At 73.0% G+C, this 57,671-nt stretch carries 43 protein-coding genes (2 of these 43 running past the window's edge); 24 read left to right on the forward strand and 19 right to left on the reverse strand.

The window, feature by feature from the left end; all coding sequences use genetic code 11:
• Positions 1-697: the final stretch of an acyl-CoA synthetase gene (locus ACIQFX_RS10365; RefSeq protein ID WP_402460810.1), read on the forward strand. 758 nt of this gene lie to the left of the window's left edge; only the last 697 of its 1,455 coding nucleotides appear in the window; its start codon lies off the left edge, out of view; it ends in the stop codon at positions 695-697.
• Positions 698-754: 57 nt separating this feature from the next.
• On the opposite strand, the gene ACIQFX_RS10370 is transcribed toward ACIQFX_RS10365, so the two are convergent.
• The 4 genes from ACIQFX_RS10370 to ACIQFX_RS10385 form a co-directional block, all read right to left on the reverse strand.
• Positions 755-4,453: a S8 family serine peptidase gene (locus ACIQFX_RS10370; RefSeq protein WP_402460812.1), complete on the reverse strand. Its 3,699-nt coding sequence runs from the start codon at positions 4,451-4,453 to the stop codon at positions 755-757.
• Positions 4,454-4,617: 164 nt separating this feature from the next.
• The gene (locus tag ACIQFX_RS10375; protein WP_402460814.1) at positions 4,618-5,880 is read right to left on the reverse strand and encodes an MFS transporter; all 1,263 of its coding nucleotides are present in this window, start codon (positions 5,878-5,880) and stop codon (positions 4,618-4,620) included.
• Entirely contained in the window at positions 5,877-6,323 is a 447-nt protein-coding gene (locus ACIQFX_RS10380) for a GNAT family N-acetyltransferase (RefSeq protein WP_402460815.1), read from the reverse strand. Before ACIQFX_RS10380 ends, ACIQFX_RS10375 begins: the two co-directional genes overlap by 4 nt.
• A gap of 124 nt (positions 6,324-6,447) precedes the next feature.
• Positions 6,448-6,930, reverse strand: a complete 483-nt coding sequence (locus ACIQFX_RS10385) for a MarR family winged helix-turn-helix transcriptional regulator (RefSeq protein ID WP_402460817.1) — start codon at positions 6,928-6,930, stop codon at positions 6,448-6,450.
• A gap of 124 nt (positions 6,931-7,054) precedes the next feature.
• Between ACIQFX_RS10385 and ACIQFX_RS10390 the strand changes: the two genes are divergently transcribed.
• The 4 genes from ACIQFX_RS10390 to fxsT all read left to right on the forward strand — a co-directional run bounded on the left by ACIQFX_RS10390 (position 7,055) and on the right by fxsT (position 14,754).
• Positions 7,055-7,471, forward strand: coding sequence for an organic hydroperoxide resistance protein (locus ACIQFX_RS10390; protein ID WP_402460818.1), 417 nt, complete (start codon positions 7,055-7,057; stop codon positions 7,469-7,471).
• 214 nt (positions 7,472-7,685) lie between these two features.
• Positions 7,686-9,152 carry a hypothetical protein gene (locus ACIQFX_RS10395; protein WP_402460820.1) on the forward strand — a complete coding sequence of 489 codons (1,467 nt, stop codon included), beginning with the start codon at positions 7,686-7,688 and terminating at the stop codon, positions 9,150-9,152.
• Entirely contained in the window at positions 9,149-10,243 is a 1,095-nt protein-coding gene (locus ACIQFX_RS10400; protein WP_402460822.1) for an AAA family ATPase, read from the forward strand. The genes ACIQFX_RS10395 and ACIQFX_RS10400 overlap by 4 nt, the downstream gene beginning before the upstream one ends.
• A complete protein-coding gene (gene fxsT, locus ACIQFX_RS10405) occupies positions 10,243-14,754 on the forward strand; it encodes an FxSxx-COOH system tetratricopeptide repeat protein (RefSeq protein WP_402460824.1) in 4,512 nt (1,503 codons plus the stop codon). The genes ACIQFX_RS10400 and fxsT overlap by 1 nt, the downstream gene beginning before the upstream one ends.
• A 92-nt stretch (positions 14,755-14,846) precedes the next feature.
• Here fxsT and ACIQFX_RS10410 read toward each other — a convergent pair whose 3' ends face one another.
• Positions 14,847-16,190 carry a cation:proton antiporter gene (locus ACIQFX_RS10410; protein ID WP_402460826.1) on the reverse strand — a complete coding sequence of 448 codons (1,344 nt, stop codon included), beginning with the start codon at positions 16,188-16,190 and terminating at the stop codon, positions 14,847-14,849.
• Positions 16,191-16,322: 132 nt separating this feature from the next.
• Here ACIQFX_RS10410 and ACIQFX_RS10415 point away from each other — a divergent pair, with 132 nt between their 5' ends.
• The 9 genes from ACIQFX_RS10415 (at position 16,323) to ACIQFX_RS10455 (ending at position 28,190) form a co-directional block, all read left to right on the forward strand.
• Complete coding sequence (locus ACIQFX_RS10415) at positions 16,323-17,540, forward strand: hypothetical protein (RefSeq protein ID WP_402460828.1); 1,218 nt, start codon at positions 16,323-16,325, stop codon at positions 17,538-17,540.
• On the forward strand, positions 17,537-18,625 hold the full coding sequence (locus tag ACIQFX_RS10420; RefSeq protein ID WP_402460830.1) for a caspase family protein: 1,089 nt from the start codon (positions 17,537-17,539) through the stop codon (positions 18,623-18,625). Before ACIQFX_RS10415 ends, ACIQFX_RS10420 begins: the two co-directional genes overlap by 4 nt.
• 100 nt (positions 18,626-18,725) lie before the next feature.
• Positions 18,726-18,914, forward strand: coding sequence for a hypothetical protein (locus ACIQFX_RS10425; protein ID WP_402460832.1), 189 nt, complete (start codon positions 18,726-18,728; stop codon positions 18,912-18,914).
• 21 nt (positions 18,915-18,935) lie between these two features.
• The gene (locus tag ACIQFX_RS10430) at positions 18,936-20,759 is read left to right on the forward strand and encodes an HEXXH motif domain-containing protein (RefSeq protein WP_402460833.1); all 1,824 of its coding nucleotides are present in this window, start codon (positions 18,936-18,938) and stop codon (positions 20,757-20,759) included.
• Between the two features lie 252 nt (positions 20,760-21,011).
• Positions 21,012-23,066 (forward strand): phosphocholine-specific phospholipase C, encoded by a 2,055-nt coding sequence (locus tag ACIQFX_RS10435; protein WP_402460835.1) that lies wholly within the window; start codon positions 21,012-21,014, stop codon positions 23,064-23,066.
• A 241-nt stretch (positions 23,067-23,307) separates the two neighbouring features.
• Positions 23,308-24,690 carry a hypothetical protein gene (locus ACIQFX_RS10440; protein ID WP_402460837.1) on the forward strand — a complete coding sequence of 461 codons (1,383 nt, stop codon included), beginning with the start codon at positions 23,308-23,310 and terminating at the stop codon, positions 24,688-24,690.
• Positions 24,687-25,277 carry a hypothetical protein gene (locus ACIQFX_RS10445; RefSeq protein ID WP_402460839.1) on the forward strand — a complete coding sequence of 197 codons (591 nt, stop codon included), beginning with the start codon at positions 24,687-24,689 and terminating at the stop codon, positions 25,275-25,277. The genes ACIQFX_RS10440 and ACIQFX_RS10445 overlap by 4 nt, the downstream gene beginning before the upstream one ends.
• Positions 25,249-26,388 (forward strand): hypothetical protein, encoded by a 1,140-nt coding sequence (locus ACIQFX_RS10450; protein ID WP_402460840.1) that lies wholly within the window; start codon positions 25,249-25,251, stop codon positions 26,386-26,388. The genes ACIQFX_RS10445 and ACIQFX_RS10450 overlap by 29 nt, the downstream gene beginning before the upstream one ends.
• 92 nt (positions 26,389-26,480) lie before the next feature.
• A complete protein-coding gene (locus ACIQFX_RS10455; RefSeq protein ID WP_402460842.1) occupies positions 26,481-28,190 on the forward strand; it encodes an RHS repeat-associated core domain-containing protein in 1,710 nt (569 codons plus the stop codon).
• 72 nt (positions 28,191-28,262) lie between these two features.
• Here the strand turns inward: ACIQFX_RS10455 and ACIQFX_RS10460 are convergent, their stop codons facing one another.
• The 5 genes from ACIQFX_RS10460 to ACIQFX_RS10480 all read right to left on the reverse strand — a co-directional run bounded on the left by ACIQFX_RS10460 (position 28,263) and on the right by ACIQFX_RS10480 (position 33,277).
• On the reverse strand, positions 28,263-28,664 hold the full coding sequence (locus ACIQFX_RS10460) for a hypothetical protein (protein WP_402460844.1): 402 nt from the start codon (positions 28,662-28,664) through the stop codon (positions 28,263-28,265).
• Positions 28,665-28,739: 75 nt separating this feature from the next.
• Positions 28,740-29,336 (reverse strand): BLIP family protein, encoded by a 597-nt coding sequence (locus ACIQFX_RS10465; protein ID WP_402460846.1) that lies wholly within the window; start codon positions 29,334-29,336, stop codon positions 28,740-28,742.
• Between the two features lie 96 nt (positions 29,337-29,432).
• On the reverse strand, positions 29,433-30,425 hold the full coding sequence (locus ACIQFX_RS10470) for an MBL fold metallo-hydrolase (RefSeq protein WP_402460848.1): 993 nt from the start codon (positions 30,423-30,425) through the stop codon (positions 29,433-29,435).
• A gap of 215 nt (positions 30,426-30,640) precedes the next feature.
• A complete protein-coding gene (locus tag ACIQFX_RS10475) occupies positions 30,641-31,432 on the reverse strand; it encodes a BTAD domain-containing putative transcriptional regulator (protein WP_402460850.1) in 792 nt (263 codons plus the stop codon).
• Positions 31,433-31,624: 192 nt separating this feature from the next.
• Positions 31,625-33,277: a penicillin-binding transpeptidase domain-containing protein gene (locus ACIQFX_RS10480; protein ID WP_402460852.1), complete on the reverse strand. Its 1,653-nt coding sequence runs from the start codon at positions 33,275-33,277 to the stop codon at positions 31,625-31,627.
• 453 nt (positions 33,278-33,730) lie between these two features.
• Between ACIQFX_RS10480 and ACIQFX_RS10485 the strand changes: the two genes are divergently transcribed.
• The 6 genes from ACIQFX_RS10485 to ACIQFX_RS10510 all read left to right on the forward strand — a co-directional run bounded on the left by ACIQFX_RS10485 (position 33,731) and on the right by ACIQFX_RS10510 (position 42,380).
• Positions 33,731-35,452 carry a thiamine pyrophosphate-binding protein gene (locus ACIQFX_RS10485; protein ID WP_402460854.1) on the forward strand — a complete coding sequence of 574 codons (1,722 nt, stop codon included), beginning with the start codon at positions 33,731-33,733 and terminating at the stop codon, positions 35,450-35,452.
• Between the two features lie 2 nt (positions 35,453-35,454).
• Positions 35,455-36,987: an asparagine synthase-related protein gene (locus ACIQFX_RS10490; protein WP_402460856.1), complete on the forward strand. Its 1,533-nt coding sequence runs from the start codon at positions 35,455-35,457 to the stop codon at positions 36,985-36,987.
• A gap of 63 nt (positions 36,988-37,050) precedes the next feature.
• Positions 37,051-37,992 carry an agmatinase gene (speB, locus tag ACIQFX_RS10495; protein ID WP_402461557.1) on the forward strand — a complete coding sequence of 314 codons (942 nt, stop codon included), beginning with the start codon at positions 37,051-37,053 and terminating at the stop codon, positions 37,990-37,992.
• Positions 37,993-38,008: 16 nt separating this feature from the next.
• A complete protein-coding gene (gene cs1 / locus ACIQFX_RS10500; protein WP_402460858.1) occupies positions 38,009-38,986 on the forward strand; it encodes a clavaminate synthase Cs1 in 978 nt (325 codons plus the stop codon).
• A 181-nt stretch (positions 38,987-39,167) separates the two neighbouring features.
• Positions 39,168-40,349 (forward strand): bifunctional glutamate N-acetyltransferase/amino-acid acetyltransferase ArgJ, encoded by a 1,182-nt coding sequence (gene argJ / locus ACIQFX_RS10505; protein WP_402460860.1) that lies wholly within the window; start codon positions 39,168-39,170, stop codon positions 40,347-40,349.
• A 354-nt stretch (positions 40,350-40,703) separates the two neighbouring features.
• The gene (locus tag ACIQFX_RS10510; protein WP_402460861.1) at positions 40,704-42,380 is read left to right on the forward strand and encodes an ABC transporter substrate-binding protein; all 1,677 of its coding nucleotides are present in this window, start codon (positions 40,704-40,706) and stop codon (positions 42,378-42,380) included.
• A gap of 123 nt (positions 42,381-42,503) precedes the next feature.
• Here ACIQFX_RS10510 and ACIQFX_RS10515 read toward each other — a convergent pair whose 3' ends face one another.
• Positions 42,504-43,925, reverse strand: a complete 1,422-nt coding sequence (locus ACIQFX_RS10515; RefSeq protein WP_402460863.1) for a LysR family transcriptional regulator — start codon at positions 43,923-43,925, stop codon at positions 42,504-42,506.
• Positions 43,926-44,070: 145 nt separating this feature from the next.
• Complete coding sequence (locus tag ACIQFX_RS10520; RefSeq protein ID WP_402460864.1) at positions 44,071-44,811, reverse strand: SDR family NAD(P)-dependent oxidoreductase; 741 nt, start codon at positions 44,809-44,811, stop codon at positions 44,071-44,073.
• A gap of 219 nt (positions 44,812-45,030) precedes the next feature.
• Between ACIQFX_RS10520 and ACIQFX_RS10525 the strand changes: the two genes are divergently transcribed.
• From ACIQFX_RS10525 to ACIQFX_RS10540, 4 genes are read left to right on the forward strand one after another with little or no spacing between them, the layout of a single operon-like run.
• Positions 45,031-46,254 (forward strand): cytochrome P450, encoded by a 1,224-nt coding sequence (locus tag ACIQFX_RS10525; protein WP_402460866.1) that lies wholly within the window; start codon positions 45,031-45,033, stop codon positions 46,252-46,254.
• The gene (locus ACIQFX_RS10530) at positions 46,251-46,466 is read left to right on the forward strand and encodes a ferredoxin (RefSeq protein ID WP_402460868.1); all 216 of its coding nucleotides are present in this window, start codon (positions 46,251-46,253) and stop codon (positions 46,464-46,466) included. Before ACIQFX_RS10525 ends, ACIQFX_RS10530 begins: the two co-directional genes overlap by 4 nt.
• 58 nt (positions 46,467-46,524) lie before the next feature.
• A complete protein-coding gene (locus ACIQFX_RS10535; protein WP_402460870.1) occupies positions 46,525-47,853 on the forward strand; it encodes a serine hydrolase in 1,329 nt (442 codons plus the stop codon).
• Entirely contained in the window at positions 47,850-48,827 is a 978-nt protein-coding gene (locus ACIQFX_RS10540) for an EamA family transporter (RefSeq protein ID WP_402460871.1), read from the forward strand. Before ACIQFX_RS10535 ends, ACIQFX_RS10540 begins: the two co-directional genes overlap by 4 nt.
• On the opposite strand, the gene ACIQFX_RS10545 is transcribed toward ACIQFX_RS10540, so the two are convergent.
• From ACIQFX_RS10545 to ACIQFX_RS10575, 7 genes are all read right to left on the reverse strand, one after another.
• Positions 48,779-49,798 (reverse strand): GNAT family N-acetyltransferase, encoded by a 1,020-nt coding sequence (locus ACIQFX_RS10545; protein ID WP_402460872.1) that lies wholly within the window; start codon positions 49,796-49,798, stop codon positions 48,779-48,781. The two genes, ACIQFX_RS10540 and ACIQFX_RS10545, sit on opposite strands and share 49 nt — an antisense overlap.
• Positions 49,795-51,495 (reverse strand): ABC transporter substrate-binding protein, encoded by a 1,701-nt coding sequence (locus tag ACIQFX_RS10550; protein WP_402460874.1) that lies wholly within the window; start codon positions 51,493-51,495, stop codon positions 49,795-49,797. Before ACIQFX_RS10550 ends, ACIQFX_RS10545 begins: the two co-directional genes overlap by 4 nt.
• Positions 51,492-52,616, reverse strand: coding sequence for a GNAT family N-acetyltransferase (locus ACIQFX_RS10555; protein WP_402460875.1), 1,125 nt, complete (start codon positions 52,614-52,616; stop codon positions 51,492-51,494). Before ACIQFX_RS10555 ends, ACIQFX_RS10550 begins: the two co-directional genes overlap by 4 nt.
• Positions 52,613-53,941: an ATP-grasp domain-containing protein gene (locus ACIQFX_RS10560; protein ID WP_402460877.1), complete on the reverse strand. Its 1,329-nt coding sequence runs from the start codon at positions 53,939-53,941 to the stop codon at positions 52,613-52,615. Before ACIQFX_RS10560 ends, ACIQFX_RS10555 begins: the two co-directional genes overlap by 4 nt.
• A gap of 193 nt (positions 53,942-54,134) precedes the next feature.
• The gene (locus ACIQFX_RS10565) at positions 54,135-54,911 is read right to left on the reverse strand and encodes a phosphate ABC transporter ATP-binding protein (RefSeq protein WP_402460878.1); all 777 of its coding nucleotides are present in this window, start codon (positions 54,909-54,911) and stop codon (positions 54,135-54,137) included.
• An 8-nt stretch (positions 54,912-54,919) separates the two neighbouring features.
• Positions 54,920-55,858 (reverse strand): class E sortase, encoded by a 939-nt coding sequence (locus tag ACIQFX_RS10570; protein ID WP_402460880.1) that lies wholly within the window; start codon positions 55,856-55,858, stop codon positions 54,920-54,922.
• A gap of 25 nt (positions 55,859-55,883) precedes the next feature.
• Positions 55,884-57,671 carry the 3' portion of a WxL protein peptidoglycan domain-containing protein gene (locus ACIQFX_RS10575; protein ID WP_402460882.1) on the reverse strand. 216 nt of this gene lie beyond the right edge of the window, so only the last 1,788 of its 2,004 coding nucleotides appear in the window; the start codon falls outside the window, past its right edge — the gene reads right to left on this strand; its stop codon occupies positions 55,884-55,886.

Genomic DNA, 57,671 nt, shown 5'->3' on the forward strand with positions numbered 1-57,671 from the left:
GCGGCTCCTGGTCTCGGGGTCGGCGGCGCTGCCGGTGCACGACCACGAGCGGATCGCGGCGGCGACGGGCCGGACGGTCGTCGAGCGGTACGGGATGACCGAGACGCTGATGAACACCAGCGTGCTGCCGGGCGGCGCCCCGCGTCCCGGGACCGTCGGCGTGCCGCTCGCGGGGGTGGGGCTGCGGCTGGTGGACGAGGACGGTTCCGTGCTGGAGGCGTACGACGGGGAGACGGTCGGCGAGGTGCAGGTGCGCGGCCCGAACCTCTTCTCCGGCTACCTCGGCCGGCCGGAGGCGACGGCGGCGGCCTTCGACGGCGACTGGTTCCGCACCGGCGACATGGCGGTGCGGGAGGCGGACGGTGCGGTGCGGCTGGTGGGCCGCAGGGCGACCGACCTGATCAAGAGCGGCGGCTACAAGATCGGGGCGGGCGAGATCGAGAACGCGCTGCTCGACCATCCGGGGGTCCGCGAGGCGGCCGTCACGGGCGAACCGGACCCGGACCTGGGCGAGCGGATCGTGGCCTGGGTGGTGGCGGCGGACGCCTCGGCGCCTCCGGCGGAGACGGAGCTCGCGGAGCACGTGGCGGGGCTCCTCGCGCCGCACAAGCGGCCCCGGGTGGTGCGCTACCTGGAGGCGCTTCCCCGCAACGACATGGGCAAGGTCCTGAAGAAGGCGCTTCCCGCAGCGCGTTGACGGAGGAAGAGGCCGGGCCCCCGGCTCACCGGGGCCCGGCCTCGTACAGGGTCGGCGCTACTTCACGCCGAGCGCGCGGACGAGTTCCTGGGTGACCGTGCCGCCCTGGTCGTCGCTCGCGCCCGCCCGCAGCGAGACGGAGTCCGCCCCGGCCGGGATCCGCAGCTCACCGGTCCAGGAGGCGCCGCGCCACGAGGGCTTGAGGGCGACCTTCGACCAGGTCCTGCCCTCGTCGTAGGAGACGTCCAGGGTGCCGCCGGTGATCGTTCCGGTGCCGGACGCGCCCTTCACGTACTCGGCGAAGGTCCGTACGGGCAGCCTGCTTCCGGCCCGGACGTCGCCGTTGATGTCGGTGTCCAGGTCGAAGCCGAGGTTGAGCATCGGCAGGTAGGTGATCCGGTCGTCCGGGGTCTCGGCCGACCGGACGGTCCACTCGGTGTGGCCCTTGGTCGCGAGCCGCCAGCGGGCCGGGTCGAGCGCGGTGTCGGTGACGACCTTGTAGGTGGCCTCCTGCGCCGGGGCGTCCCAGGCGTAGGCGCCGGAGCTCTTCCTCCGGTCGACGCGGACGCCGTCGACGTACACCTCGGTGTACTGGCTCATCGTCGGGTCGCTCCACACGTTGCCGAAGCCGGTGTGGTCGGTGCCCGAGTCGCCCCAGCCGGGGGTGTTGAAGCGCAGGTCGTTGCCGGTGCGCTGCTGGCCCCAGCCGAGACCGGTGCCGAGCCAGGGGTGCCAGACGGGGCCGAACCAGTCGAGGTCGACGCGGCTGCCGCCCCGGTAGGACGGTGTGCCGCCGCGCTCCTCCAGGGAGTCGCCGAGGTCGACGGACTCGTGCCAGAGCTGGCCGGTGCCGGTGGAGACGTACTCGGTGCGCTCGGCCGGGAAGGCGATCCACTCCTTGAAGCCGACGCCGATCGGGAAGGCCTCGGTGATCGAGTAGCGGAACTCGCCGCCCAGCTCCGCGCGCTTGGTCGGCGCGTGGAAGGTGGAGCGGATCGTGGCCAGTTCGTCCTCGTCGGGCCGGAAGACGAGGTCCTTGCCGATGGCGCGGGGGTGGCCCTCGGAGAGGTCGTAGGTGTACGGGGTGAAGCGGGTGCCGGTCAGGTCGACGCGCTGGCCCCGGGCCGCGCCGGCGGCGAGCCGCGTCGCGTCGGCGGTGTTGACGGTGGAGACGGAGAGCGGCCGGTCCTCCCAGTCGGCGGTGCCGAACCACTTCATCAGCCGGCCCGGCTGGTCGTCGGTGACGAACAGGGCCTTGGCGCCCGCGTCCTGGGCGGTCTGGGCGAGCTGCGTCGGGTCGGCTCCGGCGGTGAGCCGGACGAGGACGGCCTTGCCGGTGGCGTCCTTGCCCGCGTACTCGGCGGGGGTGCCGGTGCCCGCGTCGACGAGGCCGAGGCGGTGACGGCCTTCGAGGAGGGTCGTTCCGCCCTGCGTGGTGGCGCCGGAGAGGCGGACGCCGTCGACGCTCGCCTCCACCATCGGCTTGCCGAGGCGCCAGACGGTCCGGTACTCGAAGGTGCCGGTGGTGACGGGCGCGGTCGGCGCGGCGAAGAGCGAGTCGTACGTCATGGGGACCTGGACGATGTCCGTGTAGGAGGTCCCGTTGGCCTTGCGGTCGTACTCCATGAGGAGCTGCCGGGTCTCGGTCCGCTTCTCGACCTCGGCGCGGATCTCGCGCAGCTGCCGTCCGTCGAGGGTGATCTCGCGGTCGCGGTCGAGGACGACCTCGGGGGCGGTGAGGAAGCCGAGGCCGAGGGAGTCCTCGCCGTGCGAGCCGCGCACGTCGAGGAAGGTGCCGACGGTGTACGTGCCGGGCTTGAGGCGCAGTTGCACGGTGCCGGAGTCGCCCACGGCCGCCGGGAAGGGGTCCTCGCCCCCGGCCAGCTTCTTCATGCCGAGGAAGGCTGCGGTGGGGGCGCCGTCGCGGTCCTTGACGTGGACCGTGAGGGTGTAGCGCTCCTCCTCCTTGACCAGGCCGAGCGCGGTGTGAGCGACGGGCGCGCCGGCGGCGGTGGCGGTGATCCGGCCGGAGGACTGCCCGACGGGGGCCTCGGTGCCGTCGCCGGTGACCGTGGTGCTCGCGGAGCCGTGGGCGGGGACGGTGAGGGCGGTGTCGGCGAGGGCGGCGACCCCGGCCGGCATGCCCTCGACGGCGAGGTCCAACTCGACCGGCGCGTCGGAGGAGTTGGTGTAGGTGACGGTCCTGGTGACCGGCTTGTTCTCCTCGTACGGCCAGGAGGCGAAGCCGAGGTCGGCGGAGCCGGTGGCGGTGACGTTCGCGGCGATCGCGGCGGCCACGTCGACCCGGCCGGCGCCGAGGGCGTACGCGGAGGCGTCGAGCGTCTTCGACGAGGACATCAGGGCGTTCTTGAGCTGGGCGCCGGTCCAGTCGGGGTGCTTCTCGGCGAGCAGCGCGGCGACGCCGGCGATGTGCGGGGTCGCCATCGACGTCCCGCTCATGGAGGTGTAGGGGCCGCTGCCGGCGACGAGCTGGGAGCGGGCGGCGAGGATGCCGACGCCCGGGGCGGAGAGGTCGGGCTTGAGGGCCTGGTCGCCGTAGCGGGGGCCCTGGCTCGTGAAGTAGGCGGCCTCGTCGGCGGAGTCGACGGCGCCGACGGTGAGCGCGGAGTCGGCGGAGCCGGGCGAGCCGATGGAGCCGGGGGCCCCGGAGTTCCCTGCGGCGATGACGAAGAGGGCGCCGGTCTCGGCGGTGAGGGTGTCGACGGCCTGGGCCATCGGGTCGGTGCCGTCGCTGGGTTCGCGGGAGCCGAGGCTCATCGAGACGATCTTCGCGTCGATGTCCTTGGCGGCCCACTCCATGCCGGCGATGATCTGCGACTCGGTGCCGGAGCCCTCGTCGCTGAGGACCTTGCCGACGGCGAGGGTGGCGCCGGGGGCGACGCCCTGCTCCTTGCCGTCGCTGGCGGCGCCGGAGCCGCCGACGGTGGAGGCGACGTGCGTGCCGTGGCCGTTGCGGTCGGCGACCTCCTCGCCCTCGATGAAGGACTTGCTCTCGGCGACCCGTCCGCCGAGGTCGGGGTGGGCGAGGTCGGCGCCGGTGTCGAGGACGGCGACCTTGACGCCCTTGCCGGTGAGCCCGGCCTCCCAGGCCTTCGGGGTGCCGATCTGGGCGTTGGAGTCGGCCATGGCGGCCTCGACCCGGCCGTCGAGCCAGACCTTCCCCGGGGCGGCGGAGCGGGAGTTCGCGCCCTTCGCCGTGAAGCCCTGCCAGAAGGCGGCGGGGTCGGTGGCGGTGACGGCCGCGCCGCCGATGCTGGGGAGGGCGCGGACGGTCTCGGCGCCGCGCGGGGCGGGGGCGGCGGCCCGGGCGCCCTTGGCTCCGTACGTGACGATCAGCGGCAGTTCGCCGGTGACGCCCTGCTCGGCGAGGCCCGTGACGTCGAAGAGGCGGGGGTCGAGCGCACCGGAGGCCAGGTAGGGGGCGGCCTCGTCGGGGACGACGGTGACGCGTCCGTCGACGACCTGGGTGCGTATCGCGCCGGTGGCGCCCTCGGCCCGGTCGACGGTGACGGTCTGCTTGCCGCCGCCGAGGTCGGTGAGGGTGACGCGGTCTCCGGTGAGGAGGGTGACGGTGGTGCTGGTGCCCGTGCCCTTGGCCCCGGTGAAGGTCGCGGGTACGGGGGTGGTGGCACCCGGCGCGGCGGCGGTCTGCCCGGCCGAGAGCATCACGAGCGAGATGCCGGCGGCGAGCAGGCCGGCCCTCCCTCTGCCGAAGGGGGTGATCCTCGACGTCATCGGCGAAACTCCTCGCGGACCCGGGGTAGGGGGTTTTCCGGGTGCCGCGAGGAGTCTTCGCCTCCGGGGCGGGAATTGACTCCCGTCGCTCCTGGCGGTTATGTGCCGTGGCGGTCAACCGCCAGGTCAGGACGGCCTCTTCGGGGCCAAACACGCACGCAGCCTCACGGAGTGGGGTCGAGTGCGTCGTACCGGCGGAAAGAGCGGCCGTAGAGGGCCAGGAGGCCGACGGCGAGGACGCAGGCGACGCCACCGCCCGTGACGGCGACGGCCGGCGACGTCAGGTCGGCGGCGGAGCCCGCGAGGAAGTCGCCGAGCCGGGGCCCGCCCGCGACGACCACGATGAAGACGCCCTGGAGCCGGCCGCGCATCTCGTCCGGCGCCGCGACCTGCATCATCGTGTTCCGGAAGATCATCGAGACGGTGTCGGCGCAGCCGGCGAGGGCGAGCAGGAGCAGCCCGAGCCAGAGGTTCCGGGTCAGCCCGAAGACGGCGACGGCGGTGCCCCAGCAGGCCACCGCGATCAGGATCGCCTGGCCGTGGTGGCGGATGCGGCTCTGCCAGCCGGAGAGGACTCCTCCGAGGAGCGCCCCGAACGCGGGTGCGGCGACGAGGAGTCCGGTGGTCTTCGCGTCCCCGCCGTACCAGAGGACGGCGATGGCGGGGAACAGGGCGCGGGGGTGGGCGAGGATCATCGCGCAGAAGTCCGAGAAGAACGTCATGCGCAGGTTGGGGCGGGTGGCGAGGAACCGCAGCCCGTCGAGGACGGAGGCCCGCTTCTTCCCGGTCCGGTCCGGCAGCATCGACGGCAGCCGCCACATCGCGTACAGGCTCGCGGAGAAGGCGAGGGCGTCGACGAGGTACGCGGTCTGGTAGCCGGCGAGTCCGACGATCAGGCCGCCGAGGCTGGGGCCGACGAGGGTGCCGAAGGTCATGACCATCGAGTTGAGCGCGTTGGCGGCGCGCAGCTGCTCGGGTGGCAGCAGCCGCGGGATCATCGACGTGCGGGCGGGCGAGTTGAGCGCGGCGCACACGGCCTGGAGGGCGACGATCCCGTAGAGGAACCACACCCGGTGGAAGCCCGCGAAGGCGGCTCCGGCGAGCGCGATCGAGAGGACCGCCGATCCGCAGGCGCTGACGAGGCCGAGCTTGCGGCGGTCGACGGTGTCGGCGACGGCCCCGCCGTACAGGCCGAACACGACGAGCGGGACGAGCGAGAAGAGGCCGACGAGCCCGACGGAGAACGGCGAGCGGGTGATGTCGTACACCTGGAGGGAGACGGCGAGCGCCGTCATGCCCTGCCCGACCCAGGAGACGGTGCTCCCGAACCAGAGGCGGCGGTAGTGGGCGGAGGTCCGCAGCGGGGTGAGGTCGGCGAAGACCCTGCGGCGGTCGTGCTGTTCCTTCTGCTGCTCTGCGGTGGTCACGCGACGTCGTACCGCAGCTCGGGACGCTCCCAGTGGACGTGTCCGGCGGGCGGTACGGCTCCGGTGCGGACGGCCCCCGTGCGCAGGTAGAACTCCTCGGCGGGCGGATGGGCCACGACCCGCACGGCGTCGAGCCCGGCGGCCCTCGCCTGTCCGGCCATGTGTTCCATCAGGAGCCGTCCGATGCCGAGCCCTTGGGCCGCGTCCGCGACGAACGCGAGGTCGAGCTCCGCCTCGTCGACGAGCAGCGCGTAGAACCCGAGGACGAGACCGGTCCCGTCGGCGGCGACGAAGACGGGGTGGTGCTCGATGTACGCGCCGCCCACCTGGTACCCCTCGACCATGGCGGCGTAGTCCCCGCGGTAGGCGCGCGAGCCCCGGACGAGCCGGGTGAGCCGCTTGGAGTCGTCGGCGGTGGCGCGCCGGATGGTGATGTCGGACATGGGGCGAGTATAGGACCGTACTCGGACGGTGATCCTTACAATTGGATGAAGCCCCACACCGTCCGCGGCACGCGCCGCGGACGGAGAGCGCCCGGCCGCGCGACACCCGCGCGAGCCCCGGGGCTCAGCCGCAGGCGTTCAGGGCGTCCGGGTCGACGGCGTCGAGCCGGACGGCCAGCGCGTCGAGGCGCTCCCGCAGCTCGCGGATCTCGGCGAGGTCCAGGCCGGTGGCGGCGGCGATCCGCCGCGGTACGCCGAGGGCCTTCCCGCGCAGGGCGGCCCCCTCGCCGGTGAGGCGCACGGTGACGGACCGCTCGTCCCGGGCGCTGCGGCGCCGCTCGACGTATCCGGCCGCTTCCAGGCGCTTGAGCAGCGGCGACAGGGTGCCGGAGTCGAGCCGCAGCCGCTCGCCGATGCCCTTGACGGGCAGCTCGCGGTGCTCCCAGAGCACGAGCATGACGAGGTACTGGGGGTAGGTGAGCCCGAGCTCCTTGAGGGCCTCGCGGTAGACGCCGTTGAAGGCGCGGGTCGCCGCGTGCAGCGAGAAGCAGATCTGGTGGTCGAGCCGGAGGAAGTCCTCGTCCGGGACGGTGTCGAGCGTCTCCATGCCTCCAGGATACGCGAGACCTCTCACACGCGATTGAGTTGTGCACAACTTAATAGTGCGCTATCAATAGAGGGCACCACTCCCCAGGACCGGGGCCACGCCCCCAGGACAGGACGGAAGAACCATGGACGCGATCTACACCGCCGTCGCCACCGCCAACGGCCGCGAGGGCCGCGCCGTCAGCTCCGACGGCCACATCGACCTCCCCCTCGCCCACCCGCAGGCCCTCGGCGGCAACGGTCAGGGCACCAACCCCGAGCAGCTCTTCGCCGCCGGGTACGCGGCCTGCTTCGCGAGCGCCATGGGCGTCGTCGCCCGCCAGGAGCGGATCGACGTCTCCGAGGCCTCCGTCACCGCCGAGGTCTCCATCGGCAAGGACCCCGCCGACGGCGGCTTCGGGCTCGCGGTCGTCATGCGCGCCGAGTTCCCCGACCACCTCCAGGGCGAGGCCGGCCTCGCGCTCCTGAAGAAGACCCACGCCTTCTGCCCGTACTCGAAGGCCACCCGCGGCAACATCGAGGTCGAGCTCGTCGTCGAGTAACCCGCCCGGCCCCGGCGTCGCCGCCTCGACATGACCAAGGAACCCGGCCCACAGGGTGGCGACGCGTCAGGCACCCGGCATACCCTGGACCGTGGGCGGCGGCGCCCGGACCACCCATGTCCGTTCAGGAGTTGGGCACATCGGAGCCGTGACGGGGGGGCTTTTGTTCCATGGGAGCCATGGCGCTCATGCACCGGGGTTCGAGCATGAGCTGGTGGACGAGTTGTGTGAGGTGACAGGCCTCGACGCTCCTAACGAGCGCGGCCTGTTCATCAGCATGCTGGCGAGCCGGTTACCCGAACTGGCCAACATCCGTCAGCACGGCCGGACGCGGTCGGACATGCTGGAGATCGTGCAGGCCTGCCTGCGGCAACCGCGCGGACTGCCCGAACTCGTCGACACCCTGACGGTCTACGCCCCCGGCTCCCCACCCGTGCAGAGGATCCGGCAGCTCGTCACCACCCCGCCCGTCCTCGCCGTCCTCCCCGAAGCGGAGTTACGCGAGGCCCGCACGCTCCTCGCCCGCGTCCCGCACCTCGACGCGCACGGCGTGCTGTACGCCGCCGCCGGCGACCTCCCCCTCCCGCAGCACCCCGTCGCCACCCTCGGCGAGGCCTTCGACCTCCTCAGCCGGGTCAACGCCCGGCCCGACGGCCTGCTCCCCCTGATGGTGCTGGTCGAGCACGTGGCCGCGGCCCTCGACGGATCCGGCCCCGACCGGCCGGTCGCCACCGGCCTGCGCGAGTGGAACGACGCCCAGGCGGTCAAGCTCGGCCTCGCGACCCAGCTCGATTCCGTCCGCACGGACACCTCCGGCGACACGACGGCACAACCAGCTCCCGCCTGTCTCGTTGTCCAGTTGGACAGACACGGGATGGACCCGGACCGCTATCTGCTCTCCCACTGGCGCCAGATACGTCCGGGTCCCTGGCGGCCACAGCGCGGAGAGGACCAGGTCGTGTCCTTGGGTGAGGTCGAGGCCGCCGTGGAACGGCTCGTCTTCCAGGCGGAGAAGGACTGGGCCGGCCGACCCGGCAAACCGGTCCTCGAGTTCATCCTCCCCGTACACCTGCTCAACCGCCCCATGGAATGGCTGCCCCTGGCGTCCGACTCCGCCTTCGCCGCCGCCCTGTGCCTGAGCTATCCGGTCGTGCTGCGCAGCCTGGAGCGCATGCGGGCACCCCACTTCCACCGGCGGTGGCACAACCGCTGGCAGCTGATGCTGGACACCGCCGAGACCGTCTGCCACTGGGACACGGCGGGCCGGCGCGGCCACGACCCCGTCCAGTGGAACAGCAGGCTCACCGCCGACGAACGGCTGGTGTCGGTCGCCCTCAACGCTCCCCCGCTGCCCGGCCCCGAGGGCAGTCTTGCCTCACTGGAGACCGCCCTGCGCGCGGGAGTGCCGATGGCCGTGTGGGACCGCCGCCCCGGCACCTCCGGCGACTTCCGCCGCAGGGCCAAGAAGCTGATGAAGGGCAAGGCGATCGAGTTGCCGCAGCGCGTGCAGCGCCTGCGGAACGAGGCGGCCACCGCCGCGGCCGCCCAACGGGACGTCCACGTGGGACGCCATCTGGCCGTCCTCTTCGACGACCCCAACCGCATCGTCGACTGGTCCGGATCACCCGGGACCGACACCGCACGGGTACGCGGCGGACACGACGACGAGGGGGAAACATGAGCGGTGTCCAACATCCGGTCGAGGGCAGCCGGAACGGAGGGCACGTCAGCAGCCGCAGCTGGTGGATCTACCGGGGCACCGGCCGGCCGCTGACCGACATCCGACTCGGCAACGTCCTGCCGCCGCCGCCCGGCTGGCGGGACTTCGACGGCGGCCCTGTGCTCCCGCCCGTCCCGGCCGAGAGCGCCGAGACCGACCGCAGGCTCGGCGCCGTGGGCCGCGCCACGCCCCGGCAGGACCCGCACGACATCGACATGATCAACACGGCCCTGCTGCTCCGCAGGCCCCTCCTCGTCACGGGCCGGCCGGGGATCGGGAAGTCCACCCTGGCCTACCTCGTCGCCCGCGAACTGGGCCTCGGCCGCGTCCTGCACTGGGGCATCACCTCCCGCAGCACCCTGCGCTCCGGCCTGTACGAGTACGACGCCATCGGCCGCGCCCAGGCGTCCCTCGGCCGCGGCCGCGCCGCCCTCCCCGCGGCGGAGGGGGACCCCGACGACGCCGGAGCCGACGCGAAGATCGGGGACTTCGTACGGCTCGGCCCCCTGGGCACCGCCCTGCTCCCCTACGAACTGCCCCGCGCCCTCCTCATCGACGAGCTCGACAAGAGCGACATCGACCTGCCCAGCGACCTGCTGCACGTCCTGGAGAACGGCGCGTACGACATCCCCGAACTGGTCCGCGCCCGCCACCGGGAGGGCCGGGCGGAGGTCTTCACCGACGACCCGGACCAGCGGGTCGCGGTGACGGACGGACGCGTCCGCTGCCGGGCCTTCCCGTTCGTCGTCATCACCAGCAACGGAGAGCGGCAGTTCCCGCCCGCCTTCCTCCGCCGCTGCGTCCGGCTGGACGTCTCCCCGCCCCGCGAGGACCAGCTCGCCGCCATGATCGCCGCCCACTTCCGGGACCAGGGCGGACGGCACGACGCCATGATCCGGAAGTTCATGGAGCGCAGCAAGCAGAACGGCGGGCTGGCCACCGACCAGCTCCTCAACGCGATCTACCTGCGGACGGCAGGGGTCCGGGAGGACGAGGAGGCATGGAGCGAACTGCTGGACGCGCTCTGGCGTGAACTCTCGGGATCGCCCTGATGGACGACGACGCCCCCTCGTATCCCGAGGCCTTCGAAGTGGCGGAGGCGCTGTGGCTGCACGCGTACCAGACGCTCGCGGCCCCGCTGCCCCCGTCCACCGAACCACCGCGGCCCCGGCCGGACACACCGCCGGGCCTGTCCGTGCTGCCCGACTTCCTCACCGGGCTCCCGGCGGCCGGGACCGTGGCGGACACCGCACCCGACGGAACACCGGTCTCCGGCAGCGCCCCCTCCACGCCACCGCCCCGCGACGACACCCGGCGCCCGCCCCCGCGGGACCTCGACCACCGGGTGCCGCTCCTGACGCTGCCCCCGGGGTCCGGGCTCGGGTCCGCGCCGGATCCCCTCGACGGGAACGTCGCGGCCGAACCGCTGCCGGACCTGCACGACGCGCCGGGCATCGCCCGGCGGCTGCGGCCGCTGAAGCAGCTGTGGCCCTCGGCGTACGACATCGAGCTGGACGAGGAGGCCACCGCCGAGCACGCCGCGGAGGACGGCCTGTGGATGCCCTACACCCGGCCCGCGGGCGAACGCCGCTTCGACCTCGTGCTCGTGGTGGACGACCACGCGACCATGGCGATCTGGGAGCAGACGATCGCCGAGTTCACCAGTCTGGTCGAGCAGTTGGGGGCGTTCCGGGACGTACGGGTCCGCCGGCTCGGCGTGCGCGACACCCCGGACGGCGAGGAGGCCGTGCTGCGCGGCCCCGCCGCCGGCCACGGCGCCGCCGCGGTCCCCGCCGAGCTGGTGGACCGGACCGGCCGCCGGATCGTCCTCGTCCTCACCGACGCCCTGGGCCCGGCCTGGAAGAACGGGGTCGCCCTGAAGGCCCTGGAGCTGTGGTCGACCGCCGGGCCGACCGCGGTGGTGCACCTGCTGAACCAGCGGGACTGGCACCGCACCGCCCTCACGCCCTGGCGGGTGCGGCTGCGCGGCCCCCGCGCGGGCGGGGCCAACACCACGCTGTCCGTGGCCTTCCCGCCGGAGGCGCGGGACCCGTTCGACCCGCCGCCCGACACCTGGACGGTGGCCGTGCCGGTCCTGCAGCTGGAGGCCGACTGGCTGGGCCGGTGGGCCGCGCTCGTGGCCGGCGAGGCGTCCGGCTGGGTCGACGCCTCCGTGCTGTTGCTCGGCGCGCCCGACCGGTCCGGGGCGGACGGCGCCGAGCCGCCGGAGGTCGTCCCCGCGCCGTCGGTGCAGGAGCGCATCCGCCGCTTCCGCAGCCACGCCACGCCCACCGCCTTCCGCCTGGCCACCCACCTGGCCGCCGCGATCCTCGAACCGCGCCTGGTGCGGGACGTGCGGCGCGCGCTCGTGCCCGAGGCCCAACCGGTCCACGTGGCGGAGCTGTTCCTGAGCGGCCTGGTCGAGGAGTGCCCGCCCGACGAACCGCCGGGCCCCGTCCCCGAGGCCCCGCTGGACTTCGTCGACGGCGCGCGCGAGGCGCTGCTGTCCAGCGCGATGCGGGCGGACACCGCGCGCGTCGTGCGCTCGGTGTCCGACTTCTACGGCGACCGGTTCGAGGCGGCCCGCGGGCTGCACGGGGCCCTGCTCGCCCCGGAGCAGGTGCCCGACCCGCCGCTGACGGCGGAGAGCCTGCCGTTCGTCCGCGTCGAGTTGGCCGTCCTCCGCGCTCTCTCCGGGCCCTACCTGCTCCGGGCCCACCGGATCAGCGCCGCCCTGGAAGGGAGTTCGACGGGACCGTCGGGCACGTCGGCGGGAGCGCCGGACGTGCCGGCGGGAGCGTCGGGCATCTCGACGGGAGCGTCGGACATACAGAACACACCTGGACTGGTCCACGATATCCGCAGTACTCATGAAAATTCCGACACGGGCGGCTCCATGACCGACACCAATACCAGTCAGCACCAGCGCGAGGACGGAGGGGTCGTGAACGGCACCGCGGTCCCGTCGATCCCGGCGCCGAGTCCCGACGGACTGCCGGGCACGGCGACCCCGGCGACGGGCACACCGATCCCGGGGCCCGTCGCGCCGCACCCGGTGGACCGGCCCCGCTCCGCCGTCCCCGCCATCTGGGGCAACATCCCGCCGAACAACCCCAACTTCGTCGGCCGCGAGGACGTCCTCGCGCAGGTGCGCGAGCAGTTGCTGACCGGTGACACCTCGGCGGTGCTGCCGCACACGCTGCACGGCATGGGCGGTGTCGGAAAGTCCCAGATCGCCATCGAGTACGTCTACCGGTACGCCGCCGACTACGACGTCGTCTGGTGGATCCCCTCCGAGCAGCCGACGATGATCCTCACCGCGCTCACCGAACTCGCCCAGCGGATGGGCCTGAACGTGAGCAACGAGGCCAACCGGGCCGTCCCCGCCGTCCGCGAGGCGCTGCGCAGGGGCGACCCGTACACCCGGTGGCTCCTGGTGTTCGACAACGCCGAGAACGTGGAGGCCGTCCGCCCCTACTTCCCGACCGGCGGCACGGGGAAGATCCTCATCACCTCACGGAACCAGGAGTGGGACCGGGTGGCCAGGACGCTGTCCGTCGACGTCTTCACCCGGGAGGAGAGCAAGGCCCTGCTCAGGCGGCGCGCCCGCGACCTGAGCGACACGGACGCCGACAAGCTCGCCGAGGCCCTGGGCGACCTGCCGCTCGCCATCGAGCAGGCGGCGGCCTGGCAGGCCGTCACCGGCATGGCCGTGCCCGAGTACCTGCGGCTGATCAACGAGAAGATCGCCGAGCTGATGCTCGAACTCGTCCCCTCGCCGGACTACCCCATGTCGGTGGCCGCCGCCTGGGACGTCTCGCTGCGCCAACTGGAGCAGCGCAATCCCGCGGCGCTCCAACTCCTGCAGGTCTGCTCGTTCTTCGCGCCCGAGCCGATCTCCCGCTCGCTGTTCAACAACTCGCGCAGCACCACGATCGCCCCCGAGCTCGACGACGCCCTGCGGCATCCGATCAAGCTCGGCCGGGCCATCCGCGAGATCAACGTCTACGCCCTGGCCCGCATCGAGCACCGGCACGACACCATCCAGCTGCACCGCCTGGTCCAGGCCGTGCTGGTCAACCGCATGTCCCCGCAGCAGCAGGCGGACATGCGGCACGGCGCGCACCTGCTCCTCGCCGACGCCAACCCCAACAGCCCCGGCTCCCGCGAGCTGTGGCCCCGCTACCAGGCGCTGCTGCCGCACGTGGTGGTGTCCCGGGCCGTGGAGTGCGAGTCCCCGTGGGTGCGCGGCCTGGTCCGCGGCATGGTGGAGTTCCTCTACGTGTGGGGCGACCACAAGAACTCGGCGGCGATGGCCCGCGAGGCCCTGGAGATCTGGACCGAGAAGTTCGGCGCCGAGGACCAGCAGACGCTGGAGATGGCGAAGTGGCTGGCCTTCCTCCTGCGCGTGCTCGGCGAGTACCGCGAGGCCGCCGCGATGATGGAGCGCACCGCCGACATCTACATCCGGACCGCCGGCGAGGAGGACGAGGGCACCCTCGACGCCCTCATCCAGCTGTGCAGCGGGCTGCGGCTGCGGGCCGAGATGGCCCGGGGCCTGGAGATCAACCGCTCGGTGTACGAGCGCTCCCTGCGGACCTTCGGCGAGGACGACCCCGCCACCCTCCGCGCGGCCCACAGCCTCGGCGTCGGCCTGCGCCTGATGGGCCTGTACCGGGAGGCGCGCGCACTCGACACGGAGACGGCCCGGCTGCGCGCCCTCAACCTGGGCGAGGACCACCTCGACACCCTGAACACCCGCACCGGCCTGGCCATCGACATCCGCGAGGACGGCGACTACCTGGAGGCCGCCGCCCACCTGGAGGCGGTCTACGAGCGCTACCTCGACGTCTTCGGCGAGGACACCCCCGTCAGCCTCGGCTGCGCCCGCGTCCTCGCGGTGTGCCGCCGCCGCGCGGGCAACCACGAGGGGGCTCTGGAGCTCGGCGAGACGGCGTGGACGAAGTTCCACAACCGCTACGGCCCCGACCACCCGGACGTCGTCGCCTGCGCCGCCAACCTGGTCGTCGAGTTCCGGCAGGACGGGCAGCTGAGGCGTTCCAGGGAGCTCGGCGAGGCGACCGTCGAGCGCTACACGGCGAAGCTCGGGGCAGCCCACCCGTACACCCTGTCGGCCCGCACCAACCTGGCGATCACCCTGCGCCACCTGGGCGACCTGGAGACCGCCGGGGAGCATCTGTCGGTGGCGCTGCCGGGTCTGGTCGACTCGCTGGGCGAGGAGCACATCCTCACCCTGACCACGGCCATCGGATCGGCCAGCCACCACGCCGACGAGGGGCGCCACGCGGAGGCCCTGGAGCTGGACCGGCGGACCCTGGAGATCCTCACCCGGGTCATCGGCGAAGACCACCCGACCACGCTGGCCTGCGCCACCAACGTCGTCCTCGACCTGCGCGCGCTGGACCGCGACACCGAGGCCACGGCGCTGCACACCGAGACCCTGGCGCGCTTCCGCCGCAAGCTCGGCGAGGACCACCCGGCGACCGTGTCCTCCGCCAGCGGCCGACGCGCGGACGTCGACATCGCCCCCGTGCCCTTCTAGGAGGGCCTGCCCGCCTCCGGGACGGGGACGCACGAGAGAGCCGGCCGGGTCCTGGGACCCGGCCGGCTCTCTCATGTCCCTCGTACAGCGCCCTAGGACCGGGGGGCCGGGCCCGCTTCGGCGGTGGGTACCCGGTCGGGGTCGGGTCCGGGGCGGGGTTCGAGGGGTTCGCCGGTGCCGATGACGAGGTCGACGGGGACGGCGGGCGGGCCGTCGCCGGGGCGGCGCAGGAGTCCGATCAGCGGGCCGGTGGCGGCCGTGGTCAGGAGGGCCATCACGACGAGGAGCGCGTAGAGCCGGGGGCCGATCACCCCGGTCTGCAGGCCGACGTTGAGGACGATGAGCTCGGTGAGCCCGCGGGTGTTGAGCAGGACGCCGATCAGGAGCGACTCGCGCCAGGGGAGGCGGGCGCCGCGGGCCGAGAGCGAGCCGGCGGCGACCTTGCTCACCATCGCCGCCGCGCATATCACCACGAGGAGCACCAGGTCGGACGAGCGCAGCCCGTCGAGCTTGACCGCCATCCCGGAGACGGCGAAGAACACCGGGAGCAGCAGGCCGCCGATGTCCTGGAGCGGGCGAAGGAGCCGGCCGTCCGGGGCGCCGTTCGGGAGGCGGGGCATGATGACCCCGGCGAGCAGCGCGCCGAAGATGACGTGGAGTCCGAGCGCGTTGGTGGCCCAGGCCGAGGCCATGGCCAGGGTGATGACGACGGGGAGCCGGGCGGAGGCGTGGACGCCCGGTCGGCGCATCCACCGCTCCAGCGCGGGCCGTACGGCGAAGAGCATCACCAGGACGTACAGGACGAGCAGGACGGCCTTGACGGCCCAGTCGCGCACCGAGCCGTGTTCGCCGCCCACCAGGACGACGGCCAGGATGGGCCAGCTCAGGGCGTCGATGACCCCCGCGGAGGCCATGGCGACGGTGCCCGGCCTGGTTCCGGCGAGGCCCTGGTCCTTGATGATGCTGGCCAGCACGGGGACGGCCGTGATGGACAGGGCGATCGCCATGTAGAGGACGAAGGTGGTGTCGGTCGGGCGTCCGTCGTTGACCGATCCGAAGGCGTCGGGGAGGACGAGGACGATCCCGGCGCCCACCGCCATGGGGAGGACGAAACCGCTGAGGGAGACGGCGGTCACGGAGCGCTGGCCGCGCAGCATCCCGAGGTCGAGTTCGTATCCGACGACGAAGAGGAAGAGCACCAGCGCCACTTGGGCCAGTGAGGTCAGGATGGGTTGGATCTGTGTCGGGAAGAGCGTCTCGTAGGCCTGTCCGGGGACCAGGCCGAGGAGGCTCGGACCGAGCGCGATGCCCGCGAAGAGCTGTCCGACGACCGGTGGTTGGCCGAGTCTCCGGGCCAGCGCTCCCAGCGCGTACGAGGCGGCGATGACCACGGCGAGTGCCCCGACGACATGCGTGACGACGGACTCAGAGCTCACCGGTGTTCCCCTTCCGGAAAGTGCCGCCCAGTGAGGCACAGCCCCTACGGAGTGTATCTGTTTCAACGACAAGTGGCCTATCTTGAAAGCCATTTGGCGTAGCGTCACGGACGGGGGCCAGTAGTGACGACGGTGTTGTTCGTACACGGCACGGGGGTGCGCGAGCCGGGGTACACCGCCTCCCTGGAGCGGGTGCGGGAGGGATTGCGGCCGTTGCGGCCCGAGGTCGCCGTGGCTCCCTGCTACTGGGGCGGGGACGCCGGAGCGGCGCTCCGTTCGAACGGCCTCTCCGTGCCGGGGTACGGCACGGGGCGCGGGGCGGCGGAAACGGGCGCACCCGGCGCGGAGACGGGGGCGCTCGACGAGGACGTCGCGCTCTGGGGGCTCCTCTACGTGGATCCGCTCCTCGAACTGCGGCTGATCGCCTCGGAGTCCACCGGGCGCGCGGAACTGGCTCCGGGCGCCCTCCCGCCGGGCGAGGCGCTCCGGTCGGCGGCCCTGTCCCTGGCCGGGGACGGCGAGCTGCGGCGGCTCCTGGACGCCGCGGGGATCGGGGAGGAGTTCGCCGCCGCCACGGCCGCGGTCCTCACCTCGCCCGACGGCCGCCTGTTCCTGCGCGCCCCCGACGCGGGCGCGGCGACGACGGAGCTGGCGAGGGCGTTCGTCGCCGAGGCGGTACGCCGCCGGGTGGACCGGGACGGTTCGGCGCCGGCCTTCGACGGCACCGCGCGGGACGAGGCGGTCGCCCGGATCACGGCGCTGCTCCCCGGGGATCCGGGCGGCGAGGAGGGGCCGGGGACGCACCGCGGGCCGGTGGCGCGCAAGGTCGGGCGGCTGGCCGGGCGGCTGGCGCTCGGCATGGCGTCGGCGCAGGTGGTGAAGCGGCGTTCGGCGCTCACCGACGCGGCCCATCCGGCGGCCGGGGACGTGCTGCTCTACCTGTCGCGGGGCGAGGCGGTCCGCGAGGCCGTCCTGGCGGCGGTGCGGGCCGCCGAACCGCCGGTCGTGCTGCTCGCGCACAGCCTCGGCGGCATCGCCTCGCTGGACCTGCTGGTGCTGCGAGAACTGCCGGAGGTCGAGCTGCTGGTCACGGTCGGCTCGCAGGCGCCGTTCCTGTACGAACTGGGGGCGCTGCCCAGCCTGGAGCACGGCACTCCGCTGCCCGCGCACGTGCCGCGCTGGCTGAACGTGTACGACCGGCGGGACCTGCTCGGCTACGTCGGCGCCGGGGTCTTCCCCGGGCGGGTCGACGACGTCGCCCTGGACAGCCGGCAGCCGTTCCCGCTGTCCCACAGCGCCTACTGGAGCAATCCGGAGCTGTACCGCCTCCTCGCGGGGGAGCTGCCGTGACCCCCGCCCGCCCCGAGCGCACGTACGCGGTCGTCGTCGGCGCCGAGCGGTACGACGCCGGCCCGTCCTGGGACCTGCCGGGGCCCGCCGCGGACGCCCGCCGCTTCACCGCCTGGCTGCGCGGGTGCGGGGTGCCCTCCTCGCACATCTCCCTGCTGCTCGCCCCGCTGCCCGGCGCGGGCGGACCCCGGGTCGACGTCGCCGAGGGGTCCGCCGGGCGGGAGGCCGTGCAGGAGGTGCTGACGCGGCGGCTGCCGGCCCTCGAAGGCGACCTCCTCTGGGTGTTCTGGGGCGGCCACGGGGTCACCGACCCGCAGGGGCACCGCCGGCTCTTCTACGCGGACGCGTCGAGGGACGAGCGCCGGAACCTGGACCTGGACGCCTGGCTGACCGCTTTCACGACCGATCTCCTGCCCGGGTTCCCGCGCCAGATCTGGCTGGTGGACTCCTGCCAGACGTTCGTCGAGGACCTCGGCTTCGCCCGCACCCTGCCCGCCGAGGTCCCCTCGGGCGGCGACCGCCTGCCCGGACGCGAGCAGTTCGCCCTGCTGGCCTCCGGACCGGGCCAGCTGGCCGCCAACGACCCCGTGGGGCAGACCGGGGCGTTCTCCCGGGCCGTGCTCGACGCGCTGGCCGCGTCGGACGGCGGCGCGTGGCCGCCCGACATGAGCGGGATCGCGGACACCGTGATCGGCGGGTTCACCTCGCGGGAGCAGCGGCCCACCTCGCTCTGGTACCGGTCCTGGGCGGGCGACGAGCGCCGGCTCGTGTTCCCCTCCGCCCGCCGCGGCGAGGTGCCGGTGCCGGACTCGGCGCTCAACGAGCTCATCGGTCTGCTCGCGGGCTGGCCCGGCATGGCGGACCGGGACCAGCGCCAGCTCGTGCTCGGCCTGCTGCCCACCGACCTGGCCGGCTCCATCCCCCGGATGGGGGCGACCCGACCCGACATCATCAGCATCGTGCGCACCTGCCGTCGCTATCCCGGAGGCCTCGCGGCCCTCGTCGAGGCGGTCGGTCTGCTCGAACCGGGCTCCCTGGAGCAGCGCGACCTGAAGAACTGGGCCGATCGCTGGCTGAGCGCGTGAACGGACGGGAGCAACCGCCTGATCACGCCCTTCCCGAACCCTTCTGCCTGCGTCATCATGAAGGCCAACGGGGTTCAGGGCAGTGCTAGGGGGATGTCGTATGTACACGTCCGACGATGACATGGGATCCGAGCTCGTCGACCTCAACGACGTCCCGCTGTCCGAACTCCGTTCGCAGGACCCGGCCCTGCACGCCCACTCGCGGGAGCGGCTGCTGCGCCAGGTCGAGCGCCCCCGGGTCAACTTCTCCTCCGGCAGTGGCGACGGGGCGCCCGGACGGGCCGACTGACGGCTTACCGGGAGGAGATTCGTGCAGACCGACGGACGTCACGAACCCGCCCGTACCGCGCACCATCTCATTCCCACGGCGCACTTCGACGCCCTGGCCGCGGGGCGGGGCGGTCCCGACACGATCCGCTTCCTGCGGACCTGCGAGTACAGCAGGCGGCTCCTGCTGCTCCGCGCCCTGCTCGACTCGGTCGAGGTCACACCGGGCGCGCTCGGCCCGCTGCCGTCCGTGGACAGCGCCTGGGGCGTCCTGGCGGCCGCTCAGGAGCACGCCCCGGACGCGTTCCGGGAGTTGCTGCTGCATCCGCAGGTCGGCGTGTGGCTCGGGCACGGGCTGCGGCGGATGCGGCACACGGCCTGGGGTGACGGGCCGCTGTGGACCGATCTCGGCCATCTGCACGCGGTGTGCGCCGTCGCGGCGCTGCGCGCCGGGCTTCCGCTGCGCACCACCGTGCCGCTGCGGGACGGCACCGCGATGTTCCCCACCCTCGGCCTCGCCCACCTGCCGGGGCACCCGCACTGGGCGACGGCGGAGGTCGTCGTGGAGGCGGGCCGGCTGCGGATCGGCCCGCACGGGGCGCGCGTGGGCCCGCCGGAACCGCCCGCGCCGTCCGACGGCGACGCTCCCGGGTGGACCGGCCTGCGCCGGCTGCGCGCGCACGCGGCGGGGCGGCGCAGGGACGTGTGGCTGGACGACATCGACCCGTACCGGGACCTCAGCGAGCCGCTGGCCCCGGAGCGCCTCGACGCGGCCGAGACCGCCCGCTGGCAGGAGCGGTTCGCCCTGGCGCTGGAGGTCCTGGAGGACAGCGACCCGGAGTCGGCGGCGGCGCTCGCGGAGGGCTTGCGGAGCCTGACGGCCGTCGCGCCGTCGACGAGCGGGGTGGTCCTCAGCGCGTCCTCCGGGGATGCCTTCGGCGGTCTGCTGACCTCGCTGCCGCCGGATCCGGTGACCCTGGCGGTCACTCTGGTCCACGAGTTCCAGCACACCAAACTGGGCGCGCTGATCCACCTGCTGACGCTGGAGCGGGACGGCGGCGCCGAGCGGCACCACGCGCCCTGGCGGGACGACCCGCGCCCCCTGAGCGGGCTGCTGCAGGGCGCGTACGCCTTCCTCGGCATCACCGACTTCTGGAGCCGTCATCTGGACCGGGCTCCGCGGGCCGGGCGGGCGACGGCCGAGTTCGAGTTCGCCCTCAGCCGCCGGCAGACGCGGGAGGCCGTCGACACGCTCGGCGCCGATCCGGCGCTGACCGCGCACGGGCGGCGCTTCCTGAGGGGCATGGCCGCGCGGCTGCCCGCGTGGGCGGCCGACGGCAGGGTCCGGCCCGGCGTCGACGCCATGGCGGCGTTCGCCGCCACCGACCACCGCACCGGCTGGCGGGTCCGGCACCTGGTCCCGGCTCCGGAGGACGTGCGCGCGCTGGCGCGGGCCTTCGCCTCGGGGGCGGCGGCCGACTGCCGGGTCGCCGGTTCCGCCGTGGTGCCCGACCTCGCCTCCCGCTGGCCCCATGCCCGGACCCGGCTGCTCCGGCAGGTCCTCGCCGCCGCGCCGGACGGCGGAGGGCCCGAGCCGTCCCCCGCCGACCGCGCGCTCGTCACGGGGGATCCCGCGGCGGCGGGCGCGTACGCCGGTCTCCTCGCGGACGATCCGGAGTGCCCCGAGGCGTGGACGGGTCTGGTCCTGGCGCTCGCGTCGGGTGATCCCGCCGCCCGTCCGCTGCTCCGGCGCCCGGAGCTGCTGCGGGCGGTCCATCGCGAGCTCCGGGCCATCGGCACGCCGGCCGATCCGCGGCGGGTGGCGGGGTGGCTGGCCGCCGGGAGGGTGTCCGGACCGCCGGGGTGAGCGTCGGCGCCCCCGGTGCCGGTTTCTGTTGGTTCATGCCGCCCCTTGGTGGTCAACAGGACACGGGGGGCGTTCGGTTGTGAGTTTTCACGTTCGGGCACGGGGGATTCGCCTGCCGTACGACGGGCAGTCATGGGACGGCCGCCGGGAGGTGGCCCACGGGCGCTCTCCTTGGGGCGCTCGTCGGCCGATCCACCCGGTCCGCGCACCCGCACCCGCACCGTCCGTACTCACCCCGGAGGAGAACCCCCCATGGCCGACCTCAATCGTCGCCGGTTCCTGCAGCTGACCGGCGGGGCCGCCGCGTTCACGATGCTCTCGGAGAGCATCGCGCGCGCCGCTTCCATACCCGCGCAGGGCGCCACCGGCACGATCCAGGACGTCGAGCACATCGTCGTCCTGATGCAGGAGAACCGTTCCTTCGACCACTACTTCGGTGCGATGAAGGGCGTACGGGGCTTCGGTGACCCGCGCCCCGTCACCCTGCCCAGCGGGAAGCCGGTCTGGAACCAGTCGGACGGCAACAAGGTCACGCTCCCCTTCCGGCCGACCAGCGACAAGCTGGGCATGGAGTACCTCCAGGGCCTCAACCACGACTGGGCGGGCGGCCAGAGCGCCTTCAACAAGGGCAAGTACGACAACTGGGTCCCGGCCAAGACCAAGGCCACGATGGCCTACCTCACCCGGGACGACATCCCCTTCCACTACGCGCTCGCCGACGCCTTCACCATCTGCGACGCGTACCACTGCTCGTTCATCGGCTCGACCGACCCCAACCGCTACTACCTGTGGAGCGGTCACACCGGCAACGACGGCACGGGCGGCGGTCCCGTCCTCAACAACGCCGAGGCGGGCTACGGCTGGACCACCTACCCCGAGCGCCTGGAGGCGGCCGGGATCTCCTGGAAGGTCTACCAGGACATCGGCGACGGCCTGAACGCCGCCGGCTCCTGGGGCTGGATCAACGACGCCTTCCGCGGCAACTACGGCGACAACTCCCTCCTGTACTTCAACAACTACCGCAACGCCCAGCCCGGCAACCCGCTGTACGACAAGGCCCGCACCGGCACGAACGCCAAGAACGGCGACGGCTACTTCGACGTCCTGCGCGCCGACGTCCAGGCCGGCCGGCTGCCGAAGGTCTCCTGGATCGCCGCCCCCGAGGCCTTCTCCGAGCACTCCAACTGGCCCTCGAACTACGGCGCCTGGTACATCGCGCAGGTCCTGGACGCGCTGACCTCGAACCCGGACGTGTGGGCCCGTACGGCCCTGTTCATCACCTACGACGAGAACGACGGCTTCTTCGACCACGTCGTCCCGCCGTACGTCCCCGGCTCCGCCGCCCAGGGCCTCTCCACCGTCCCGACCGCCCTCGACCACTTCCCCGGCAAGGTGGGCTACACGGCCGGCCCGTACGGCCTCGGCCCCCGCGTCCCGATGATCGTCGTCTCGCCCTGGTCGACCGGCGGTTACACCTGCTCCGAGACCTTCGACCACACCTCGGTGATCCGCTTCATGGAGAGCCGCTTCGGGGTGCGCGAGCCCCAGATCTCGCCCTGGCGACGGGCCGTCTGCGGCGACCTGACCGCCGCCTTCGACTTCACCCGCACCCAGACGCAGCCGGCCGCGCTGCCGCCGACCGCCGGCTACTTCCCGCCGGACCGCAACCGCCACCCCGACTTCCTGGCCACCGCCCCGGCCGTCGGCACGATGCCCCGCCAGGAACCCGGAGCGAAGCCCACCCGCCCGCTGAAGTACGCCCCGTACGTCGACGGCACCGCGGACGTCGCCGCCGGCACCTTCCGCCTCGCCTTCAGCGGCGGCCCGGCCGCGGGCGCCCAGTTCTACGTGACCTCGGCCAACCGCACCGACGCCCCCTGGACGTACACGACGGAGGCCGGGAAGTCGATCGCCGACACCTGGAACACCAAGTACTCCAAGGGCGTCACCGACCTCACCGTCCACGGCCCCAACGGCTTCCTCCGCCGCTTCCGCTCCCCCGGCAAAACCGCCGTCCCCGAGGTCACCGCCCGGCACGACGGCACGACCGGCGACCTCACCCTGACCTTCACCAACGCGGGCGCCGGCACCCAGGTGACCGTGACCGGCGCGTACGGCGGCCCGCCCGTGACGCTGTCCGTCGCCAAGGGCGCCACGGTCACCCACACCGTCCCCCTCGCCTCCTCCGGCCGCTGGTACGACGTCACCGTCACCTCCCCGGTGTCGACCGACTACGTCCGCCGCCTGGCGGGCCACGTGGAGACGGGCGCGGCGGGCGTCTCCGACCCGGCGATCCTCACGTACTGACACCCGCCGACGCCCCGAAGCCCCCTTCTTGAGTTCAGACATCACTGCAGTTCAGGGCCGAGATCACCACATTTCTCCCCGGCCGTGCGTCGCTAGAGTGAGCCTGTCGATCAAGAGGGGGGCCTCATGAGTCAACTTCCCCCTTTCGACATGCCTGTTGACGCTACGAACCGTCACCATCGCCACGAAGTCCGCATCGCACCGTGCATGCGCGATGCGGCTTCGCTTCGAAAGGTACGAAGTGAGACAGCACATGGGGCGGGGCCTGGCCATCGCCCTCACCACCGCGTTGGCCGTGGGGGTGATCCCCGCGTCCGCGGTCGCCGAATCCGGAGGACGGGCGGGCCTCTCCCTGCCGACCCCCGGCCAGCCACGGGCCGTCCCGGTGAAGCCGGTGAAGTCCGGCGGCACGGCGTTCCCTGACGCCGCCGCACTCCACCCGTGGAAGGGGGCCCCACGAGTCAGCCGGCCGGCCTCGGGCAGCACCGACATCCCCCTGGACGCCGCGCCCGGAACCGGTCCCGTCTCGGTGAGCACCACTCCGGTCGGCCCCCTCGCGCAGGCGGGCGTACGGGCTTCCCGTTCCACGCTCGTCGACCCGGCGCCCAAGGCCGGCGCCAAGGTGAAGGTCACGGTCGCGGACCGGACCGCCACCCGTCGGGCGGGCGTGCAGGGCGTACTGCTCAGCGTCGACCGCGCGGTCGCGCAGAGCACCACCGACACCCTTCGGGTCTCCGTCGACTACGACGGGTTCCGCGGCGCGTTCGGCGGGGACTGGGCGGCGCGGCTCCGCTTCGCCGAGCTGCCGTCGTGCGTCCTGTCGACCCCGCAGCGGCCCGAGTGCCGCAGCCAGCGGCCTCTGGACTCCGTGAACGACACCGAGACCGGTGAGGTCTCGGCCGAGATACCCTCCGGCCCGACGACGGTCCCGCGGACGGACGCCGCCAAGGCCTCCTCGGCCTCCGCCTCCGGCGCCATGGTCCTCGCCGTCACCGCCGATCCCAGTGGTCCGACCGGCGACTTCAAGGCCACCCCGCTCGACGCCTCCGCCTCCTGGAGCGCCGGCGGTTCGACCGGCGCCCTGAGCTGGAACCACCCGTTGGAGATTCCCGCCGTGCCGGGCGGCCTGGTCCCGGGCGTCGAGCTCGGCTACAACTCCCAGGCCGTGGACGGCCGTACCGGCGCCTCCAACAACCAGGCGTCCTGGATCGGCGACGGCTGGTCCTACGAGCCGGGCTTCATCGAGCGCCGCTACAAGTCCTGCGAGCAGGACAAGGCGAACGGCACCAACACCACGAAGCGCTTCGACCAGTGCTGGTACAGCGACAACGCGGTGCTGCACCTGGGCGGCAAGTCCACCGAACTCGTCTACGAGAAGGACAAGGGCTGGCACCCCGAGGCGGACTCGGGCGAGAAGGTCGAGAAGCTGACCGGCGCCGTCAACGGTGACGAGGGCACGGACGACGTCGACGGCAAGGGCGAGCACTGGAAGGTCACCACGACCGACGGCACCCAGTACTTCTTCGGCCGGAACCGGCTGCCCGGCTGGACCGACAACGGCACCATCACGCCCGAGGACGACAGCCCGGTGACGGCACCAACACCACCCGGTGCTTCCCCGTGAAGTGGGCGTACGAGGGGGACACCGCCCAGCTCGACTGGTTCAACTCCTACGTGGTCACGCAGGTCGTCGAGGGCGACAACCTCGCCGAGTCCCCCGACAAGGTGACCTCGTACTCCTACCTGGGCGGCGCGGCCTGGGCGAAGAGCACGGACGAGTTCACCAAGGCCGAGGACCGCACCTACTCGGTGCCGCGCGGCTACGGCCGGGTGCAGACCCGGACCGGCGCCGCCGACGACCCCCGCACCCTGACCGAGACCCGCTACTTCCGGGGGATCGACGGGGCTTCGGTCACCGACTTCGCCGGGGTGTCGGCCACCGACCGGGAGCAGTTCGCCGGCCTGCCGCGGGCCACCGCCACGTACAACGGGGACGACACCTCCAAGCTCGTCTCAGCGACCTCCGCCACGCCGTGGCGTTCGGCGGTGGTCGCGACCCGCGCGCTCCGGTCTGCCGGACCTCGTCTCGTACAAGACGGGCATCGAGAAGGAGGAGACGCTCACCACCGTCTCCGGTGGCACCCGCAGGACCTCGAAGACCCGGACGTTCGACGCGTACGGCATGGTCAGTCAGACGTCCGACCTCGGTGACGTGGCCAAGCCCGGTGACGAATCCTGCGTCACCGCCCACTTCGCCCGGAACACCGGCACCTGGCTGGTGAACCGGGTCTACCGCACCGAGGTGGTCGCCGGCGCCTGTGACGGCGCCATCAGCCGGCCCGCGGACGTCATCTCCGACAACCGCAGCTTCTTCGACGGGTCCACGACCCCGGGGACCGCTCCCACCAAGGGCGACGTCACCAGGGTGGAGCAGATCAACGCACTGGGTACCGGATACGACGTCACCAGGACCGTCCCGGTCGCGGACTACGACGTGTACGGACGTCCGCTCAGCTCGACGGACTACTACGGCAAGAAGACCACCACGGTCTACTCCCCCGCCGCCGGCGAGGTTCCCACCAGTTCGGTGACCACGAATCCGCTCGGCCACCAGATCACCACGGTCTCCGACCCACTGCGGGCGAAGCCGACGAGCGTCACCGACGCCAACAACCGGGTGACCACGACGGCCTACGATCCGCTCGGCCGCGTCGTGAAGATCTGGGCCCCGACCCGCTCGGCGGTCACGTACCCGGACTCGCCCAGCCACACCTTCGCCTACACCGTCCGCAACGACGGCCCCAACATCGTCACCAGCAGTTCTCTGGACCACAACTCGGTCTACAAGACGTCCTACGTCTTCTACGACGGTCTGCTGCGGGTCCGGCAGAGCCAATCCCCGTCACCCGACGGGGCGGGCAGGCTGGTCAGCGAGAACTTCTACGACACCCGCGGCCTGGCCTGGCGCACCTCCGGCACGTTCTTCGCCACCGGCCCGGCGGAGCCCGCCCTGGTCACCGGCCAGAACCTCAACTACCCGGGGTCCACGGCCACCGAGTACGACGGCGCCGGTCGAATCACCGGTGTACGTCGTGGTGGTGCTTCGGCGACGAGACCCGCCGCACCACCACGACGTACACCGGTGATTCGACCACCGTCGTCCCCGAGCAGGGCGGCACCACCCTGGCGACCTGGTCCTACGACACGGCGACGGGAGGCAAGGGCCAGCCGGCGAAGTCGACCCGCTGGATCGACGGACGCGCCTACGAGGAGTCCGTCGCCACCTACAACGGGGCCTACCAGCCGGTCGTCACCCAGCTGACCGTCCCCGCGGCCCCGGAGACGGGCACGCTGGCCGGCACCTACAAGTGGACCACCAACTACAACGCCAACACCGGCCAGGTCATGTGGGTCATGCACCCCGCCGTGGGCAACCTGCCGGCGGAGAAGGTCGCCCACACCTACACGGCCACCGGCGGCTTGCTGAACACCGTCGGCGCGGGTACCGACACGCTGGTCTCCGCGATGACGTACGACCACTACGGCCGGACGACCAAGGCGGAGTACGGCGCGTTCGGCAAGCACCTGTGGAAGTCGGTCGAGTACGACGAGCACACCGGCGCGGTGACGCGCACCTACACCGACCGGGAGCTGGCCCCGCAGCGCATCGACGCCACGAGCTACACCTACGACCCGAACGGCAACGTCACCTCGGTGAAGACCGTGTCGGGCCAGGACGCCCAGGCGGTGACCGACACCCAGTGCTTCACCCAGGACGCGCTGCGCCAGATCACCGAGGCCTGGACGGTCGCCCCCTCCGTCGCGAACGGCTGCGCGGCGGGTGCGTCGGCGGCCACCGTGGGCGGTCCGGACGCGTACTGGACGACGTACTCCTACGGCCCGACGGGCAACCGGAAGACCGAGGTCCAGCACAAGACGCCGTCCGGTCCGACCGCTGACATCACCCGCACGTACGCCGCTCCGGTAACGGGCAGCCACAAGCTGCCTTCGGTCACGCAGACCGGTCCGGCGGGCACCACCACCGAGACGTACCAGTACAATGAGACGGGAGCGACGAAGAGCCGGAAGATCGGGGCAGCGGCCGAGCAGATCCTGGAGTGGGACTCCGAGGGACACCTCGCCAGGACCACGCAGGGCACGCTCGTCGACACCTACCGGTACGACACCGAGGGCGACCGGCTCCTCCGTACCGACTCCTCCGGCACCACGCTGTACCTGCCCGGCGGCAACGAGCTGAAGCTGACGAAGACGGGGACGCTCTCCGGCACCCGCCACTACAGCGCGGGCGACACCAAGGTCGCCATGCGGACCGGCGGGAAGCTGGTCTTCCTGCTGGCCGACCACCACGGCACCGGCACGACCCAGGTCGACGCCGCCACCCTGGGCATCGTCCGTCGCAAGACCGCCTTGTTCGGCGGCCCCCGCGGACCTCAGCCGAGTGCGTGGCAGGGCGACCGGGCCTTCGTCGGCGGCGTGCGGGACGCGGACACCGGACTGACGCATCTCGGAGCGCGCGAGTACGACCCGGCGCTCGGCCGGTTCGTCTCCGTGGACCCGGTGATCGACATCTCCGACCCGCTCCAGCTCGACGCGTACGGCTACAGCCACAACAACCCGATCACGAGCAGCGACCCGTCGGGACTGTACGACCCGGACGTGCGGAAGTACTGCCTCGCCAACCCGAAGCAGTGCGACGGCCCGGACCGGCTCAAGCACGTCGACAAGAAGCTCAGGAAGCAGACCGGGACCGTCGTGTTCGTGGCTGAGAACCTGGCGCAAGCGGAGGACTACGCCGCCCACTTCCAGTTCAACCCCAACGTCCGGGTCATCTACCCGGCCAGCGGCTTCGACACCCACAGGACGCCCGTTCCGACACCGAAGTCCGCTCCGACACCGAACATGATGAAGGGCCCCAAGGGTCCCAGGGGCCCCAAGGCGCGTACGGTCGGCATCCTCGCGGTGGCCCAGGCGCCCGGCTACATCATGGAGTACGGCTGGCGCCACGGCTCATGGGAGATGCTGGAGGACTTCTGCGATCCCCTGAACCTGGCCCCGGACGAGTACGTCGACCCCTGGTACCAGCGCCCGGTCGAATGGGCCTGACCTGAGGTCCACCACGTGAGGAGGGTGTCCGTCGCGGCGATCGCCGCGACGGACACCCTCCTCGTTCTTCGCTCAGCGGCCCGGCCGGTCGGTACGGCTGAGCACCCCGACGATGGTGTCGGAGAAGGGGTCCCGGCGCGTGCGGGGCAGCGGCACCTCGACCAGTTTGCCGTCGTGGAGCATCCACAGCCCGAAGCAGTCGTCGTCCTCGTCCCGCACGAGGACCTGCACCGACCACGGATTCGGCCAGGGCAGGGACTCCAGGTGCGACAGAAGACCGGTCCAGTTGCGGCGGATGAACTGGACGACCCAGGCGTAGCACTCGTCGTCAGGGGAGTTCTGCCCGGCGAACATGCCGTCGTCCACACGTGTGAAGCACTGATGCCACTCCCGGTTCTCGTCGGGCTGGGTCAGCGGCTCCATCACCTCTTCGGCGTCCCGCGCCAGCACGATGATCTCGGTGTATCGGCTCATGCGGGCAGTATTCCAACGGAGCTGCGCAATCCGGGTACCGCCCCGGACGACGGCCGGGGCGGTACCCGCCCCAGGTCAGGTGAGGGCGCGCTGGAACTTGTACGTGACCTTGCCGTCCGTCAGGTCGAAGGACGCCATCGGCGGGAACAGGCCCGTCGAGGCGTCACAGTGGTAGTTGAGCTTGTGGCCGGTCGTGGCGGGCCAGTTGGGGTACGCCTCCGAGTGGACCACGCACGAGGCCCGGGGCACGATCGCCCAGAACTGCGCCTCGGTCATGCCCAGCTGGACCTTGTTGTACTTGGACAGCGTCATGGACGGCGCCGTCGGCTTGTACAGGAACTCGTGCTGCTTCAGCACCAGCGTGCCGGCCGCGTTGAAGCTGAAGTTCGCGTACGGAACGTAGTCGCCGCTCTTGGTGAAGCACTGGATGGTCATCGTGCTCACGTTCTCGCACCAGCCGCCCGCCGCGCCGGGCGGGGGCGACTGCGGCCCGTCGAGCTGCTGCCACACAGCGGCCTTGGTCGCGCCGAACGGCACCGCCTCGTACTTCTCGACCGTGAAGCTGAAGCCCGCGTCCGCCCCCGCCGGCGCGCCGTGCGCCGCGCCGGCGCCGGCCGACATTGCCGCGACCGCCGCGACCGAAGTGACCGCCGTGCGCCATGCCTTCGTCATACCCTTACGCCCTTCCTGTCGGATCTGTCCGGATGCACGGCCATCCTTTCCGACGGCGCTCTCCGGATGATCTCCCCGGACTCCGGGCGGCCGGGGTCAGGCGAACGCGGTGCGCAGGTCCACGGGCCGCAGGGGCCCGGGGTCGAGGACGCGGCAGACGCTCGGGGCCAGTCGGGACAGCTGCTGGGCGGCGGAGGGCTGGGCGGCGTGGGCGGTGTGGGCCGTACCGAGCGGTGCGACCAGGTCGTCGTGGTGGGTCGGGATCAGCAGCGGCGGGTTCTCCGTGGCGCGCAGCAGCCGTTCCACGTAGCGGTGCACGGCGCCGTGCGAACTCATCGGGACCAGGGCGACGTCCGGTCGGATGCCGCTCAACTCCCGCTCGACGAAGTTGCTGGCGCCCATGAGGAGGATCCTCGGGCCCGAGTCGACGGACACCTGGTAGGCGAACGTGTCGCCCTCGACGAGGTCGCCGAGGACGGCCGGCCTGCGGGGCGGGGCGGCCCTGCGGCCGGGCGCGAAGGAGCCGTGGTCGGCCAGTTGGCTGTGCAGGCTGCGGAAGACCTCCACCGTGTACCCGTCGAACTGCAGGTACTCGCCCCCCTTGACCTGGATCACGTCGGAGACGCGCGCGGGCGGCGTCCCCATGGCGGTGAGCAGGTGCCGGACGGTCTCGTCGCAGACCGTGCGGATCCGGGACCCCCGCCACTCCGGGCGGCCGAGGAGCTGGGGCACGTCCGCCACGTGGTCGAAGTGGCCGTGGCTGACCAGGATCAGCTCGGGCGGTGCGGCCAGGTGCTGCGCCGCCACCCGTTCCACGGCGGCCGGGTCGTTCCGCAGCGGCAGCCCGGGGTCCAGCCGGCCGGTGGGCCCCAGGCAGGGCATGCGGCTCAGGTACGGGTCGAAGAGGATGCTGCGGTCGCCGTCGATGACGATCTCCCAGCCGGCGACGCCGAGCCAGCGCAGCTCGACGGGGGTGGAGTAGGGTCCGCCGCGTCCGGGCGTCGGCGCGGCGGCGGTCGTTCCCGTCCCGGCGATCGCGGCGCCCGATGCCGCGAGAACTCCCTTGAGTACCGTCCGTCGTTCAGCCAACGTTGCCGCCCTTGCCGTGCGTGATCCCTCGGAATGGGGCGACCATACGGGAGGTCTCGGTACGTACGGCGCCTTTCACGTCACCCCTGTCCTCCGAACGGGGGACCCCGGCGGGGGGGGTGCCGGAACACGCGTACGGGCCCCCGCCCCTCACCGGTGGCGAGGAACGGGAGCCCGTGGGTGGGCGGCGTGGAGCGGGCCCGTGGGCGGGGCCGTCACCCCTTGCCGCAGCCGACCTTCAGGTAGTGCTCGTCCTGGCGCAGAATCGCCTGCATCACCTTCGTCAGGGGGATGCCGGGGTTGATCCCGATCTGCTCGCGCAGGATCTTCTTGGCCTGGTGGAAGACCTGGATCGCGTCGGCCTGCCGGCCTTCCGCGTAGTACGCCATCATGAGCTTGACGTACAGGTCCTCCCGGAACGGGTCGTGGTCGACCAGTCCCGACAGGCGGTTGATCGCCTCGGTGTAGTAGCCGAGACCGAGGTCGGCCTGGGCGCGGAGTTCGACCGCCGCGGTGCGCTCTTCCTGGAGGGCCTCGGCCTTGAGGCGGAGCCGGCTCGACGTGACGTCGGCGAGGGCCGGACCGCGCCAGAGGGCGAGCACCGCGTCGAGCCGTTCGGCGGCGTCCTTGTGCTTGCCCCTCTGGTGCAGTTCCCGGGCCGCCCGTACCGCGTCCCGGAACACGAAGAGGTCGATGGACTCCTGCGGCACCCTCAGTTCGTAGCCGCGGTCGTGCGAACGGATCACGTCGCGTGCAAGACCGGCCTGGGTCAGGGCCTTGCGGACCATCCAGACCGAGGTCTGCAGCTGTCCCGTGACGGTGAGCGGGGGCTCGCCGTCCCAGGAGTCCTCGATGATGGCTTCTTTGGAGACGACCTGTCCGGCTCGCAGGGCGAGGGCGGCGAGGAACCGCCGCTGCCGCTGACCCTGCATGGGTACCGGATCACCCTCCTGCACGAGGGCCACCGGGCCGAGAAGCCGGATCGTCGCCTCATTCCACGTACTCATGGCTTAACTTCCCCCGTCGAAGACGAGCCAAGCCCCTGTCGGAATGGGGCAGGCGTGGCTGGATGCATTTTCGTTTGGCCAGTACTTGCCATTCCTTGGATGTGCGGGCGCTGATCCTAGGCGATTGAGGAGAACGCGGTGAGTGCGGAGATCGGCTCCTGGCTGAAAACTCACCGCAGTCGGCCTCGACTGTCACTCCGTCAGATTCTTCAGGAACTTGGCCGCAATGGGACCCGCGTCGCGGCCGCCCGACCCGCCGTCCTCGAGGAGAACGGCCCAGGCGAGGTTCCGGTCGCCCTGGTATCCGATCATCCACGCGTGGGTGCGCGGCGGGGTCTCGGTGCCGAATTCGGCGGTTCCCGTCTTGGCGTGCGGTTCACCGGAAATACCTCTGAGCGCCTTGCCGGCACCGATGGTGACGGTCGCGCGCATCATGCCCCGCAGGGAGTCGACGACGCCGGCGTCCAGGCGGGCGGGCGCCTCGTACTTCTTGCGCACGGCGTCCGGCACGAGGACGGGCTGCTTGAAGACGCCCTCCTTGACGGTGGCGGCGATCGAGGCCATCACCAGGGGGGACGCCTGCACCCTGGCCTGTCCGATGGTGGACGCGGCCTTGTCGTTGTCGCTGTTGGAGACCGGGACGCTGCCGTCGTAGGTGATGGTGCCGACGTCCCAGGCGCCGCCGATGCCGAAGGCCTGGGCGGCCTCGTGCAGGCCGGCGCCGGGCAGCTTGGCGCGGGAGGCGACGAAGAAGGTGTTGCAGGAGTGGGCGAAGCTGTCCCGGAAGGTGGATCCGGGCGGCAGGACGAACTGGTCCTGGTTCTCGAAGCGCTGGCCGTCGACGTGGGCGAACTTGGGGCAGTCGGCGGGGTCCGAGGGCTTCATGCCCTGCTTGAGCAGGGCGGCGGCGGTGACCACCTTGAAGGTCGAACCGGGCGGGTAGCGGCCCTCCAGGGCGCGGTTCATCCCGGAGGGCTTGTTCGCGGCGGCCAGGATGTGGCCGTTGGTGGGGTCGATCGCGACGACGGCCGCGTTCTTGGTGACGCCTTCCAGGGCGGCCGCGGCGGCCTCCTGGACCTTCGGGTCGATGGTCGTGCGCACCGGCTTGCCCTGCGCCTCTCCGCCACCGGAGAGGGTCTTGACCGGCTGGCCGGAGGCACGGTCCACCACGACGACCGACTTGGCCTGGCCCGAGCCGCCGGCCAGCTGCTTGTCGTAGCGGGCCTCCAGGCCGGAGACGCCCTTGCCGGTCTGCGGGTCGACGGAGCCGACGAGGGAGGCGGCCCTCAGCTCGCGGCCGTCGGCGTCGAGGACGGCGGCCCGGTCGCGGGCGTCGAGGGCGAGGGTCTGCCCGGGAACCATGTCCGGGTGGATCATCTCCGTGCGGAATTCGACCTTCCACTCCTTGCCGGACTCGACCACGTCGGCCTTCGACTTCCAGGAATAGGAACCGGCCCCCGGTATGTCCATCGTCACGGTGAACGGAACGAGGACCTTCGAGGCCTTCCGCTCCCCGTCACCCGCGTCGATCCGGGTCGTGGCGGGCTTCAGGTTGGTCATCACGGACTTGATCAGCGACTCGGCGCCGTCCGGGGTGTCCGTCAGGCGCGCGGCCCGCCCGGCGTCGCCCGCCTCCCAGGCGTCGAGGAAGGCCGTCATCGCCTTCGTCGCCGCCACGACCTTCGGGTCGTCGGAGGCGCCCGCGTCCTTGAACAGAGTGGAATATCCCCAATATCCGGCTCCCGCGACCGCCGCCAACACGACACAGGTCGCGATGACCGAAGAGCCACGAGAGCGTCCCCGGCGAGTGCGGGGCAAGCCGTCCTGATTTCGATAGCTAGCCATGATGTCGAGATTATGCGGACCCGCCTTTTACGCCACCGCCCACAGGAGCATTTCAGGACATCGGCACAAGTGAAGAAATCGTGAAAGGCACAAGAATGGGGAACCACCGGAGACTTGGGCGAGTCGGCGAAAAAGCCGGACAGTGCGGACCCCACCCGTCGGGAACCCCGCGACACGGAGCAAAGAGAGGCGACGAAAGAGGGCATCCCGGAGATCGCTAAGTGGACTAGTCCACTGGAGAAATCGCCCCGAACTCCCGTTCCCGTGAGCGGGAACTGTCCGGATCGCAACCGGTCGCGCGGACGTCCGGGACCCCCGTTCCCTCTCTCCCCGGACCGCGCCCCTTCTTCTCCCGCTCTCCGGCCGGTCCCCGCGATACGGCCGGGAGAGGAGATGAAGAGGAGGCCCGATCAGGGTGGCGGCATCGCCCTTCCGACCGACTCTGGAGACTCCATGTCCCGTGTATCGACCGGCCCCAGCACCGAACCGACCACCGCGCACGCGCTCCTGTCCCGGCTGCGCGAGCACGGTGTGGACACGGTGTTCGGAGTCGTCGGCCGTGAGGCCGCGTCGATCCTCTTCGACGAGGTCGAGGGGATCGACTTCGTCCTCACCCGGCACGAGTTCACCGCCGGCGTCGCCGCCGACGTCCTCGCCCGCATCACCGGCCGCCCCCAGGCCTGCTGGGCCACCCTCGGCCCGGGCATGACGAACCTGTCCACCGGCATCGCCACCTCGGTCCTCGACCGCTCGCCGGTCATCGCCCTGGCCGCCCAGTCGGAGTCCCACGACATCTTCCCGAACGACACCCACCAGTGCCTCGACCTGGTCAAGATCGCCGAGCCGATGACCAAGTACGCCGTCGAGCTCCAGCGCCCCCACGAGATCACCGACCTGGTGGACTCCGCGGTGACCGCCGCGATGACCGAGCCGGTGGGCCCGTCGTTCATCTCCCTCCCCGTCGACCTGCTCGGCTCCAGCGAGGGCATCGACACCTCCGCGCCGAACCCGCCGGCCCGCACCCCCGCCAAGCCGATCGGCGCGGTCGCGGACGGCTGGCAGAAGGCCGCAGACGAGGCCGCGGAGCTGCTCGTGAACGCCGAGCACCCGGTCCTCGTGGTCGGCGCCGCCGCCATCCGCTCCGGCGCGGTGCCCGCCATCCGCGCCCTCGCGGAGCGGCTGAACGTCCCCGTCATCACCACGTACATCGCCAAGGGCGTCCTGCCGCACGACCACGAGCTGAACTACGGGGCCGTCACCGGCTACATGGACGGGATCCTCAACTTCCCCGCCCTGAACACCCTGTTCTCCCCCGTGGACCTCATCCTCACCCTCGGCTACGACTACGCCGAGGACCTGCGCCCCTCCATGTGGCAGAAGGGCGCGGAGAAGAAGACCGTCCGCGTCTCGCCCACCGCCAACCCGGTCCCCCGCGTGTACCGGCCGGACGTCGACGTCGTCACCGACGTGCTGGCGTTCGTCGAGCACCTCGACGCCTCGACCGCCGGGCTCGCCGCCAAGGACCGGCACGACATCGCCCCGCTGCGCGCCCGGATCGCGGAGTTCCTCGCCGACCCGGAGGCCTACGAGGACGGCATGCGGGTCCACCAGGTCATGGACTCGATGAACACCGTCATGGCGGAGGTCGCCGGCGAGGGCCGCGGCACCATCGTCTCCGACATCGGCTTCTTCCGGCACTACGGCGTGCTGTTCGCCCGCGCCGACCAGCCCTTCGGCTTCCTCACCTCGGCCGGCTGCTCCAGCTTCGGCTACGGCATCCCCGCCGCGATGGGCGCCCAGATGGCCCGCCCGGACGAGCCCACCTTCCTCATCGCCGGCGACGGCGGCTTCCACTCCAACAGCGCCGACCTGGAGACCATCGCCCGGCTCAACCTGCCGATCGTGACCGTCGTCGTCAACAACGACACCAACGGCCTCATCGAGCTCTACCAGAACATCGGCCACCACCGCAGCCACGACCCCGCGGTGAAGTTCACCGGCGTCGACTTCGTCGCCCTCGCCGAGGCCAACGGCGTCGAGGCGACCAAGGCGACGGACCGCGACGAACTCCTCGCCGCCCTGCGCAAGGGCGCCGAGCTGGGCCGCCCCTTCCTGATCGAGGTCCCCATCTCCTACGACTTCCAGCCGGGCGGCTTCGGCGCCCTGAGCATCTGACCGTGAAGGCACCGGCGCTGCCGGCTGCCCACGGGTTCCTGGCCTCCGCCCGCTCGGGCGGGGGCCGGGTGCCCCAGGCGGCGTTCGCCGCCCTCGGCAGCCTCACCGACATCCACACGTCCCTGCCCGACCAGAACCTCTCCGCGGTCCTGGTGCACGGGCCCGAGACCGCACCCGAGGGCGCCCAGGCCCGGGACGCGGACACCGCCGTACTGCTGGCCGGCGAGCTCTACAACCGCGAGGCCCTGCACTCCGTCCTGCCCCCCGGGCCGGAACCGGAGAGCGACGCCCAGCTGCTCCTCCAGCTCCTGCGCCACTACGGACCGCACGCCTTCCGGCTCCTCAACGGGCGCTTCGCGGCCGTGGTCGCCACCGGGCGCCGGGTCCTGCTCGCCACCGACCACGCGGGCTCGATACCGCTGTACGCGCGCGTGACGCCCGGCGAGGTCACCGCGTCCACCGAGGCCAAGACCCTGTCCCAGCACCGCCACCCGCGGGGCTTCCCGCTGTCGGACGCGCGGCGCGTGCCCGGCCTGCCGGACGTCTACCAGGTGCCGGCGGGCACCGTGTGGGACACCGACCTGGAGTCCGGCACGGTCGAGGCCCACCCCGTCTGGCGGCCCCCGCTGTCCCGGCGGATCGTGCCCGAGGACGAGGCGGTGGCGGCCGTCCGCGCCGCCCTCGACGAGGCCGTCGCGGTCCGCGTCCCGGTCGGCGACACGCCCCTGGTGGTGCTGTCCGGCGGCATCGACTCCTCCGGCGTCGCGGCCTGCGCGCACCGGGCGGCCGGCGCGCTCGACACGGTGTCCATGGGCACCGACACCTCGGACGAGTTCGCCCAGGCCCGCGCCGTCGTCGACCACCTCGGCACCGCGCACCGCGAGATCACCGTGCCCACCGCCGACCTGCTGGCCCAGCTCCCGTACGCGGTGTGGGCCTCGGAGTCGGTGGACCCGGAGATCATCGAGTACCTGCTGCCGCTGGTCGCGCTCTACCGCGAACTCGGCGGGCCGGCCCGCCGGATCCTCACCGGATACGGCGCGGACATCCCGCTCGCGGGCATGCACCGCGAGGACCGGCTGCCGAACCTGGACACGGCCGTGGCGTACGACATGGCCACCTTCGACGGCCTGAACGAGATGTCCCCGGTGCTGTCCCTGCTCGGCGGCCACTGGACGACCCACCCGTACTGGGACCGGAACGTCCTCGACCTGCTCGTCTCCCTGGAGGCCGGGCTCAAGCGGCGGTACGGACGCGACAAGTGGGTGCTGCGCGCCGCCATGGCCGACGCGCTGCCCGAGGAGACCGTCACGCGGCCCAAGCTCGGCGTCCACGAGGGCTCGGGCACCACGTCGTCGTTCTCCCTGCTGCTGACGGGGCACGGTTTCGCGGAGCGGTCGGTCCCGGAGGCGAAGCGGCTCGTGGTCCGCGAGCTCTTCGACCGGACCGTGGTGGCGGGCCGCCACCCCTCCGAGGTGAGCACCGCCGACGCGGTGCGGTCCGTGGCCGAGCGCTTCTCCCGCGGGGCGGCATGAGCGCCCGGGACCACCGGGCCCCGTCCCCGTCCGTCGCCGACTTCCAGGAGGGTGGCTGAAGCCGTGGAGCGCATCGACTCGCACGTCTCGCCCCGCTACGCGCAGATACCCACGTTCATGCGGCTGCCGCACGACCGGGACCCCCGCGGCCGCGACGTCGTGGTGATCGGTGCCCCGTACGACGGGGGCACCAGCTACCGCCCGGGCGCCCGGTTCGGCCCGCGGGCGATCCGCAACGAGTCGGGGCTCATCCACGGGGTCGGCATCGACCGCGGCCCCGGCACCTTCGACCTGATCGACTGCGTCGACGCCGGGGACATGGACCTGACCCCGTTCGACATGAACATCGCGATCGACACGGCGCAGAAGCACCTGTCCCACCTCCTGAAGGCCAACGCGGCCTTCCTGATGCTGGGCGGCGACCACTCGCTGACCGTGGCCGCCCTGCGCGCCGTCGCCGAGCAGCACGGTCCGGTGGCCGTGCTGCACCTGGACGCGCACTCCGACACCAACCCCGCCTTCTACGGCGGCCTCTACCACCACGGCACCCCGTTCCGGCACGGGATCGACGAGAAGCTGGTCGACCCCCACGCCATGGTCCAGATCGGCATCCGCGGACACAACCCGAAGCCGGACTCGCTCGACTACGCCCGCGACAACGGAGTGCGCGTGGTGACCGCCGACGAGTTCTCGGAGCTGGGCGTGCGCGGCACCGCCGACCTCGTCCGCGAGCGGATCAAGGGCCGGCCCGTCTACGTGTCCGTCGACGTCGACGTGGTCGACCCGGCCTTCGCCCCCGGGACGGGCACGCCCGCACCCGGCGGCCTCAGCTCCCGCGAGGTGCTCGCGCTGCTGCGCTGCGTGGGCGACCTCAAGCCGATCGGCTTCGACGTGATGGAGGTGTCCCCGCTCTACGACCACGGCGGGATCACCTCCGTGCTCGCCACGGAAATCGGCGCGGAAATGCTCTACCAGTACGCCCGCGCCCATCGGATCCAGAAGTAGAAGGAGACACGGCGTCATGGCTTCTCCGATCATCGACTGCACGCCCTTCCGCGAGGAGTTGCTCGACCTCGCGGGGCGGCTCCCGCAGGTCCCGCGCGCGGACCTGTACGACTTCCTCGACCAGGCGGGGGAACTCGCCGAGGACCTGCCCAAGGGGCTGTCCGCCGCCCTCGACTCGTTCAACGCCGAAGGCAACACGGACGGCTACCTGCTGCTGCGCGGGCTGCCCGTCGACCCGTCCGAACTGCCCGACACGCCCACCACGACCCCGGCCCCGCTGGACCGCCCGCTGTTCGTCATGGAGGCGATGCTGGCCCTGGCCGGGCGCCGGCTCGGCCTGCACACCGGGTACCAGGAGCTGCGCTCCGGCACGGTCTACCACGACGTGTACCCGTCGCCGGGCGCGCACTACCTGTCCTCGGAGACCTCCGAGACCACGCTGGAGTTCCACACGGAGATGGCGTACCACGTCCTCCAGCCGAACTACGTGATGCTCGCCTGCTCCCGGGCCGACCACGAGCGCCGGGCCGAAACACTGGTCGGTTCGGTCCGCAAGGCGCTGCCGCTGCTCGACGAGCGGACGCGGGCGCGGCTCTTCGACCGCCGGATGCCGTGCTGCGTCGACGTGGCCTTCCGCGGCGGCGAGGAGGACCCGGGCGCCATCGCCGAGGTCAAGCCGCTGTACGGCGACGAGGGGGACCCGTTCCTCGGGTACGACCGCGAGCTGCTCGCGCCGGAGGACCCGCGCGACAAGGAGGCCGTCGCCGCCCTGTCGCAGGCCCTCGACGACGTGACGATCGGGGTCAAGCTCGAACCGGGCGACGTGCTGATCATCGACAACTTCCGCACCACGCACGCCCGTACGCCGTTCAGCCCGCGCTGGGACGGCGAGGACCGCTGGCTGCACCGCGTCTACATCCGCACCGAGCGCAACGGCCAGCTCTCCGGTGGCGAGCGCGCGGGTGACGTCGTGTCCTTCACGCCTCGCCGGTGACCTTCCCGCACCCACGGTCGCGCCCCGCCGCCCGCTCGGCGCCGGGGCGCGATCGCGTGCGGAGAAGCGCCCGCACACGGACACGCGCCGCATGCATAGATATGCTGTGAACCTGGAAATGATGCGGTAGGGCGACGGACACCGCCGTCGCCCCGCCATCCGCGTGACAGGAGACGCCTTCATGTCCGAGCCCACACCGCGCGCACCGCGGGGATTCGTCACCCACACGGCACCGGTGGGACTGGCCGACGACGGCCGGGACGACTTCACCGTGCTCGCCTCCACCGCCCCGGCCGTGGTGAGCGCGGTCTTCACCCGCTCCCGGTTCGCCGGTCCGAGCGTCGTGCTGAGCCGCGAGGCGGCGGCCGGCGGCCGGGCCCACGGGGTCGTGGTCATCGCGCGCAACGCCAACGTCGCCACCGGCCTCGAGGGCGAGGCCAACGCGCGCGAGGTGCGCGAGTCCGTCGCGCGCACCCTCGGCGTCCCGGAGGACGAACTCCTCATCGCCTCGACCGGGGTGATCGGCCGTCAGTACCCGATGGAGTCGATCAGGCAGCACCTCAAGACGCTCGCGACGCCGTTCCCCGAGGGCGGCTTCGACCGGGCGGCCCGCGCCATCATGACGACCGACACCCGGCCCAAGGAGGTCTCGGTGCGGGTCGGCGACGCCACCCTCGTGGGCATCGCCAAGGGCGTCGGGATGATGGAGCCCGACATGGCGACGCTGCTGACGTTCTTCGCCACGGACGCCCGGATCGACCCCGAGGAGCAGGACCGGATCTTCCGGCGGGTGATGGACCGGACCTTCAACGCGGTCAGCATCGACACCGACACCTCCACCAGCGACACGGCGGCGCTGTTCGCCAACGGCCTGGCAGGGGAGGTGGATCCGGTGGAGTTCGAGCAGGCGCTGCACACCGTCGCGCTGGCCCTGGTGAAGGACATCGCGAGCGACGGCGAGGGCGCGAGCAAGCTCATCGAGGTCCAGGTCACCGGGGCCCGCGACGACGCCCAGGCCAAGCGCGTCGGCAAGGCCGTGGTCAACTCCCCGCTGGTGAAGACCGCCGTGCACGGCTGCGACCCCAACTGGGGCCGCGTCACGATGGCGATCGGCAAGTGCTCCGAGGACACCGACATCGACCAGGAGCGGGTCACGGTCCGCTTCGGTGACGTCGAGGTCTACCCGCCGAGCGCCCGGGGCTCCGCGGACGAGGACGCGCTGCGCGAGGCCGTGGCCGAGCACCTGAAGGGCGACGAGGTGATCATCGGCGTCGACCTGGGCATCGCCGACGGGTCCTTCACCGTGTACGGCTGCGACCTCACCGAGGGGTACGTGCGGCTCAACTCGGAGTACACCACCTGATCCAGGCCCTCCCGGCCGTGGCCGCCGCCCCCGGCCGGCCCGGGGCGGCGGCCACGGCCCCGCCCCGGTCCGCGCCCGCCGGTCGGCCTGTCGGTGCACGCCGGTAGGTCCGCGCCGCTCGGTCCGCGCCGCTCCGTGCACGCCGCTCGGTGCACGCCGCTCGGTGCACGCCGCTCGGTCCGCGCCGCTCGGACCGCGCCTGCCGGTCGGTGCCCGCCGGCCGGTCGCGGTGCCCGCCGGCCGGGATATGCCGACCGGCCCCGGGGCTATGCGCACGTCCCGCCGCACCTCCTCGCCCGCCCGCCGCCGCCCCCAGGATGGGACGGACGGCATCGCGACGAAGGCTGGAGGATCATGGAGACCACTCGGTCGAAGACCGTGGACCAGGGGGACGAGGGGTTCGACGCCGCCGTACGGGGTGTGGTCGCGCCGACCGGCACGGCGGGCGGCACGCTCCGGCTCGTCCGCACGGACGACTTCGACTCGCTGGACCCCGGCAACACCTACTACGCCTACACCTGGAACTTCCTCCGGCTCGTCGGCCGGACCCTGGTCACCTTCGACACCGCCCCCGGCAAGGACGGCCAGCGGCTCGTGCCCGACCTGGCCGAGGCGCTCGGCGAACCCTCCGAGGGCGGCCGGGTGTGGACGTACCGGCTGCGCGCCGGACTGAAGTACGAGGACGGCACGCCCGTCACCTCCGCCGACGTCAAGTACGCGATCGCGCGCAGCAATTACGGCACCGACGTGCTGGGCGCCGGGCCGACCTACTTCCGCCACCTGCTCGGCACCGACTACGGCGGCCCGTGGCGGGAGCCGGACGCGGACGGCCCCGTCACCCTGGAGACCCCCGACGACCGCACCCTGGTCTTCCGGCTCCTCGAACCGTTCGCCGGCCTCGACCTCCTCGCGACCATGCCGAGCACCACGCCGGTGCCGCGCCACCGGGACACCGGCGCCGACTACCGGCTCGGACCGGTGGCGACCGGGCCGTACCGGGTCGCCTCCTACACCCGCGGCGAACTCGCCGTCCTGGAGCCCAACCCGCACTGGGACCCGTCCACCGACCCGGTGCGCGTCCGGCGGGCCGAGCGCGTCGAGGTCCACCTCGGCAAGGACCCGCACGAGGTCGACCGCATGCTGCTCGCCGGGGAGGCGCACGTCGACCTGGCCGGGTTCGGGGTGCAGCCCGCGACGCAGGAACGGATCCTCGCGGACCCGGAGCTGCGCGCCCACACCGACAACCCGCTCACCGGGTTCACCTGGATCTACTGCCTGTCGAGCAACATCGCGCCGTTCGACGACGTGCACTGCCGGCGGGCCGTGCAGTTCGCCACCGACAAGGCCGCGATGCAGCTGGCCTACGGCGGAGCGGTCGGCGGCGACGTCGCGACCACCCTCCTGCCGCCGACGCTCGACGGCTACCGGCCGTTCGACCGCTACCCCGTCGGCCCCGACGCCACCGGCGACCTGGACGCCGCGCGCGCCGAACTCAAGGCGGCCGGCCTCCCGGACGGCTTCCGCACCAGGATCGCGGCCCGCAAGGACCGCCTGAAGGAGTACCGGGCGGCCGAGGCCCTGTCGGCCGGCCTCGCCCGGGTGGGCATCGAGGCCGAGGTCGTCGACTTCCCGTCGGGCGACTACTTCGACCTCTACGGCGGCTGCCCCGCGTACCTGCGCGAGCACGGCATCGGAATCATCATGTTCGGCTGGGGCGCCGACTTCCCCGACGGGTACGGCTTCTTCAAGGAGCTCGTCGACGGCCGGGCGATCAAGGAGCGCGGCAACCAGAACATGGGCGAGCTGGACGATCCCGAGATCAACGCCCTGCTCGACGAGGGCGCGCGGTCCGCCGACCCGGAACGGCGCGCGGAGATCTGGCACCGCATCGACCGCCTGGCGATGGAGCACGCGGTGATCGTGCCGTACCTCTACCCGCGGTCCCTGCTCTACCGCCACCCGGACACCCGCAACGTCTACGTCACCGGTTCCTTCGGGATGTACGACTACGTGGCGCTCGGCGCGAGCTGAGCACGGCCCCCGGCCCGCCCGCGCACCGCTCCGGGTGCGCGGTGCGGGCCTCGGCCCGTCCCGTAACGGTTGCGGGCCCGGCTTGTCGGCCCAGGACGGGTGCGCGGCGCGGGCCTCGGCCCGTCAGCCCGCCTCGCCCGAGAGGCGTACGGCGGTCGCGGCGGCGTGGCCGGCCGGCCACGGGCCGGACGGCAGGGCCCGCCCGGCGGCGCGGCAGGCGGCGGCCGCCTCCCGGAAGTCGGCCTCGTACCCGTCCAGGAGGGACAGGAACCGGCGGGTCGGCCCGGTGAGGCTGGTGCCGCGGGGGCTGCGCAGCAGCAGGCGCGCGCCGAGCGCGTGCTCCAGCCGGTGGATGCGCCGGGTCAGCGCGGACTGGCTGATGGACAGCACGGCCGCCGCCCGGTTGATGCTGCCGTGCCGGGCCACCGCCCGCAGCAGGTGCAGGTCCTCCACGTCCAGCTTGCGCCCCTCCTGCGGCAGCGCCGGCGCGCCGGGGTGCGGGCCGGTCCCGACGGGGTCGGCGTGCCGCCGGGTCTGCTCGGCGTGCCACCGGGACCACCAGGGTTCGTCCAGGAGGTCGCGGTGGTCCGCCGCGAAGCGGCGCAGGTGGCCGCGGGCGATCAGCGCGGCCAGCCGGGCGGCCAGCGCGGGCGGCACGACCGTGGGGTCGGCCAGCAGGCTCGCGGTGCGGCGCGGGCGCTCCACGAGCGAGCGGCGCACCAGCGAGGGCGCGTGCGCGGCCGGGTGCGCCGGCGAACCCAGTCCGATCGTGTCCCCGCGGCTCAGGATGCCCCGCACCACCGAGGCGTCGGCGACCTGGAGCCGCGCGGGCACCGGCAGGCCGGCCGTCTGGAAGACCCGGGCCACCAGGATCTCGGACGCGGGCCCCGATTCGGAGACCCAGGTCTCGTCCCCCAGGTCGGCGAGCGAGATCCGCGGCCGGGCGGCCAGCGGGTGGTCCCGCGGCAGGATGACCCACAGGGGGTCGTCGAGGACCTCGTGGGTCCGGGTAGGCCGCTCCGGCGAGTGGCGCGGCGCGTCGCCCGTGGTCCAGGTGTACGCCGCGTCGACGAGGTAGTCGGTGAGGTGCGCGGCGACCTGGTTGGGCTCCTCGTGGCGGACCGCGAGGAGCAGGCCGAGGGTGGCCGCGGCGTCCTCCACGACGTCCTCGGGGAGCGGGGCCGTGGTGGCGAGGGAGAGCACCTCGGGAGCATCGACGGCCTCGGAGCGGTGGCCGAGGAGCTGGGTGCGCGCGGCGAGGTCGATCCGGCGGAAGAAGCGGCGTCCGGCGACGAGCAGGCGGGAGCCCGCCGACGTCAGCTTCGCGGTGTGCAGGCCGCGCAGGGTCAGCGGGGCGCCGACGGCCCGGTCGAGCCGGTCGAGCCGGCGGTCCACGGTGCCGTGCCGGGCCCCCGCGCGCCGGGCCACTTCCGCGATGTCGCCGTACTGCCCCACCGCGGCCAGCAAGGACAGGTCGTTCCTGCTGATGGCGGACAGACATTCCGTCCCGTCGGCTACGGTCTCCCACTCCACCAAGACTGACAATTTCGATTCCTTTTTCCATCGAAGAATCAACGTCTAATTGCCCGTTGTCTTTCCGGAATTGCGGAATCGATCATGGCAGGCGGTCCTCTCCTGCCGCTCCCCGCCGCCGCGCGCCGAGAGCGCGCGGAGACCGGGGCGATAGCCGTCAGGCCTGGTCCGTGGGGCGGACGAGGATCTCCTGGACGGTCGCGTGCGGCGGTGCGGTCACGGCGTAGCGGACCGCCTCGGCGACGTCGTCGGCGCTCAGCCGGCGGATCCTGCGGACCTTCTCCTCGAAGGCGGCCTTGGTCGGCGCGTGGGTGATGTGGGTGCGCAACTCGGTCTCGGTGGTGCCGGGTTCGATGAGCACCACGCGCACGCCGCGTTCGGTGACCTCCTGGCGCAGCGTCTCGCTGAAGGCACCGACGGCGAACTTGGTGGCCTGGTAGACGCCGGCGTTGCGGACGACCGTGCGGCCCGCGATGGAGGACATCTGCACGATGATCCCGCGGCTCTCCAGCAGGTGCGGGAGCGCGGCGCGGGTCATGTACAGCACGCCCAGGACGTTGGTGTCGATCATGCGGGTCCAGTCCGTGAGGTCGGCGCCCTCGATCGGCCCGAGCAGCATCAGGCCCGCGTTGTTGACGAGGATGTCGAGGCCGCCCAGCGCCTCGACGGTGGAGCGCACCGCCTCCTCCGCGGCCGCCGGGTCGGTGACGTCGAGCTCGACGACGTGGACCTTCGCCCCGGCGGCGGCCAACTCGTCGGCGAGCGCGCGCAGTCGCTCGACCCGGCGGGCCGCGACGGCCACGGCGGCACCCTCGGCCGCCAGCATCCGGGCCGTGGCCTCGCCGATCCCCGAGCTCGCCCCGGTGACGAGCGCGACCTTCCCCTGCAGTGCGGTCATGGTGTCTCTCCTGTGGTCTCGCCGCCGTCCCGGCCGACGGAATTCCGGCGTACGGATTTCCGGAGAATACGGAGACGGCGGGCCCCTCATCCCGTTCCTGGTTATGACTGTTTCCGCCGGGTTATGCGACCGGGGATGACGCCCGGGCACGGCCTTCGCCGCTCCGGCAGATTGGCTGCACGACATGGCGTTCCGTGCACGGCGATTGGGCGGTGGAAGATGAGCGAGACGGCTCCTCGACAGCGGCAGGAGGCCTCGGCGTACCCGATGCCCCGCGTCTCACCGGTGGATCCCCCGCCGCGGCTCGCCGAGTTGCGGTCCGGGAGCGCCGCGAGCCGGGTCACCCTGTGGGACGGCAGCGAGGTGTGGCTGGTGACCTCGCACGCCGGCGTACGGGCGCTGCTCGGCGACCGCCGCCTCACCGCGGTCACCAGCGCGCCGGGCTTCCCCATGCTGACCCGCACCTCGCCGCTGGTGCGGGCGAACCCGAAGTCGGCGTCGTTCATCCGCATGGACGACCCGGAGCACTCCCGGCTGCGCTCCATGCTCACCCGCGACTTCCTGACCCGTCGGGCCGAGGCCCTGCGGCCGGCCGTGCGGGAGCTCCTCGACGAGACGCTGGCGAAGCTGGTGGCCGGGGAGCGGCCCGTCGACCTGGTGCAGGGGCTGACCATCCCGGTGCCGTCCCGTGTCATCACCCTGCTGTTCGGGGCCGGCGACGACCGCCGGGAGTTCATCGAGGCCCGCAGCGCGATCCTCATCGACCGCGGCTACACGCCCGACCAGGTCGGGAAGGCCCGCGACGAACTGGACGGCTACCTGCGCGAGCTGGTCGAGGAGCGGCTGGCCGATCCGGGCTCCGACCTGATCAGCCGGCTGGTGCTCGACCAGGTCCGGCCGGGGCACCTGACCGTCGAGGAACTGGTCCCGATGTGCCGGCTGCTGCTCGTGGCGGGCCACGGCACGACCACCAGCCAGGCCAGCCTCAGCCTGCTGAGCCTGCTGACCGACCCGCACCTCGCCGACGCCCTGGCCAAGGACGCGGACCTGCTGCCGCAGGCGGTCGACGAGCTGCTGCGCTTCCACTCCATCGTGCAGAACGGCCTGGCCCGGGCGGCGATCGAGGACGTACAGCTCGACGACGTCCTGATCAGGGCCGGTGAGGGCGTGGTGCTGTCGCTGTCCGCGGGCAACAGGGACGAGCGGGTGTTCCCCGATCCCGACCGGCTCGACCCGCACCGCGACGCCCGCCGGCACCTGGCCTTCGGCCACGGCATGCACCAGTGCCTGGGCCAGTGGCTGGCCAGGGTCGAACTCGAGGAGATCCTCGCCGCGGTGCTGCGCTGGATGCCCGGCGCCCGGCTCGCCGTCCCGTTCGACGAGCTGGACTTCCGTCACGAGGTGTCGAGTTACGGCCTCGGCGCCCTGCCCGTCACCTGGTGAGCGCCGTGGACCGGCTCACCGTCACGGTCGACACCGACGCGTGCTGCGCCATGGGCCGGTGCGCCGCCGGCGCGCCGGAGGTCTTCGACCAGGACCCGGACACCGGGACCGTGGTCCTGCTGAACGCCACTCCCCCGCCGGAGCTGCACGAAGCGGCCCGGCTGTGCGCCGAGCTGTGCCCCTGCGCGGCCATCACGGTCACCGAGGCCTGATCCGGCCTCCTCGGCGCCCCCGCACGTCCGTCCCCCGCACAGCGGCCGACAAGGAGCGATGATGAACGACGCTGCCGGTTCCGTCCCGTCCGCCGCCGAGGCGGCGCTCGCCGCCGACGACTCCCCCATGGGCGCGGCGGCCCGCTGGGCCGTGGAGCTGCTCACGGCGCCCGGCCTGGCCACCGAGGACGCCCTCGCCGGGCGCTTCGTGCCGTCCTTCCCGTTCGGGCTCGGCGGGGGTTTCACCCAGCGGCTCCGGGAGTGGCGGGAGAAGGGGCCGTTCACGGTCGAGGCGTACGAGCCGGTCGCCCACAAGGGGTGGGTGACGCTGGGCGGGGGCGGGACGCGGCACCTCCTGTCGCTGACCCTGGACTCCAGCGGTCTGCTGCGCCTCCTCACCTTCCAGCCCGAGACGGTGGTCCCGGAGGTCGGCTCCTGGGACGAGGTGGAGGACCTGCTGCGCACCGCCGGCGTGGAGCACTCCGTGCTCGCCGCGCGCCTCGACCCGGCGGGCCCGGTCGTCCTGCACGAGTCGGCCGCCGACCTGCCGATGCCCACGGGCTCGGTGTACAAGCTGTTCCTGCTGCGGGCGCTCCTGGTCGCGATCGACGAGGGCCGGGTGAGCTGGGACGACGAGGTCACGCTGACGCCGGAGCTGCGCAGCCTGCCCACCGGCGACATGCAGGAACTGGCGGACGGGACGCGGGTGTCGGTGCGCGAGACGACGCACAAGATGATCGTTCTCAGTGACAACACGGCCGCCGACCTGGTGACGGACCTGCTCGGCCGGGACGAGGTGGAGCGGGCCCTGGGACCTGCCGGGCACCACGACCCTTCCCTGATGCGGCCGTTCCTGACCAGCCACGAGGTCTTCGAGCTGGGCTGGGGCGATCCGGAGCGGCGCGCGGAGTGGGCGCGGCGGGACGAGGCCGGGCGCCGGGCGCTGCTCGCCGAGGTCGCCGGGCCGATCGAGGTGGGCATCGGCGACCTGGGCGAGACCGTGCACCAGCTGGGGCTGGACTGGCACATGGACGCCCACGACGTGCTGCGGGCCCTCGACGGGCTGCGGCAGGACAGCGAGCGGGACTCCACCGGTGTGGTGGAGGAGATCCTCACCGCCTACCCGGGGATTCCCGTCGACCGGGACCGGTGGTCGCGGGTCTACTTCAAGGCGGGTTCGAGCCCGGGCGTGATGACGTTCTGCTGGCTGGTCCAGGACCGGGCGGGCGACGCCTGGGCGGTGGTGCTGCGGCAGGCGGCGGCCGAGCAGAAGCTCATCGGCGACGGGGTGTTCCTGCGCGGGGTGGGCCGCCGGATCATCGAGTCCGGTCTGCTCGCGGCGGGCCCCGGGGGACCGGGCTCCTCGGCCGGAAGCCCCGCCCGGTGAGCGTCCGGGACCGGCTGCTCGCCGTGCTCGTCGCCGTGCTGTGGGGGCTGAACTTCCTGGCGGTGCGGATCGGGCTCGACCACTTCCCGCCGGTGTTCCTGTCGGCGATGCGGTTCCTCGTCCTGGCCGTTCCGGTGGTCCTGTTCGTGCCGCGCCCCAAGGTGGCGGCCCGCTGGCTGGTGATCTACGGGCTGGGCTTCGGCGTCGTGCAGTTCGCGCTGCTCTTCCTCGCCATCGACCTCGGCATGCCGTCCGGGCAGGCGTCGGTGGTGGTGCAGGCGTCGGCGCCGTTCACCATGCTGCTCGGCCTGCTGTTCGGGGAGCGGATCAGCCGGCGGCAGCTGGTGGGGATCGCGCTCGCCGTGCTCGGCATGGCGGCGATAGCGGTGGAGCGGGCGCAGGGCGCGGCGCTGCTGCCGCTGCTGCTGACGCTGCTCGCGGCGCTGGGCTGGGCGATGGGCAACGTGGCGAGCCGGCAGGCCAGGCCGGACCATCCGCTGCGCTTCGCGCTGTGGATGTCCGTGGTGCCGCCGGTGCCGCTGCTCGCCCTCTCGGCGCTCCTGGAGGGCCCGGCGACGGGCTGGCGGGCGCTCGGCGAGTCGTTCGGCCCCGCCGGGGCGGCCGGTCTGGTGGCGTTGCTGTACACGTCGCTGGCGGGCACGGTCGTCGGCTCCGGCATCTGGACGACCCTGCTCAAGCGGTACGAGGCGGGGACGGTCGCGCCGTTCTCGATGCTGGTGCCGGTCGTCGCCGTCGCGGTGGCGTGGGTCTTCCTCGACGAGCGCCTCACCGCCTGGTCGGCGGTGTCCAGCGCGGCGGTCGTCGTCGGCGTGCTGGTGGGCACCACGCGGGGCCGGACGCCCGCCGGAGGGGCGGGCGGGTCGGGCCGCGGTCTGCCGGGGCCGGCGGCCCCGGCAGGGCCGGGTCAGTCCGAGGAGCCGACGTCGCGGGTCCAGAACACCCAGCGGTCGTAGGGCTCGAAGCCCATCGCCTCGTTGAGCGCGATCACCGGGTGGTTGTCCTCGGCGTTCGCCGTCTCTATCAGCCGCACCCCGGGTTCGTGCCGCAGGACGTACGCCAGGTTGGCCAGCTTGAGGAGCAGGCCGAGGCGGTGGCCGCGGTGGTCGCGGTGCACCACGGTCATGCCCTGGAGGGCGTAGGCGGGGTTGCCGGTGGTCTTGGAGACGCTGGTGTAGCCGGCGAGGGTGCCGGTCGCCCGGTGCACCACCCCGGTGTGGTGGGCCCGCCGGCCGCGGCCGACCCGCATGGTCTCGAACTGCCGGGCGTAGCTGGCGCGGACGTCCTCCTGGGCCGGGTCCGCGGGTGCGTCGCCCAGGGACAGTTCGAGCCGCGAGACGGGTACGGCGTACTCGTCGGGGGTGACGGTGCCCCAGGTGACGAGGGAGTACCCGTCGGGCGTGGCGGGCACCCCGCCGGCCAGCGGGTCGTGCCGGTCCAGGTCGAGCCACTGGTGCACGCCGGCCGGGATCCCGGACCGGTGCGCGCCGGTCGCCGCCGCGAAGGCGGCGGGCGCCGGGTCCTGCGGCGGGCCGTCGGGCAGGCTCTCGACGACCGTGGCGGTGAGCGAGGTCCGCCCGTGCTTGCGGGCCAGGGACACCGCGTGGTCGTGCAGGGCCCGGCCGATGCCGCGGCGGCGCATCCCGGGGTGGACGAGCAGCTGGTCGACCCGGACGGACGCCGCCCCCTCGGGCAGTGCCAGCCGCAGCGAGCCGACCACCCGGCCGCCGGCGCGGACCACCCAGTCGTCGAGGACGGTGGCGGGCGGCGCGAACCTCAGCGACCCGACCAGGTCGACGTTGCACGGGGGTGCGGAGCGCGGGCCGGCGGCGGTCGCCACGGCCGTGAGGTCGAGCCACTGCCCCACCGTCTCGTCGTCGTCCGCGTCGAGCGGCACGAACTCCAGTTCGTGGGGGGCGTCGTTCATGCGGTGTCCTTCCGGGTCGGTGCGCACGGCGCGTCCGCGGCGAGTCCCATCGCCTGGACGTCGTAGAGCCCGAAGGCCGGGTGGACGTAGACGTTGGTGACCCAGGGGTTGCGGAAGTGCAGGGTCTTGTCGTGCACGAGGGGTAGGAGTACGGCGTGGTCCATCACCCGTCGTTCCACGGCGCGCCAGCGCGAAACCCGTTCGTCGGGATCAGTGCTGTGGAGGGTCTCGTCGATGAGGCCGTTGATCACGGGGTCGTCGAGCTCGGGGAGGTTCCAGTTCCCGCCGTTGCGGCGGATCTGGCGGCCGTCGACGAGGGGGGCGAGGAAGCCGTACTCGGTGGGGAAGTCGGCGCCCCAGTCGGTGACGATGAGGCCGAGTCCGTGCCGGCGCACGGTGCCGGGGTGGCCGGCGCCGAGGCTGAAGTACGTGGCGACGTCGAGTTCCTTGACGGTGAGCCGGATGCCGACCCGGGCCACCGACTCGGCGAGCGCGTCGGCGACCAGCCGGAACTTGCCGCGCTGGGTGCCGATCACCGCCTCGAAACCGTCCGGGAGTCCGGCGGCGGCCAGTTCGGCCCGGGCCGCCGCGAGGTCGCCGCGCAGGTCGGGACCGGTGGGGTACGGGTCGAGGTCCTGGTGCGCGGGGAGTCGCGGCGGGAACAGGGCCGTGGTCAGGTCGCCGCCGGTGACGGGGCCGCCGCGGGCCTCCTGGAGGAGGATCTTGTCGGCGGCGAAGTGCACGGCCCGGCGGGCGTGGACGTCGCCGAAGGGCGGGACGTGCGGCTGGACGGCGACGAAGTGGAGGAAGCTCGTCCGGGGGTTGTCGACGTGCGAGCGCAGCACCTCGTCGGAGGCCATCCGGCCCTGGGCCGCGTGCTGGAGCCCGCGGCCCTCCAGGTTGATGTCGAACTCGCCGGCGATCAGCCGGTCGTCGAGCTCGTCGACGTCCATGCCGATGGCCAGCTCCACCCGGTCCGGCAGCGCGGGCCGCAGCGGGTCCGTGTCCCGGTCCCAGTACGGGTTGCGATCCAGTCGCAGGTGCCGCCCCGGCCGGTGCTCGGCGACGCGGTACGGGCCGCTGGAGCGCGGGTCCTTCCCGTAGTCGGCGCCGGTGTCGGCGGCCTGCGGCACCGGAGCGGTGCACGGCTGGGCCATCAGGTGGTCGAAGTCGGAGAAGGGCCGGCTCAGCCGGAAGACGATCGTACGGTCGTCGGGGACCTGGACGGACGCCAGCGGCCGGTCGGTGCGGTACGGCCCCGGGTAGGGCCGCTCCGGGTCGTCGAGGAGCGGGATCAGATAGGTGGGGCCGCCCGGCAGCACGTCCTGGGCGAAGACCCGCTGCACGGCGTGGCGCACGTCGGCGGCGGTGATCGGCGTGCCGTCGTCGTAGCGCAGGCCGGGGCGCAGCCGGTACGTCCAGGTGCGGCCGCCGTCGCCGACCTGCCCGGGGCCCTCGGCGAGGTCGGGGACGGGGACGAGCCCGGCGGGTCCCGGGTCGGTCGGGTAGGCCATGAGGGTGCGGTTGAGCATGCGCTGGAGCAGCCACACCCACACGTAGTACGTACGGGCCGGGTCGAGCGAGTCGACGTCGGCGGAGGAGGCGAGCCGGAGGGTTCCGCCCCGCCGGTCCGAGGGGTTGACCAGGGCGCCCACGCCGGTGTCCCAACCGGCTCCGGGGCGTGCGGGAACGCTCATCGTGGTGTCCTTTCGAGCCGGAGGAGGAAGGAGTGCTCCCGGGCGGCGAGGCAGCCCCGGGCGAGTTTGGCCTCGACGCTGCCGATGCCGGCGTGCAGGACGCGCACGCCCTGCTCCGCCGCGGCCTCCAGGACGCGGTAGTACAGGACGTCGTAGTAGAGCGGCAGCTTGCCCTGGGCCTCGTAGTCGAAGCCGGCGCGGTGGCCGAACCACTCCTCGGTTCCCTGGGCCCGGTTGCGCAGCACCATGCCGAAGCCGATGGGCACGCCGTCCTTGCGGGCGACGGACACCATCGCGTCGTCGCCCATGACCTCGCCGATCCAGCGGATGAGCCCCGCCGAGTACTCGGGGGTGGCCGGGTTGCCGTACTTGCGCAGCAGGTTGCAGTCGAGTTCGCCGAGCCGGGGCGCCAGTTCCGGGGTGATCCGCTCGATGCGGACGTCGATCCCCGCCTCGTCGAGGGCCCGGCGCTCCAGCCGGACCCGGCGCCGCCGGTGCGGGGTCATCTCCGCGAGGAACTGGTCCCAGCCGCCCGGGGGGACGGGCAGCCACGCGTAGTGCGCCGACGGGTGGGAGCGGTAGCCGCGCCGGTCGAGGAGGTCCACCAGGGCGGTGTCCCGCTCGTCGACGTGCGGGAAGCAGACGGTGGCCGCGCCCCGCTCCCGCGCCAGCTCCTCGGCCTCCGCGACGAGCGCGGCCACGTCCTCCGGCCGGGCGCCGGCGCCCGTCAGCGGCCGGGTGCGGCCCAGATGGCGGCCGCCGCACACGAGGGACGGCAGCAGGGACGCCGGGTCCTGGCCGGCCGTGTCGCGGAGCCGTTCCAGCGCCTCGGGGTCCTCCTCCCGCACGGCCCGCTCCAGCATGGCGTCGGGGCGCGCGAGGAGCCAGGGAACCGTGTCGTCGGCCCAGGCGGTCACCAGGCCCGCCACGGGCCGGCCGGCCCGGCGGCGGACCAGGAAGTCCATGGTGGTGCCCGAGTTGCGCTCCTGCACCGCGAGCCAGCGCGGGGTCTGGAAGAAGTCCTCGGGACCTGCCAGGTCGGCCCAGCCCGCCCCGTCCAGCGCGGCCGCGCCGGGCACGTGCTCCACCACGGCGGTTCCCGCCGGCGCGTCGCCGCTCACGGGCGCTCGGCCCCGTCCGGGCCGGCCGCCCCGTCGTGCCCGTCCTCCTCGACGACGAAGTCGAGGAGGGCGGCGGCCTTGTCGGCGAGGGCCTGGGCCTCCAGGCGGTCGGGGCCCGCGCAGTAGGTGAAGCCGACGCAGGAGGAGTTGTCCATGCGCTGGAGCAGGTGGTCGCCCTTCTCCACGTGCAGCAGGACCTGCACGCCGGGGACGGCGGCGGCGTCGTCGACGCCGTCGACGCGCAGGAGGGTGCCGCGCCGCTGGGGGTAGATCATCCGCACGGCGGCGCCGCCGTTGTGGACGACGGGTTCGATCGGCGGGACCTCGCCGATGGTGAGGAGCCAGGCGTCCAGGATGGGACTGCGTCCGGTGACGTCGGTGACCAGCATGGTCATGCAGCTCGACGGGGTGCGCGGGTTGGCCTCGATGACGCGCCAGCCGGACTCGGTGCGCCGCACCTCGGTGTGGCAGGGCCCGTGGTCGTAGCCGATGGCCTCCAGCGTCCTGATGACGACGGAGTACAGCGCGTCGCGCTCCTCGTCGGGCAGCGGCACCGGGAAGGTGTGCCCGCACTCGATGTACGCGGGGTCGCCGAAGAGGTCCTTGGAGGTGACGCCGAAGACGTGGGTGCGGCCGTTCACGGTCATCGTCTCGACGCTGACCTCGACGCCCTCGACGTACGTCTCCAGGAGCACCTCGCCGGAGCGCGGCTGTCCGCGCAGGCTCCGCCGTACCCCGGACAGCTCCTCGAAGGCCTCGGTGAGCTGCGCCATGTCGTCGACCCGGCGGACGCCGTAGCTGATGGCCTCGGCCGGCGGCTTGGCGATCATCGGGAAGCCGAGCCGCCGGGCCGCCTCGGCGAGCCCGTCCTTGTCGGAGACCAGCACGTGCGGGATGTTGTACGGCACGTCCCCGAGGGCGACGCGGAGCCGGTCCTTGACGTTGGCGGTCTCCACGGCGGCGGGGTCGGGGCCGGGCAGGCCGAGCCGCCGGGCCGCCTGCGCCGCGAGGACCGTGTGGTAGTCGGAGAACGAGGTGAGGCCGTCGACGAGGGGGCTCCCGTCGTCGCCGGTGACGACGGCGAGCACGGCGTCGAGGTCGGTGGTGTCGACGTCGATCACCCGGTCGACGGCCGCGCCCAGGGGGTGGGTGTCCCAGTCGTGGCCGTGGGTGTACCAGTTCCGGTCGCCGGTGAGCAGCCACACCTCCAGACCGTGCTCTCTCGCCTGGTGCAGTCCGAGGACGAAGGGATGGTTCTGCATGTGCTCGACGATCGCGATGCGCTTGCCCGCGAACTTCGCGTAGTCGGCCAGGGGTGTGGTCATCGAACCGCCTCCGTGATTCCGCGGCGCAGTCGCCTGGGCCGCAGTCGCTCGACTGGAACCCCAGTGGACCGCGAGGGTGCGCCGGGGGTCACGGGTGTGGCGGAGGAGTGCATAGGCGGCGGGCCAGGCGCATAGGAAGCGCCTGGCCCGCCGGGCCCGGAGCCGGACGCGGTGGGCGGGGCGGTTGCGCGGCTCAGCCGAAGCGGCCCTCCACGTAGTCGGCGGTGCGCGTGTCCCGGGGGCTGGAGAACATCGCCTCCGTGGGGCCGTGTTCGACGATCACGCCCGGGGTGGCCTGCTCGGCGAGGAAGAAGGCGCACTGGTCGGAGACCCGGGCCGCCTGCTGCATGTTGTGGGTGACGATCACGATGGTGACCTCCTCGGCGAGTTCCCGGATCGTCTCCTCGATCCGCCGCGTCGACGTGGGGTCGAGCGCCGAGCACGGCTCGTCCATCAGCAGGATCCGCGGCCGGACCGCGAGCGAACGGGCGATGCACAGGCGCTGCTGCTGGCCGCCGGAGAGGGCGCCGCCCGGCTGGCGCAGCCGGTCGCGGACCTCCCTCCACAGGCCGGCCCGGGTGAGGCACTCCTCCACGAGCAGGTCCCGGTCGCCGGCGGAGACCCGGCGGCCGGTCAGCTTCAGGCCCGCCGTCACGTTGTCGTACACCGACATCGCCGGGAAGGGGTTCGGCTTCTGGAAGACCATGCCGATGTCGCGGCGGGCCTCGGTGAGCCGCCGCCCGCGCGCATAGATGTCGTTGCCGTCCAGGAGCACCTCCCCCGCGAGCTCGGCGCCCGGGATCAGTTCGTGCATCCGGTTGAGGATGCGCAGGAAGGTCGACTTGCCGCAGCCGGAGGGGCCGATGAGCGCGGTGACGCGGCCGGCGGGCATGGTCAGCGAGACCCGGTTGAGGACCTTGCGGGACCCGAACCAGGCGGAGAGGGAACGTGCGTCCAGATGGGAGGCCACGGCTGTCCTTACAGGAGGTTGGGAAGGAGGAGCGCCGCCCGGTCGCCGGCCGTGAGGCCGAGCGCGACGAGGACGGGGAAACCGACCAGCCAGACGTGCGCGCGGGGCACCCGCGTCCGCGCCCAGACCAGCAGCGCCGCCGCGAGGAGCAGGGCCTGCGCCCACAGCACGAGCGGGAGCCACGCCGAGGGCCGTCCCGCGAGCGGGAGTTCGTCGTCCGGGACGTGGCCGAAGCGGAAGGCGGGGGCGGCGCCCGGCTGGGGCGGGGAGATCAGGTCCGCGTCGACCAGGAGGACCCCGTCCGGCCGGTACGGGGAGCCGGTCGCGGTCATCAGGGTGAGCCGGCCCGTCCCCGGCTGGAGGGCGGGCGGCCGGGGGTCGCCCGCCCTCCGGACGCCGGCCACCCGGTAGGTGTGCTCGCCCTGGCCGGTGACGACCCCGATCGACTCGCCGGGCTGGAGGGTGTCCAGATGCCGGAACGGTCCCCCGTACCCCGCCCTGCGGCCCATCACGATGCTGTTCCCGGCCTGCCCGGGCAGCACCGTGTCACGGCGGTGCCCGGGGCCCGAGGCCAGCACGTCGGCGGAGCTGCCCTCCCGGACGACCTCCTTCACCCCGAGCTGGGGGATCGTCAGCAGGGCGACGGGGGTGCCCGGTTCGGCGGACGGTCCGATCGGCGTGGTGGCCTCGGCCAGCGTGCCGCGCAGATCGGCGTAGCCGACGCGGCGGTCCCGCTCCTGGCGGAGGTCGCCGAGGGGTCCGACCGCGGCGACGAAGCCGAGGAGCAGCGCGCCCAGGATCGCCAGGGTGCCGCCGACGGTCCACAGTCGGCTGGAGCGGGGCGCCGGCCCGGCGGGTGCCGGGCCGGCGGGTGCCGGGCCGGCACCGGACGGCACCGGCCCGACCGGGGCGGGGCGCGCGTCCACCGGGGTGGGGGTGGCTGTCATCGGGTCTGCTCCGTCCGTCGGGGGGTCAGGGGGTGCCGAAGGTGAGCAGTCCGCGGCGGCGTGCCCACCGGACGGCGAAGGCGCCGGCGGCCACCAGGGCGGCGGCGAGGATCCCGAGCAGCAGGGGGTCGGCTCCGGTGTCCGCCAGGCCGCCGCCCCCGCCGCCGCTTCCGCCCGAGGCGCCGCCCGACGCGCCGCCGGAGCCGGTCGTGCCGCCCGCGTCGGTGGAGCCGGGGCCGGTGGCCGAGGGGGTGGCCGTGCTGGGCCGGATGCTGGTGGAGACGCCGACGGTGTCGCCGCCGGTCGCGGTCTCCGACGGCGTGCCGGTGGGGCTCGCGGTGGCCGAGGCGGTGCCGGTCGGCGACGCGGTCGCCGTGTCGCTCGGGGTGGGGGACGCCGTGCCGGTGGGCGTCGTCGTGGACGTGGGCGTGCCGCTGGGCGTGCCGGTCGGGTTCGGGCCCGCCGGGTCGGTGTCCCGGTAGGCGGTGCCGGAGGTGAACCAGAGGGAGCCGGTGAAGTCCCCGTACGTGTCGGTGCCGAAGGCCTTCCGGCAGATCACCGTCAGGTCGTAGCGGCCTTCGAGGGTGGTGAACCCGGCCTCGTTGGCGTAGTCCCGCATGGTCATGGTCAGCGGCACGACGAAGCCGGTGCCGGTGGGGTCCTGCCCGTAGGTGGAGAGGGGCGCGTTGCCGACCACGTTCTTGCCCTCGGCGGGGAAGCCCTTGCCCGTCACCTTCACGAGGACGTGGGTGGCGGGCGACGGGCAGCCGCCCGAGGTGGTCAGGGAGATGCTGGTGTCGTCGGCGCCCTGGCCCGGGGTGATCCGGGCGGTGCCCAGCGGGGCCGCGGTGGCGGTCGGCACGACGAGGATGCCGACGCCGGCGAGGGCCGTCGCCGCGGCGAGGGCCGTGCCGGCCGCGGTCCGCCGGGAGAGGCGTCTGAACTGCACGATGAGCTCCTTGTCGGGGATCTCGGGGTTCTCGGGGTTCGCGGTGGACGTGGCCGGGGCCGCCGCCGTGCGCCGTCCACGGCCGTTCCGCCGCGCCCGCCGGCGCCACAGGAGGCCCGCGACGAGGAGGAGCAGCAGGCCGAGCGCCGTCCACGGCACCGTCCACAGCGGCACCGACCGGGTCAGCGAGGGCAGGCGCGGATCGACGCCGTCCCGCGTCACCACGGGCTGTACGGAGACGACGGCGGAGGCGCGCAGCAGCGGGGCGACCCCGTCGGCCTCGGCGGTGACGGTCAGGGCGCTGCCGGGAAGCAGTTCGCCGAGGTCGCGGGTGCCCGAGGCGATGACGGAGGAGCCGAAGAGGCCGTTGACGCGGACGGCCTGGCGGGCGCCGAGCCGGACGTTCCCGGTGTTGCGGACGGTGTAGGTGACCGTGGCCGTGCCGGCGGCGAAGGGGTTGGGGCTGCCGTGGTACTCGGCGCGGACGCCGTCCACGGTCAGCTCGGGGCGGATCGTGCCCGCCACCCGCAGGTAGACGCGGGCGCCGACGCGCTGGTCGAGCCGGACCTGGTTGCCCCGGGCGTCCTTGCCGGTGCCGGAGAGCGAGGCGACGATGCCGCCGGTGTGGTCGCCGGGGGTGGCCTCGGTCGGCACGGTGAGCGTGAAGGGGACGATGACCCGGCCCTTGGGCGGGATCGTCACCTTGTTCTTCGCGAGCTTGATCCAGCTTCCCGCGTCGGTCGGCTTCGCGCCGGCGGGGAGCAGGTCGAAGCCGCCGTCGACGGTGTTGACGGCGTCGCTCGCGTAGACGTCGAGGGTCAGCGGCCGGGAGCCGTAGTTCCACAGGGCGATCCGGTCCTGGAT

This window comes from Streptomyces sp. NPDC093089, from assembly GCF_044754405.1.
Lineage (GTDB): Bacteria > Actinomycetota > Actinomycetes > Streptomycetales > Streptomycetaceae > Streptomyces.

Bases quoted from the DNA above. Each gene is read 5' to 3' on its own strand.
- ACIQFX_RS10370 (WP_402460812.1), bottom strand. From the start codon at position 4,453: ATGACGTCGAGGATCACCCCCTTCGGCAGAGGGAGGGCCGGCCTGCTC.
- ACIQFX_RS10380 (WP_402460815.1), bottom strand. From the start codon at position 6,323: ATGTCCGACATCACCATCCGGCGCGCCACCGCCGACGACTCCAAGCGG.
- ACIQFX_RS10480 (WP_402460852.1), bottom strand. From the start codon at position 33,277: ATGGCTAGCTATCGAAATCAGGACGGCTTGCCCCGCACTCGCCGGGGA.
- ACIQFX_RS10560 (WP_402460877.1), bottom strand. From the start codon at position 53,941: ATGACCACACCCCTGGCCGACTACGCGAAGTTCGCGGGCAAGCGCATC.
- ACIQFX_RS10550 (WP_402460874.1), bottom strand. From the start codon at position 51,495: ATGAGCGTTCCCGCACGCCCCGGAGCCGGTTGGGACACCGGCGTGGGC.
- ACIQFX_RS10425 (WP_402460832.1), top strand. From the start codon at position 18,726: ATGTACACGTCCGACGATGACATGGGATCCGAGCTCGTCGACCTCAAC.
- ACIQFX_RS10545 (WP_402460872.1), bottom strand. From the start codon at position 49,798: ATGAACGACGCCCCCCACGAACTGGAGTTCGTGCCGCTCGACGCGGAC.
- ACIQFX_RS10390 (WP_402460818.1), top strand. From the start codon at position 7,055: ATGGACGCGATCTACACCGCCGTCGCCACCGCCAACGGCCGCGAGGGC.
- ACIQFX_RS10435 (WP_402460835.1), top strand. From the start codon at position 21,012: ATGGCCGACCTCAATCGTCGCCGGTTCCTGCAGCTGACCGGCGGGGCC.
- ACIQFX_RS10400 (WP_402460822.1), top strand. From the start codon at position 9,149: ATGAGCGGTGTCCAACATCCGGTCGAGGGCAGCCGGAACGGAGGGCAC.
- ACIQFX_RS10475 (WP_402460850.1), bottom strand. From the start codon at position 31,432: ATGAGTACGTGGAATGAGGCGACGATCCGGCTTCTCGGCCCGGTGGCC.
- cs1 (WP_402460858.1), top strand. From the start codon at position 38,009: ATGGCTTCTCCGATCATCGACTGCACGCCCTTCCGCGAGGAGTTGCTC.
- ACIQFX_RS10510 (WP_402460861.1), top strand. From the start codon at position 40,704: ATGGAGACCACTCGGTCGAAGACCGTGGACCAGGGGGACGAGGGGTTC.
- ACIQFX_RS10520 (WP_402460864.1), bottom strand. From the start codon at position 44,811: ATGACCGCACTGCAGGGGAAGGTCGCGCTCGTCACCGGGGCGAGCTCG.
- ACIQFX_RS10450 (WP_402460840.1), top strand. From the start codon at position 25,249: ATGGTCAGTCAGACGTCCGACCTCGGTGACGTGGCCAAGCCCGGTGAC.
- ACIQFX_RS10485 (WP_402460854.1), top strand. From the start codon at position 33,731: ATGTCCCGTGTATCGACCGGCCCCAGCACCGAACCGACCACCGCGCAC.
- ACIQFX_RS10460 (WP_402460844.1), bottom strand. From the start codon at position 28,664: ATGAGCCGATACACCGAGATCATCGTGCTGGCGCGGGACGCCGAAGAG.
- ACIQFX_RS10455 (WP_402460842.1), top strand. From the start codon at position 26,481: ATGCACCCCGCCGTGGGCAACCTGCCGGCGGAGAAGGTCGCCCACACC.
- ACIQFX_RS10465 (WP_402460846.1), bottom strand. From the start codon at position 29,336: ATGACGAAGGCATGGCGCACGGCGGTCACTTCGGTCGCGGCGGTCGCG.
- argJ (WP_402460860.1), top strand. From the start codon at position 39,168: ATGTCCGAGCCCACACCGCGCGCACCGCGGGGATTCGTCACCCACACG.
- fxsT (WP_402460824.1), top strand. From the start codon at position 10,243: ATGGACGACGACGCCCCCTCGTATCCCGAGGCCTTCGAAGTGGCGGAG.
- ACIQFX_RS10385 (WP_402460817.1), bottom strand. From the start codon at position 6,930: ATGGAGACGCTCGACACCGTCCCGGACGAGGACTTCCTCCGGCTCGAC.
- ACIQFX_RS10535 (WP_402460870.1), top strand. From the start codon at position 46,525: ATGATGAACGACGCTGCCGGTTCCGTCCCGTCCGCCGCCGAGGCGGCG.
- ACIQFX_RS10525 (WP_402460866.1), top strand. From the start codon at position 45,031: ATGAGCGAGACGGCTCCTCGACAGCGGCAGGAGGCCTCGGCGTACCCG.
- ACIQFX_RS10570 (WP_402460880.1), bottom strand. From the start codon at position 55,858: ATGACAGCCACCCCCACCCCGGTGGACGCGCGCCCCGCCCCGGTCGGG.